The sequence below is a fragment of the Bacteroides sp. 14(A) genome, assembly GCF_000526555.1.
Classification (GTDB): domain Bacteria; phylum Bacteroidota; class Bacteroidia; order Bacteroidales; family Bacteroidaceae; genus Bacteroides; species Bacteroides cellulosilyticus.
The window spans coordinates 173,015-230,685 of sequence record NZ_JAGH01000004.1; the positions used below are offsets into that span (position 1 = coordinate 173,015).

Sequence of the window (57,671 nt, forward strand, 5' to 3'; positions counted from 1 at the left end):
AATCCAGCCTTTCTTGTACATCTCGCTTTTGACGGGTTTGTACACAGCGGGTATCTTCATGGTCTTTTGTGCGCAGAGCAGAGTACTGCCTCCGAGCAGTAGTGTCATTGCAATTAGTTTCTTCATGATATTTATATTTTTGTGTATATTATCTTCTGTTGCCAAAGGTACGGGTTATGTGGGAGAAAGAAAGGTAAAATCGTCCGGAGTACTGGCTTTTATTGTACGTATGGTAATGCAAAACTGCTTTGGGTCTTATAAAAAGATAAGGTTTATTAATCCGGAGTAAGCAATCACACTATTCTTTTGTACAGTAAAAAAAGAATTCTTATCTTTGCCCCACGATTTCTAAAAACCGTATGTATTCTGGGGTTGACTGGATTTGACAGCGGGTAGAAATAGTAAGTAAGCATGCAGTGCGTCGTTGATTTGCACTTAAATCTCAGTCCTCAAAATTTTATCTGGCGAAAGACAATACGCTCTTGCTGCTTAATCGAATCACAGTAGATTAGCTTAATCCCGGCACTAGGTGCTGGGACGAGACATCACTCGGAAGCTGTTGCTCCGAAGCATTCCGATCCAGTGGTGCAGTTACATCGGGGATAGTTCTTGTCGGCCTTGAGGCGAGAATGAAACTTTAAAGGATAAGGCAATGGTTGATGGCTTTGGTTCTGCCGTTGCTCGAAAAATTAGGCAAAGATAAGCATGTAGAAAGCTTATGATTTCCTCGTTTGGACGAGGGTTCGATTCCCTCCAGCTCCACCATAAAGAAAGCTCTGATTATTTCAGAGCTTTCTTTCTTTTTATTCAGCTTCTTGTCTTCCGAAAATGCTTCATCCGGGCTTACCCGTAGAATCATGTAGTTTTGCTCTTTCCTTTCTTATCTATAAACTTCCTTCAATAGATTCAGTAGCAACTGTTGTCCTACCACATTAGCCCGGTTTTCACTTTTAGTATTGAATGTATTCATAGATTCATTCATACCATCCAAATCGACAGGTGCGGTATACTCCTTGATTCCTTTGATACAGGCAGGGATGTCCAGCGTAGTGATAATTACTTTTCCACTTCCTGCCGGTATCACCTGTAAGGCTGAATATACCTCTTTCTTATGGTCGGAAACACAGCCTACAAGTGTCTCACCATTGAAACACCGCAAACCGATACGACGCCGGTTGTACGTGGCAAAGCATTGATATTCCCAGTTGAAAGCACTATTTGCCGGCAGGTTCATAAAGATAGGATGCTCCCGGTTGAAGAAATTACCTCCATACCATGATTTACCCAGAATCTTCGAACCACGATAGTCCAGTACCTCTTTATCTGCCAGGAATTCTGCCCAACGTTCCGGATTGTCTACAATAATCAGAGTATGTCCTTTATATACCCATTCCATGATGTCGCTCATGCCACTGCCCCATTGCGTAGGTTCATAAGCGCCGACCAGCAGATAATCTCCTTCAGGGGTGCCACCTTTGTAAACCGGAACCTCCATGCCGACACCACGTAAGAAGTTTACCAGAGCTCCCGTCGTATCGGCTACACTGCCCCGTGTTGTGATGCCTTTCGTATTCAGTTCAACCGCAAACAACAGATCGTCTCCCTTTACCAATTCTGTTTTACCTTTCAGTAAGGAAGCCTCTATACGGGTATAACCTTTACTCTTCGGTATAAATGCCCAACCGCTTTGCAGGCATTGACCGTAGTCGTTTCCACCTTTCACTGTCACCCGTTCCTTATGACTGGCCACTACGTTTCCACTCTCATCTTTGGCTACCAGATTCAGTATATAAGAACCTTTCAGATTCTTTTCGTTCACAATGTAAGTGTCCACCAACGTTGTATCTCCTGTACTCACTACCTTGCGGTTCATCTTGACAGCCAGATAAAGAGGAGCATTGTAGCGGGCCATGACTTCCGGATCTCCTTTCGGGAAACGGTAATTGTCGACGATGCCCGAATGATTCTCAAGCTTCATACTTTCCCAACCATTTACGGCATACGCATCTACTGTATTACTGATCCGGATATTCTCTATGATCCTTCCCTGATAATAGAAAGAAACATTTCCCATAGAACGCGTCAGGTCATCCACCGTGGGGAAGGCTTTGTCAAATCCTTTCTCTTTTAGAAAACGGTCGTAGGCGTCATACCATTGCAGATAATCGTCCGCTTCCCAACTATTCATCTTGCCGCTTTTCAGGATATCTTCACGGATGAGTTGCAGGCGTGGAGGAGTACCGATAGCCCCGTCTTCACCCCAGTATACAATTTCTTTCTTATGATCGGAGAAACGGTGATAGTTATCTTTACCCAGATATAAGTTGTCATGATAACATCCGGGACCACCTGCATGATGCCGGTCATACCATCCATAGTCGTAGAAGGTAGTGTCATAAGGCATCAGATGCAATTTGAAACGCGTATTGTGTTCCTCCGCCGGATTTTCTCCGTTGCTTGAATTATAAGTCAGGATGCGGGTAGGGTCCAAAGCATGTGCCATGCGCATCTGGTCATAATCTTGAGTCTGGGGATAAGCGCCACGTTCATTATGCAGATTGTAGATGATGAGTGACGGATGGTTACGGTCCCGCTTTACCATGCGTGCCAGTTTCTCGTTGCGGTAGGCAAAATAGAAATTACTTTGCTTGTCGTTGTCATTGAAGTTTTTTATGGGGTACTGATTACCTCCGGGTTCTTCAAAATAGAGTAATCCCAATTCATCAGCATAGTCCAGAATGTTGGTTTGCCCGATATTCCGGTGAAAGTTCAGCATGTTTAATCCCAGTTCTTTGGCAATCGTAATTTGCCGTTTGGCCAGTTCATCGGAAGGAGTGATACCATTGTAAGGCCAGAATCCCCATGAGATAGCTGTCCGTAATACGATTCGTTTGCCGTTCAGGAAGAACTGCCGGTCTCCTTTTACGTCTTTTATTTCGAACCAGCGGAAACCGAAACGCTCAGTTACGGCATCGTCGTTCAGAGAAATTTTCAGGTCATAGAGACGAGGCGAGTCTACGCTCCATAAGTGTGCATTGGGCACTTTGATTTGGTAAGTTTGCAGGTTCTCACCTTCTTTCAGTGATTCCAGACGGACATTCTTGCGGTATACGGTCTGTCCGTTGGGATGTTCCTTGATTTCCAGGCATAATTCCTTGTTTGTGACAGAAGCTCCGGTTTCATTGGCTGCCCTGACTTCTACTTCAATGGTATGCGGTTCCGGTTGGTTTTTGATGAATACATCTTTCACATAAAGCTTTCCGGTAGCTTCCAGTTCCACTTTTCCCGTAATACCACCGAAGCCGTGTGAGGGATTGGTGCGATATACTCCCCAGGTATAAACCTGTGAATCTTTCCAATTGAAGTTCCCGTTAGGATCTGTAATCCGGAAAGTGATTACATTCTTCTTGCCCGGTTCTATAAAAGGAGTGATGTCGATGGAGAAAGGAGTACTGTTCACTAAATCATATCCTGCCAGTTGATGGTTGACAAATATTTCAGCACGGAACCTCACGGAGCCGATATTCATTGCAATACGTCTGTCTTTCCATTCGGCAGGAATGTCTACTTCTGTTTCAAACCAGGAAACTCCCGTATAGTTTCCTGCCACTCCGAATGTCTGTCCGTTCCATCCCCACAGGTGCTCTTCTACTGTGGCAGGCAGATTGATACCTGTTTTATCGGGATGTTTCAGTAATTGCCAGCCCCCTGTCGGAGTGTTTACAGGCAATGCTTTGATATCTACCGGCGGAAGATATAACTCATCATTCTGCCAGACGGCTGCACGGTCTAAGGTGATGTTCCACGGTTGGGAGGACAAGTCGAGGTTTACTCTTTCCTGAGAGGAGCCGATGAAAATATTCAGTACGACACCTGTTATTAGTAGTAGAAACTTCTGATTCATACTTTATATATTAGCTTCTGATTGATGTTTTTTTATGGAGGATTATTTCAAATAACTGAAAGGTTGCCATCCTTTCAATACAAACGCCGGATTCATGTAATCCGCAATGAGCGCTGCGTCTTTTTGCGCATCCAGTTGGCGTGAATAGGCATGGCGTTGTGTTACATCCACCGGTTTGCCTGTTTCCATATCGCAAGTGTTGAACTCATACATCCGGGAACTTTTCTCACCAATAGCACTCCATCCTTGTGGGATAATGTTTTTCACCTTACAGTTGATTACCACAAACTCTGCGTCCGGGTAAGCGGTTCCGTGATTGCTTTTTGTACGTCCGTAGTCGGCTTTCTTTCCGTCGGGGGCGGCAAAGGTACATTCTACAAAGACATCACCATGATTTCCCGTAGTGTTTCTTACCCAGGAGAATGGGCCTCCGTCGTTGCGGAAGTTACTGCGGTAGGCAAACAGACTGCCACGTCCCAGGATGGTGTCACCACCTCCGTCCAGTTCACACGACTCCATATAGATTGTTCCGTTTGCTTGCAATGCATCTCCGGAACCGATGATATGTACACTGTAGAGGGCAATACGTTCACCGTTCAGCAGCAAACCTTCAGCTTGTCCATGCAGGTCGGTAGCTATGGTCAGGTCTTCCAGTAGGATGTCGCTGCAATTATCCAGCATGAAAGCGGCTCTTCTGGACGGGAATGTGCCCGGCCATTCGTTGGTTTTCACTGTCAGGGGATGAGGATTGAAAACTTCGTTGTTAGCATAGTGTACCCGGGTACGGTCCATTCCTGCACCTTTAATCTTTACATTTGTTTTGTTCCGGGCATATACCAGTTCTTCGTAGTCGCCGGCTTGTATCAGGATTACGGTTTGTTTCTGACTGAAATCGGGAATAAAGTCGAGTGCTCCCTGCACGGTGTTGAAATCACCTTGTCCGTTTGCATCTACAATCAGTGTGTCTGTAGAAGCGGGAGCGGAGTCTTTGGTTTTGAAGCTCCAGTTATGCTCTTTGCTGATACCGTGGAAACTGTGGTCGGGTAAAGTCAGAACACCTTCGTCTATGGTGACATAATAACTATGGTTATAGTCGAGCATATTGTTGTGCAGATAGATGGTTGCCGTCGAATCGCGCACGATGATGGGATGGAAATGAAACGCATCTGTAAATCCACCGATGATGTTCAGCTGGTAATCGGGTGGGGTAGGTTCTGCCGTACCTGAGGGGGTGCCGGGGCGAGTATCCCTGTTAGTAGGCATATGGGTACGTGTATAGTCGTAAGGTATTTTGGTGTAATCACATTCCGGTCCATACGTGCGGCTTTCGGTAGGTCCGGACGGGATACTCAGATTCAGACTGTCCACTATCTGGTGCGACATCGCATCATAAATGCGTATCATTCCGGAGTCACCTACTATGGGGCTATCCGTGAAAGTTAGTACCAGATGGGTATCCGGATTTACATTCTCAGCACCGGCAGCCGGAAACAGTTCGGCGTTTGGTGATTCAGGTTGGTTGCAGGCCGACAGAAAAGGCAATACAGCCAGCATAACAAACAAAGGTTTCATCATTGTTATCTCTTAATTTAGTAGTTCTTTGGGAAATTATATAGGGTGCAAATATAGGCCATCCTCCCAATTTCGTTTTATAATATCTGTGCGATTCATTACAATTTCAGTTCATCAGGATGTTTTTTCAGTTTATATTCTTTGGGAGTACAATTCATGGTCTCTTTAAACACTTTGCTGAAATACTGGGGAGTTGCAAATCCACTCATATATCCCACTTCAGAAACAGTATATTGATCTTGTTCCAATAACTGAACGGCCCGTTTTATGCGCATACTTTTCATGAAGTCCACAGGTGAAACTCCCATCAGGGATTTCATCTTCCGGTAAAATACTGTACGGCTCATTCCCATAGCTTCAGCCAGGTCGTCTATCTTAAAGTCAGGATTGTGAATGTTTTCTTCTACACTCTGAAGTATATTCCGGATGAAGTCATCATCAAAATGAGTCACTTGGGGAGTGGCAGATTCTATCTGGTCTGTTATATTCGTTATTTTTTCTCTCTTTATTTTAGAGGTGTAATAATCATATAGCATTTGCCGCTGTTTGAACAGGGAGTCTACTTTCGCTTTCAGATAAGTGGAACTGAAAGGTTTGGTAATATATTCGTCCGCACCATACTCCAATCCCTGAATCTGATCGCTCAATGAAGACTTGGCTGATAATAGAATAACGGGGATATGACAGATATTGCTGTTTGCTTTTACTCTTTTCAGGAACTCTATTCCATCCATTTCGGGCATCATAATATCACTGATGACGATATCCGGCATTTTAGCCAGGGCTTTATCTAATCCTTGCTTTCCATTTTCCGCTTCAAAAACCACATAATCTTTGCTTAGCACATTGCATATAAAATGACGTAGTTCTTCATTATCTTCAATAATCAGAATCCGGGTTTCTTTATTTTCATCTTCTATGAGCTTCCCCTCATTCTCTCTCTGCAATTCAGAATTCTCACTGTCATTCAGGATGAATTCTACATTGCTGTCTGCACTGAAGGTCTCATAGCTTCCTGGTAACCTGACCGAAAAGGTACTGCCTTCGCCTAATTTACTATCTACTTTTATGGTGCCATGCAGTAAGTTCAGCAATTCTTTTACCAGAGACAGACCGATGCCTGTCGAGAGGTTCGGATCAGCCTCGTCTAAAGTTTCAAAACGAGTGAACAGTTGATTGATCTTTTGGGCATTGATACCACGTCCTTCATCTTTTACCTGTAAGTACAGATGATCCTTTTCACCGGTTACGGATAAAATTATCCTTTTCTCATTGGATGTATATTTGAATGCATTGGATAACAGATTAAAGAGAATCTTCTCCAGTTTATCCACATCTGTGTACATCACAAAAGAGTTGAAGTTGCAGTTCAACTGGAATTCTATATGTCGTTTGTGAGCCATGGAAGTGAAATTCTCATAGATTTTCATTATCAAAGGAATCACATCCAACTGTTCTACCATCACTTTCATCTTATCATTCTGTATCTTACGAAAATCCAGTATCTGATTGATTAGCCGTAGCATTCTGTCTGTATTTCGTTTGGCAACCTGCATATTCTCCAGGCCTGCGTCAGATAGTTTCTCATTACTGATGACTTCATCTATCGGACTGGCTATCAGTGTAAGTGGAGTGCGAAGCTCATGAGAAATATCAGTGAAAAAACGTAGCTTCAGATTGGAAAGCTGTTGCTCGAAATCTACTCTGCGCTGCAAATTAGTGATGCGGATTACGATATATATTACGATGAGCAATGCAGCAATACCTATGACAATATAGAGCAATATCGCCCAGATTGTTTCAAAAAAGGTCGGTTCGATATGTATAGGTAAAGAAGTTGCGTTATCTACCCATACCCCATCTCCGTTAGTCGATTTTACCTGAAACAGATAATCGCCTGCCGGTATGTTTGCCAGACTGGCTGAATGACTGTTTCCCAATTCAATCCACTGGTCATTCAATCCCTGAATGCGGTATGCATATTTTATGGCCGGAGAGTTTACGTAATCCAGAGCGGCGAATGTAATGGTGAAGTTCCGTTCGTCTGCCTTTAAGGATTGTATTTCTGTACTATTGAACACTTCTTGCCGGCGGGATGTATTATTTAGATAAATATCCAAATGCGAGAATACGATGGGAGGTACAAAATCGCTCTTATACAAGTCTTTGGGGGTAACACATAATGCTCCGAATTCCGAACCGAATATTAACTTCCCGGAAGAACACAAAACGGGCTTTGTCTCAGCCATTTGTATCTGATCGTTGTACTCTTCCAACAGATTCATATCGGCATCCAATTTTGATAATTTATTCTCTGAAGCAATCCATAGATTGCCTTCGGAGTCTTCGATTGCTGAAAGGGATAAATCGGGTACTTGCCCATTCGTCGCGTTATAATGTTTGAAAGTCAGCTTTTCGGATAGCCTGCTACTGTCATCCAACAGATTAATTCCTCCGCTCAGTGTTATGACCAATAATTTGCCATTATGGGTTTGGGTAATATTCAGTACGTCATTGTTACTCAAACTGGAATAACGTTCCTCACAAACGTTATGGTAAAAACGGATGGCTTCCGGTCTTGCAAAATCAGAGGAGCAAGAGAGTAGTCCTCCTGTGGTTCCAATCAGGATAACTCCATTATCTGTCTCGTACAGGCAACGTACTTTCTCACATACATGAATCGGGTAGTTATTGAGAATATTTCCGGAGTGAATGAAACGCAGACCGGCACTTTCCGGTAAATGCTCTATCAGGTTGAGGCCTCCTCCAAAAGTTCCTATCCATATACGTCCTGCTGAGTCTTGCAAAATGGAGTAGATGGAATTGGAAGATATACTATACGGATTGTTTTTATCCGATAGGTGATGGGTAATCCGGTAACTGCTGTCTCTTTCGGGATGCAATAGATAAAGCCCGTTGTCTTTGGTTCCCAACCAGATGTTATGTTCTTTATCTTCGTAGATGCAATATACATCTATATTGAAGGTAACGGTAGGATCAGGTACTATTTTGCCTTCCCTTGAAAGATTTCCAATCCATTGTCCCGACGGATCGTAGAGACATACGTTGCTCGATTGCTTTTTGTGATTACGTTTCCATCCCACCCACAAGCGCTTCTGATGATCTTCCATCAAAGCACGTGCTTCTTTATGGTTATCGAATCTATATTCGAATTTCTTCCGGTGGAATGATAGGTATCCAAAACCATCTCCTTTGGTATACCACAGATTCTGATGACGGTCGATAATATAACTGAAGGCCTGGAATGAAACAGGCTTCCGCATTCCCATTTCATAAGTAGATGCCTGCTCTAAGCAACGGTTTACCGGATTGTAAAAGCATAACTCACCTCCTGCGGGTTTGAGCCAGATACAACCATATTCGTCTTCATGCACAAAAGTACAAGGTTTATAGAAAGGGACTTCCGAGTATCTGGGATAATTCAATAAAGTGGTGTTTTCATTTTCCTTATCTAATAGGATTACTCCATTGTTGGCACCCAGTAGCCATAGATTTCCTTTTTTGTCTTCAAATACGTCTGAATCTATTTCTATGGGCATTTCATGGACTGTGAATTTTTCATTTGCCGGATCGTAAAGTATAATGCTTCTATTCTGTAGAATTACAATTTTATTATCCGCTAAACTTTTTAATCCTGTGATCTCTGATATCGGTTGTTCGGGAACACATGGCAATACATCCTGGCTTTGAGTATCATACCGGGTGAAGAAGCCTTTGGAAGTGGCCAGGTAAATTCCACCGGGAACTTCCACCATAAATTCGAAAGGCATTAGATTAGATATGCTTTTCTGACCTACAATAAGAGCGCCTTTGTTAGTCAGAATCCATTCATCTCCATCCTTATCTTGGGTAATGCCATAAATGGTATCTCTTTCATTTCTTCCGGAATATAACTCGACGGACTCTGTCGCCGGAAACTTATTTTCATCTATGCGATACAGCTCATTCTGCATACCGACGGCCCAGGTAATTCCTTTTCCCAGTGCATACAATTTGCTAACTGAATTGGTGAGGCTTTTGTTAAAAAGGAAAGGGTCCTGGTATTCGTATGTCCGGGTGTTGAATAAGTAACAGCGTTTATCATAAGTCAGGCACCAGATGTTATTCAATGAACTCTTTTTAATTTTGGTAAAGCGATGATTGCTTATGCGGATAGGACTTTCCGGGTAAGTTTTATAATTATAGAATGAGTATCCGTCGAAACGTTCCAGTCCGTTCCAGGTGGACATCCATATATAACCATTATCATCCTGGATAAAATTATGGACGTTTTTCTGAGATAATCCGTCTTGTACTGAATAGTGCTTCATATTGATCAGACTTTGTCCGAACAACATAGGGGTGAATAAATAGAGTAGTATGGTGATGACCGGCTTTAGCATAGTATCTGTATTTTTCTGTTATACAAATATCGGGAAAAGTTATCAGATACCAATAAACTGATGAATTATTGCAATGATTAGACCTGAAATTATAAAAAGCGTACCCTATGTTCAGAATTTGTAAAGGAAAAGCTGAATATTATAATTCGATGTTTTATGAAATGTCTTCTTTTGCAAAGAATTATCTAACAAAATAAAAACAGGGATCATGAAACAGATTTTTATTTTCAGAAAGACGTATGCTGCCGTTATTCTGATAGGTTATCTGATGGCATTCTCTTCGGCAATGGCACAGCAAATGCCGCGACGCAATGCTTTACGCGAAACAAACAATGAATTTTTCAAGACTGAAGAAGCGCGTCGCATAGGCAATCAGGTGCTGGCGTTTCAGCGTTGTACCGGTGGTTGGCCGAAGAATATCGATATGACTCAAAAGATGAGTAATGAGGAATTAGCACAAGTCTTAAAGGAGAAGTCACGCCGTAACGATTCGACAATTGATAATGGCGCGACCACCATGCAGATGATTTATCTGGCTCGTTTATACAGGCAGACAAACGATGTGCGCTACCGTGACGCTTTCCGTCTGGCGGTGGAGTATCTTTTGAACGGTCAGTATGAGAATGGCGGATGGCCGCAATTCTGGCCGGAAATGCGCGGATATCAGGTACATATTACTTTTAATGATGATGCGATAGTTAATACACTGGAAATACTGCATGACATTATGACTGCTGAATTTCCTTATGACGGTGACCTCACCGACAAGGCAATGCGTCAACGGCTGTCGAAAGCTTTTGATAAGGGAATTGAATGTATTCTGGCAACACAGATAGTAACTGATGGACAGCTTACGGTATGGTGTCAGCAACACGACCGGGAAACCTTGAAACCGGCTTCGGCACGTGCCTATGAGTTGCCCTCGTATTGCTCGGCAGAGAGTGCTGCCATCGTGCGTTTACTTATGACGTTGCCTAAACCTGATGCACGTATTAAGCGGGCTGTCCACGGAGCTATGAAATGGTTTGATACGTATAAACTCACCGGTTTGCGGTGTGAACGGTCGGCAGGAGAGCATGGTGTACGTGATACTCGCCTTGTAGAAGATCCGCAGGCCGGGCCGATATGGGCACGTTATTATGATTTGAAGTATTGCGAACCTTATGTTTGCGACCGTGATGGTTTGCCACGACGTCGATTGGAGGAAATCGGAGTGGAACGTCGCAATGGTTACAGCTGGTATAACAGTCGTCCGGCCGAGCTTTTCGAACAGTATGATATTTGGGCAGCTAAGTATGATCCGAAGCACAAGGTAAATGTTAGTCTGAATTCCCAAGGGGCTAATGAGAGGGGAATTATTGAAATGTATCGTCGTCCGGTGATGGACCGCACAGCTTTCGATGTGGTGGTGAAGCCGGGACAAAGTATCCAGGATGCCATTGAGAAAGCACCTGAGACACCGACAAATCCTTTCAAGATTCTTATATTAAAAGGTAACTATAATCAAAAGGTTATCATAGACCGTCCGAACATTGTATTGGTAGGTGAGAGCCGTGACAGTACAGTGATTGTTTTAGCCGAGACTGCTAAGACAAGGACCATCACTCAATATCATGGAAAACCTGTGGGCAATGGTGTGATTGTGCTGCAAGAGGGGGCTGACGATTGTGTCATTAGCGGTCTGACAGTATATAACAATTATGGAACTACTGTTGAGAACACTACCACCCACCAGATGTCTATCTTTGGACGTGCTACACGTACCATTGTTATTAATTGCAATGTATGGGCTGATGGTAATGATGCACTTTCACTTTGGGCGCCGGCAGGCAATGGAATGTATTATCATGCCGATCTTTATCTGCGTTGTCCCGGAGTGGATTTTCTTTGCCCGCGCGGGTGGTGTTATGCTACCCGCTGTCGGTTTTATGGCGATGGCCGTGCACTGATTTGGCATGACGGTCGGGGTGATAAAAGTAAGAAACTGGTTATCACTAATTCGTCTTTTGATGCTCAATCACCAACTATTCTCGGTCGTTGGCATCATGACTCTCAGTTCTTTATTATCAATTGTCAGATGTCGGAACAGATTCTGGACTGCAATATTGGTTATGCTTATTCGGACAAAGTGCTCGATCCTTGTCCGTGGGGACAGCGTGTTTATTACTATGGTTGTCGTCGTCAGGGAGGCCATAGCGGTTGGTTGGACAATAATCTGCAACAGGCGGAGAGTGCACCGGCATTTTATGGCATCACTGCCCAATGGACGTTTGGCGGGAAGTGGGATCCGGAACGGAGAATTCGTGATCTTTGGAATGTTTTGGCTTATTGACGAAATAACCCTGTTGATAAGAGGAAAGGCGTGGTCGTAAGATTACGCCTTTTCTTATGGTTGGAGAGGGGGATACTGATGCTTTGTCATGCCTCTGTTTGCTCCATTTAGTTTCTGCCTTTTGGAACAAAAGTACCTTGCCTGTGGAACAGAAGTTTCTCAAGTAAGAAATAAAAGTGTCTTACCTAAGAAACAAATGTCCCACAATAAGGAAACAAATGTTCCTATAAAGTGAAACGGATGCTTTCTCGTAACGGTATAGTAATAAGTTCTCACCACAGAGTAACACAGAGTCTCACGGAGTTCTATTCTTTTGATTTCAAATCGATTAAACTCTGTGAGACTCTGTGTTACTCTGTGGTGAAAATAGAATTGAAACTTTGTAATCTCTGTTTACGTAAAGGTTTACGTACCTTTTTGCTTTCTTTCCTTTTCCTTTTACATGCAATTCTCCTACTTTTGACCACATAAATCTGTTTAAAACCAATTCTAATATTATATTTATGGAAAGAAGCCTCTTTAAATTTGCTCTACTGGGAGTCATGTTCTTGATCAGTCATTCCTCTTTTTCACAAATAACGGAACGGGAACGTCCTGCGGAGTGGAAACAATTAGTGAAAGGCGCCCGCTTTATGGATCGCTTTCTGCCGATGAAGGGAAATGTACTTTCCTCCGATACATGGGGTGCTGACTGTGTGCTTCCACGTTATGTAGATAATGGCATTGAAGACGGTATCTGGTCCTATTGGGGTGGAAATATCCGAAAAGGCGAAGACGGTAAATATCATCTATTTGTCTGTGGCTGGCTGGAATGTTCACCTAAAGGACACATGGAATGGCCTAACTCATACGTATTTCATACCGTAAGCGATAATCTGACAGGGCCTTTCAAGCCTGTTCGTATCATAGGTAAAGGGCATAATCCTGAAATATTCCGTGCTAAAGATGGCCGGTATGTTGTCTATGTAATTGATGGACGTTATGTATCCGATGATCTGAATGGAAAATGGGAATATGGAAAGTTTGATTTCAATGCACGCGACCGCCGTATTATCGAAGGCCTGTCTAATCTTTCATTTGCCCAGCGTGAAGACAGCTCTTATGTGATGGTTTGTCGTGGTGGTGGTATCTGGGTCAGCAGAGATGGACTATCGGAATACAATCAACTGACCGACAAACGGGTTTATCCGGATGTGGACGGTCGGTTTGAAGATCCGGTAATCTGGCGCGATCATATTCAGTATCACCTGATTGTTAATGATTGGCTGGGACGTATTGCTTTCTATCTTCGTTCAAAGGATGGAGTGAACTGGGTGGTCGATCCGGGTGAAGCTTATATGCCGGGAGTTGCTGTACATGCAGACGGACAAGTGGAAGACTGGTTCAAATATGAACGCCTTAAAGTGTATCAGGATAAATACGGACGTGCCATTCAGGCTAATTTTGCGGTAATCGATACGCTTAAAAACGAAGATAAACCTTTTGATCACCATAGCTCAAAGAATATTAGTATTCCCTTGAATCCGGGATTGTTGCTTACCATACTGGACGAGAAACCTATCACCTCGGGTACAAAAACAATTCGTGTGAAGATACAGGCGGAAGAAGGTTTCAATCCCCAGAAGGATATAGATGTGAATTCCTTGCGTTTCGGTGCTTCTGAAGAAGTGAATTATGGCAGAGGCTGTCAGGTATTGACCACAGAAAATGCGGGCAAGGATTTGATTGTAACTTTCAATGGCAAAGGAAATGGTATCACTAAAGATGAATTTGCTCCGAAGTTGATTGGAAAATACAAAGACGGAAGAATGCTTTACGGGTATGCGCGTTTGCCATACATTGATTATATAGAACCGATCCTTTCAGCTCGTGCCCCAGTCTTTACTAAATCCGGGAAGGGATTGGAATGTACAGTGGAAGTACAGAATTTCGGTCAGGTAGAATCGAAGAAAGCATTGGTGGAAGTCGGGTACAAAAAGGAAGGGAAAACAATAAAAGTAGCTTCCGGTATGGTTCCGGCATTGAAGCCTTATGAAAAAACAGATCTGTTGCTTTCTGCTAAGGATAGGTTTGAGGAAGGAAAAGAATATGATTTGATAGTGACACTCTATTCCGGCAAAAAAGTATTGTCAACATTTAATCTGAAAAAGAAAGTGTTGGAGTAACCAGAGAAAGCTATCGGTTTCGATGATTTGATAAGGGGATAAATATTCCGCTTACAAGGTATTAACTTCCTGTCGACAAGGTCTCAACTTCTTGTCAACAGGAAGTTAACTTTTTGTATGCAAGGAGTTGAGACCTTGTAATGTATTGATAAATAGATTCTTCCTGTTTTGCTCAATCCTGATATAAAAGATTCTGTTCGTAAGCGGATGATTGAAATTATACCGTCAATATCTTTCGGAAACTTTCATTAAATTCCTATCTTTGCGAAAACCCGTATTACCTGAATGAGGTGAAATGATACTCGATGTTACTTCATTATGTAATTGATTTCTATAAAGAGTCAACAATAACAGGCGGGTAGTCGTTATTAGGTTATAGTTAAATTTCATTTTATGAAACATTTCGTTCTTTTTGCCTGCGTGGCTGTTGGTTTGATTTTTGCCGGATGTCGTAACCGGCAGGAACCACCTGTGCCGGTAGTTGTGCAGGAGGCTGAACCTAAGGATACGGCTGTGCTGGAATTTCCTCATCCTAAAGAAAAACAGTTGACCGCTGCCGATATTTCTCTTACCAAAGAATTGCTCTATGACCAGCATACCCTCGAAGATACCTATCCATATAAGGATACGGTACGCTCTTTCAAATGGGATGTCATTCGGAATTGTCTGGCTTATATTGAGAATATGCAGCGCGATACTACCGCAAGGTGGGTGGTGTTGCAGAATTATAAGAATCTGAATAAAGAAGCTCCCCTGGTACGTAAGTTCGTGCGGAATGTGTACCGCCGTGTATCTGATACATTGGGCGTGGAGCGCTATCAATCGGTGCCGCTGTATCTGCCCGCTGATACGTTGGTGCCCGAACGTTATGGTAGAGACGGTACTATCGCTTATCTGAAAGGCGAGGAAGGAAGTTTTTACCGGATATTACCCGCCACTTTTGAAGAAGAATGGCTGGCGCCACGCAGTTATCTGAAACAATTGCCGGATAGCACCGTCTTTAATCATGTGATTTTTGTCGACCGCCTGGATCAGAATATTACTACCTTGGAACATGTCTCGGAAGGTGAGTGGAAGATACGCAGCATGAATCCTGCCACTACCGGAATGCATGCTCCACCTTATGCTCAGGAAACCCCACTGGGAATGTATCTGCTTCAACAGAAGAAAACGCGTATGGTGTTCTTGAAAGACGGTTCGGCGGAGACAGGAGGCTATGCCCCCTATGCCAGTCGTTTTACGAACGGAGCTTATATTCACGGAGTGCCGGTGAATGCACCGCGTACAAGTATGATTGAGTATAGCTGGTCGTTAGGGACTACTCCACGTTCGCATATGTGTGTACGCAATGCCACTTCGCATTCCAAGTTCGTTTTCGATTGGGCACCTACCGAACGCTCTTTGGTTGTGGTGATTGAATAGTGAATCCTCATTTTTAACTATCTGTGTGATAGGTGTCTGGAGAAAAAAATGTAATTTAGCCGCCGTTATTTCTTTGGCTAAAGTTTTATGTTGCGATTTATTGTATTCATTTTATTCTTATTTCTTCCTTGTACCTTATTTCTGGGCGGCAAGTCGTCAGATAGCACTCCTGATTCTGCTGAAAGGGCTGCTGCATCTGATGTTGAGGCTTATGCGAGCTTATACCGTTCTATGCAGTTGGAAGGAGTTGTTAACTGGAAAGCTTTCCGGCAGGCTGTAGCAGGTTATTATAAAATAGACAATCGCAAACGGGAGGTGTTGACATTGATAGACTTTTCCCGTCCTTCTACCGCAAAACGTCTTTTTGTATTTGATATGAGGGAGCGTAAAGTACTTTTTTCATCGGTTGTTTCCCATGGAAAGAATAGCGGTGATAATTATGCCACTTCTTTCTCCAACGAATATGGTTCCTACAAAAGTTCACTGGGGTTCTATCTTACAGAATCTACTTATCAGGGAAAGAATGGGTATTCGCTTATTTTGAATGGTTTGGAAAAAGGAATCAACGACCGGGCTCGTGAGCGTGCTATTGTGATGCATGGGGCGGCTTATGCCGATCCTTCGGTAGTCAGCCGAGGAGGACGTTTGGGAAGAAGCTTTGGCTGTCCGGCTGTTCCGCAAAAACTTTCCCGTCCTATCATTGATGCCATCAAAGGAGGAAGTGTGATGTATATCTATGCTGAAACTCCCGAATACCTGGCACATAGTTCAGTCTTGGAAGGTGCGGACGGACTGTAGTTTAATTCTTTTCATGGCGAAGCATATTTTTGATGTTTGTCAATTCCTTTAATCTTATCTTTTCATACCTTTGCGTGCAATTTTCAGAGGATTAATTTATGGCAACATCAAGAGAAATGACGGCAGGACGCGCATTGCCGTTGATATTCAATTTCACTATGCCTCTGTTGATGGGAAACCTGCTACAACAGACATACTCTCTGGTCGACGCGGCAATCGTAGGTAAATTCTTGGGCATAAATGCACTGGCCTCGGTTGGAGCAAGTACTTCGGTAGTTTTCCTTATTCTTGGTTTCTGCAATGGATGTTGTGGAGGTTTCGGTATTCCTGTGGCACAGAAATTCGGAGCGCGGGATTATAGCACGATGCGTCGTTATATATCGGTCAGTTTACAACTGGCGGCGGTGATGTCGGTGGTGATTGCGGTGGTTACGAGTATTCTGTGTGGGGATATCCTGCTGATGATGCGTACACCGGATATCATATTCCAGGATGCTTACTATTATTTATTGATAACGTTTATCGGAGTTCCCTGTACTTTCTTTTATAATTTGTTGTCCAGCATCATTCGTGCTTTGGGCGATAGTAAGACGCCTTTCTGGTTTCTGCTGTTCTCTGCTGTGCTTAATATTTTGCTTGATTTGTTCTGTATCCTGGTGCTGGATTGGGGAGTGGCAGGGGCTGCCATCGCTACGGTCTTTTCACAAGGTGTGTCGGCTGTGTTGTGTTATGGATATATGATGCGCCGTTTTGATATATTGCGGGGAACACTGGATGAACGGAAATTCAACGGTGCTCTGGCACGGAGATTGATGTATATCGGTGTACCTATGGGATTACAATTTTCGATTACCGCTATCGGAAGCATCATGTTGCAAAGCGCCAATAATGCATTGGGAACAGCTTGTGTTGCGGCTTTTACGGCTGCCATGCGCATTAAGATGTTCTTCATGTGTCCGCTTGAAAGTCTGGGCATTGCTATGGCTACTTATACCGGACAGAATTATGGTGCGGGCAAGCCCGAACGCATTTGGATGGGAGTAAAGGTAAGTGCGTTAATGATGATTATTTACTGGGCATTTACGTTCTGCGTATTGATGCTGGGGGCACGTACGTTTGCCTTGCTTTTTGTGGAAGCGTCTGAACTGGAAATATTGAAGGACACGGAGTTGTTCCTGCATATTTCCGTGTCCTTCTTCCCGGTTTTGGGATTGCTCTGTATTCTGCGATATACCATCCAGGGAGCGGGATATACCAATCTTGCTATGCTTTCCGGAGTTTCCGAAATGATAGCACGTGTGCTGGTCAGTCTTTATGCAGTGCCCGCTTTCGGCTATCTTGCGGTCTGCTTCGGTGATCCGACAGCATGGATTGCGGCTGTCCTGTTCCTGGTGCCGGCATTTATTTTTGTATATCGGAGGTTGCTCCGGATGAGGAGAGAACAGAGAGTATAATTCCCGTACCTCCTCCCGGTGCCTGTGCTATTTGCAGGGTCGATTCACCGGTTACTTCCTGTTCTTCTATTATCACCGGGTATGGGTTGGTACGATAATCAGCCTTATCTCCATCTCTGTAGATAACAGCCTTATATCGTTTTCCTTTATCCAGAAAGGAGAGGGGAAGTTGCATCTCCCGAGGTTGTTCATTAGTGATGCTTCCTATAAACCAACGTCCGCTGCTTCCGCGTTCTTTACGGGCAATTGTCACATATTCGCCTATTTTTGCCTCGGGTACTATGGTTTGCTCCCAAGTAGTAGGGCAGGTGGTGATAAATGAAAACGGTTCAGGGTTCCGTTCATAGTTTTCTATTTCATCGGAGGCCATTTGCAGGGGACTGTATAAGACAACGGATAAAGCCAATTGTTTGGCAAGCGTTGTTTGTACACGCGTCTGAGGCAACACCGGATTTTCGAAGCGGAAAGTGCCGGGGGTGAAATCCATGGGACCTGCCAGCCCACGGGTGAAGGGAATGATGGTAGTGTGTATGGGGGGATTGCCGCCATCTTTGTCCCAGGCATCCCATTCCTGCCCTCGTACACCTTCTTGTGTCATCAAATTTGGGAAGGTTCGTTGCAGTCCGGTGGGCATCACGGGTTCGTGATTGTCAATCATAATATGCTTGTCGGCTGCCAGTTCAATAACTTTCCGGTAGTGACGTACACCAAACTGGCTGCTGTGTCGCTCTTTGCCATCCAGCAGTTTGCCTACATAGCCTGTTTTGACTATTTGCACGCCGTGATCTTTATATAAATTGAAGGCTGCTTCTATTTGGTTTTCATAATCAGATACCCAGCCGTCCGTTTCATGATGGCCGATAAGCGTCACGCCTTTGGAAGCGGCATAGTCGGTGATCTGTTTCAGGTCAAAGTCAGGATAAGGTTCGGTAAAGTTGAAATGATAAGTATCCCAACCTTTGTTCCAACCTTCAATAAGTACTCCCTGAAAACCGTGTCGGGCGGCAAAGTCTATATGCCGCAGTGCATTGGCAGTGGTAGCGCCGTGGCGTGGGCCTGTGTGCCAGGTGTGTTTATGCATGTGGTAAGTCCACCAGATTCCAATGTATCTTCCGGGTTGTATCCAGGATGTATCCTGAATGCGGCAAGGCTCGTTCAGATTCAGCATAAGGCGTGACAGGAGTAAATCACCTGCGCTTTCAGCAACAATCATCGTACGCCAGGGAGTGACACGGGGAGCTTTCATAAATACTTTTTCTCCCGTAGACCATGGAGTGAGATTGGCTTTCAGGGTCATACTACCTTCTTTAGGGATAAGATTCATGGCTGCATAATCTGTCAGATTGGCTTCATGGATGCTCAGGAAAAGTCCGTCATTGGTTTCCATTGTGAGTGGTGTGCTTACCCAACCGAGTTTACTGACAGGAGATGCCTCGTAGAGTGCTTCATAAAAATGTGCTTCGTAAGGTATGGACCAGGCTTTATGATCACCGGTCAATGCAAATTCTGTAAGTTCATCCATGATCACAAAGTCTTTTAATGCTTCCTGTTCCGGAAATTCGTAACGGAAGCCGAACCCGTCATTGAACAGCCGGAACACAACATTGAATTTTCGTTTGGGGGCGGATGTTTTCTGTACGCGAATGGTCATCTCATGATAGTTGTTTTCCACAATCCGGTCTTCTCCCCAGATTTGTTCCCATGTCCCGCTGAATGAATGATGAAGAGCTTCAGTTATTTCCAGATGGCCAGCAAGTGTATCTTCTTTCAGGATAAACCCGAGGTGTGACTTATCGAGTATGGGCTTTCCATTTCGTGAGAGTTCATAATAGAGTTTTCCGTTTTCTGTTTCTACATGCAGGCAGAGATTACCATCGGGAGAACTTACAGAGAGTTGCGATGCCGGATTGCAACCTGTGCAGAGGAAAACGATAAAGCTTACCCATAACAGAGAATAATTAGGAAGTCTTTTCATGATTTCTTTCTTATTTTTATATAGTCCAGTTCAAAGCATCCGCCTTTGGACGTACTGTTCTGAATGATTATATAATTAATACCGTTTTGCAGGGATATTTCTGTTTCCGCAGTTTGCCAGGCTGTTTTGTCAGCCTGTACAGGAAGTTGCAACAATTTCTCTATCGCCATATCATTGACGATAATCAAAACCGCTGCGTCTGCAGCTCCTGTATTTCGATATCTGATTTCCAGCGGATAGTCCCCTGTTTGGGGAACTTCCACTGTAAAGAGTACATTGGCGCCGGAGTTTTCAAGTCCTGTGACGTAGCCGGCACCACTGTAAGTATTCTCTTGTTTGCCATCGTTATCCTGTCCGGAATCGGATTCCTTGCAGGATAACAGGAGACAAGCCATTAGTAATAGATTGTAGTACTTCATTTACTTGATTGATTTTGCTCCATCCCTTACGGAAGCTGTTTCTGCTTCTATTTTCAAGGTCTTGTGTTGAATACGGATTACTTTACATTCATGGGGTCGCAATTCTACAGTGTATGTTCCCGACATACCTCCCAAGTCTTTGCGTTCCCATAAATCCCGTACATTGACGGCTTGCCCGTCTTCAATGCCCAGTTCACGACGGAAGTCAATGCTGCGTGTCTGTGGAGTACTTTCACGGTTGAATAATCCTACCACCCAATCTCCGTTAGGCAACTGGCCGATCCATCGGGAACTGTTTGCTGCATCCCGAAAGTCGTAACTCAATGGTTTGGCGGCAAAACCGAGACTGTTCAACTCGTTCATTTCCGGATTCTGGTAAACCCAGGCGTGATCTCCAATCGTATCATACTGGTCGGCAATGGCAAGTGCAGAACCTCCCATAATCATCAGCGAGAAAAGGAAGCGGCGTTCGTTGTCATTTGCCAGTTTATTCATACGCATAAAGTCACCGTCCAGTATCATTTGCCCTCGTGCACCGACATCGGCAAAACCAATGAATCCGTCGAAAGCATTACCGAATTGCGGCCAATGGTCTTTCTGCTGCCCGCGGCGGCGGTTGCTGACAAAGTCCCAGTCACCGTCGAAGCAGTCATCGTCAATGCGTATCATATCCCCGTATTTCAATTCCGTCTTGGCATGATTATAACAATGAGGCATCACAAGACTGAGGAAAAGATCATCTCCGGCAGCTTCGGCAATCCATGCCAATGCTTGTTCGTAGCGGCGGGTGCCATAGTTGGTTTCATAGTTTTCCAGGAAATCTATGCGAAGATAGGTGACACCCATTTCCTTGAAATAGCGGACATAATTCTGAATCCATTCTTTGGCTCCCGGTTTATCCACATCCACCCAATACAGAGGATCGTTGAACGATTTGTATCCCACAATGTCTCGGGTATGGTAAGAAGTTCCTTTTACAGGCAGATTCTGTTCATAGGCGGCACGGGTCAGCCACATGGGGTTGTAATAGACTCCCATCTTCATGCCCCGTTCTTGTAGGTATTTAGTCCAGTAGCTGAAACCGTTTTTCCAGTCACTGTTGTACTTGGTGATATAGCCGTTCTCATTGACGGTTTGTGCAGCTTCTATCCATCCGTCGTTGCAGATCATGTCGTAACCGTAGGGTCTGAAAGTCTTCTCCATCCAGTCGATGTTTGCTTTCCAGCGCTCCTCACTGAGAGGAACGTTGGTTACAAAACACTCTTCGTAGGCAATCCAGTATCTGGGTCCCGTACCGTGACGGGTGAAGGGACTGTCACGGGCTATGGAAGACTGGGGACAGGATGATAAGAATAAGGCTGCAAAACCTAATAGTAACTTCAAATGGTTCATAATGGTAAAGTTTGGGGGTTAATTCACTTTTTCTACTTTCAGTTTCAGAGTTTGGGTATTTACGGTTAACTTGTATTTGCCGTCCGTTCCTTCGGGAATACCCCAGAAGTGGTCGCGCAGGTTACCTTCCATTTCTGAACATTTAAACATGGGGTATTCACCGGGTGTCACAATCTTGACGTTTCCGTTATGGTCTACACTTTCAGGCACCAGATAATTAACCTTATCCCAATCTCCCTTTTCAAGGCAGAATTTGAATTGCTTGTTTTCGTCACTGTAGATCAGGTTTACCTCTGCCGTATAGATTCCTTCTTCATCCGGATCGGGTGTTAGTCCGGTCGGATTGCCGGAGTCCCATCCGAATGCACTTCCTAAACCATAAATTGTCTTTATCTCCGGTTCCGGTTCTTCTGTTTCATCGCTGATCTTTTCGAGGGTTAGTTTCAGCTTCTTTACGTTTACTGTAATCCGATAGGTGCCATCGCTTCCTTCGGGTATTCCCCAGAAGTGGTCGCGCAGGTCGCCTGTCATTTCGGAGCACATCAGCATATCGTATTCTCCGGGAGTGATGACTTTCACGGCAGTACCATCATCTGTTGAAGTAGGTACCAGATAACGTACTTTGTCCCAGTCTCCCTTTTCGAGGATGAATTTGAATTGCTTGTTCTCTTCGGAGTATTTGATGACTTTATCTATGGTGAACGTATTCTGCTCAATCAACTTCAGTTCTGTGGGGACATTGGAATCCCAACTGAATATAGTGCCGAGTCCGTACAGTTGCGTGTAGTTTTCAACGGGTTCCACTACAACAATTTCTTTATCTTTCTCGCATCCTGCCAGTAGGGGGAGGAGGGCAAAGATGAATATAAGCTTATTGATTATTTTCTTCATGGTTATCTGATTTTAAATTGTAAGTTGTTATATCCGAGAGCCTTTCATCGGCATTTGAGTTCCCTTTGAGGAAACAGTTTGTTTCCCGGTGTGAAACTGGTAGTTTCAAGGCATGAAACTCCTGGTTTCAAGCAATGAAACTGTTGGTTTCTCGGTATGAAACTGAGAGTTTCAAATGATGAAACTATTGTTCACCTAAGGGGATGTTTTTTACCGGTTCGTATTAATTATATCCCGGGTTCTGTTTCAGTGTATGATCCGCTCCCATCATATCCCGTGGGATAGGGAAGATATCCCAGTGTGAGTCTGCATCGGGCTTCTTGTCCCACCATTCTTCCGTACAGTACAATCCCCAGCGGATAAGATCAGTCCGGCGGCGTCCTTCGGCAAGGAATTCACGTCCCCATTCATCGTAAAGCTCATCTTGCGTCAGGGTTACTGTACCTTCGGGTTTGTACAGGTATTCTGCCCATGTATCTTGCGGATAGTTACGTTTGCGTACCGCATTCAGCAGTTTTGCAGCCCCGTCCACATCGTTTGCTTTGAACTTACATTCCGCCAGTGAGTAATAGATTTCCGCCAGACGAATTTCATTGTAATCGGCTTCGCGTTTACCCGCGTCTTCGTCGCTGTAGATGGGATACTTCACAAAATGCCATCCGGAGTTATGGTCGCCGGTATTCATGTTTGAAGTGCGGTCGGCGGGAAGTTGATCCGGAGCGAGTTCGTGAAATACTCCTACCTGGTCGCGGATGTAGATTTCATATCCTCCTACGGGGGAAGTTACTTTCTTTTCGGTGCCGTCATCGGCGATATAAGGCAGGTAGCCATAAAGGAACATACCTTCACGGGTACTGTTGCCCAGGTTCTTATACATGGTCAGGCGATAATCTTGCGGATATTTCTTGAATTTGCTGACAAATTTGCCGAGTTTGAAGTTGTATTCATTATTATTCAGGTCGAGACTGGGTTGCAAGGCATATTTGGTATTGAAGTCTCCTTGTTTGAAAGCACCGAAGTAGAAACGTGCATTGACAGGGACGGCCCACCAGTATGTATCACCCGAATAGTGCCAGTAACTACGCCCGTAGGACGACGGGAAAGCAAAGATGGTTTCGTTGCATTTATCGTTTGTCCAGTCGAAAACTTCGTCCCAGGTCTTTCCCAGTTCGTAGAAGCCATAGTCACCGTCCAGAATATTTTGGGCATAGGTGGCACATTCCGTATATTTAGAAGTGCCGGTCCATTTTTCTGCATTCAGATAGAGGCGTACTAACAATGCGGCTGCACCGGCTTTGGTCCATTGTCCTTGTGCTATCCCGTTTCCGGCATTACCATTTTTGGCAGGCAATGCTTCGATAGATGTCTTCAGTTCCGTTTCGATAAAGCTGAACAGTTCCTGCGGCGTCACTTGCCCGACGGAGTTCTTGCTCTGATCCAGGCTGACAGCTAACGGTACATTGCGGAAAGCATCCAGCAGACGAATGTAGAACCATGCGCGTAATGCTTTGTTCTGCGCGATGAAGTTATCCATTTCCGGCTGTGACATATTGAATTTGGCAGGGTCCAGCTTTTGCAGGTCATCTATGACGGAATTGGCCTGCATAATTCCGGTGAAACAGTTTTCCCATTCACTTTTGATGGATTCATTGTCGGCAGCCCAGGTGTGGTAGTGCAGATATTGCCATTTGGCATTGTCATACCACCAGCCATCGCGTGCCCAGGTACCCAATTGATCGGCACAACACTCTTGCAAAACCTGGCGCGGCCCGATGCTGTAGAATCCATGTTCGAAGGGGCGGAATGTAGCTTTGATAATATCATCCTTTGTATTGTAATAGTTGGTAGACATGATTTGGTCGTATACCGTTTCCGTAAGGTCGGTGCATGCGCTGAGGGAGCCGAGAAGCAATGCTCCTGCCAGCGAACCGGTTAATATATTCTTGAGTTTCATATTTCTATTGTTTTTAAGGTTATACATTTAGAAGTCTAATTGAACACCGAACATTACCTGTGTAGTGGAGGGATAGTATCGGCGGGTACCTTCCGTACCGTTCAGGTTCACACCCGGAGTCAATCCGTTGGTCTGGTAAGTCGAAGGATCTACACCATTGAAACCTGTAATGGTGGCAAGATTCTTTCCGGTGACGTAGAGGCGGGCACTGTCCAGCCATTTGTTATTGATCTGGAAAGTGTAGCTTAGGGTTACCATATCGAGCTTCACATAGTCGCCGCGTTCAATGAAATAGTCGGTCAGCACATTCTTACCTTTCTTAATGGCCGCATTCTTGGTATATGCTTTTTTCAGCACATTGCTTTGCATACTGGGAATGCCCCAATAGAAGTCGTGTACATTGAAGAGGTCGAAGCCGAAAGCACCACGCAGGAAGATGGTCAATCCCCAGTTCTTATACGTCAAGGTATTGGTCATGGAAGCTGTGAACTTGGGAAGTCCGTTACCGGTTACCCGTTTGTCTTCTTCTTTGGCATCAGATATTTTAATCATCTCCGTATTGTCTTTGTTCCATACTACCCAGTCGCCATCGGCATCAATACCGGCATATTTCCAGGTGTAATAATTACCCAGGCGTTGTCCTTCTTCTATGCGTTGCAACTTGCCCGGTTGATTCGGACTTTCCATATTCGCCAGATCGTAATAGTTCTGTCCGGTGAACTCGTTGTTGGAGAATTTGAGGAACTTGTTCTCATTGGTGGCGCCTACCAGATTGACGGTATAGCTGAAATCTTTCATCTTCACTGCCTGGATATTCAGATCGACTTCAATACCGGTGTTGCGCATGGTACCTACATTGACAAAAGTGGTAGAGAACAAGTACGGAGGAACGGGCACATTGTAGTCGCCCAGCAAATCTTGTTGCTTACGGTTGTAGTAATTGACCGAACCGCTCAATATTCCTTTAAACATGCTGAAGTCCACGCCGATGTTCCAGTTTTTACCTTTTTCCCATTTCAGCCCCGGATTAGGATTCTTACCTGCACCCCATACAGTGAAGTACTGACCGTTGTAGTAGTAACTGCCGAAACTGCTCATGGTAGACAAAGACAGGTAATTACCGAAATCCTGATTACCGGTTACACCGTAGTCACCACGTATTTTCAGGTCATCAATCCATGTGATGTCTTTCATGAAAGCTTCTTCGCTGATACGCCAACCGGCAGATACAGCGGGGAAATAACCCCATTTATTGTCATCTCCGAAGCGGGAAGAACCTTCGTATCTCAAAGAAGCGGTCATCAGGTAGCGGTTTTTGTAGTCATAGCTCAGGCGGCCGAAGAAAGCAATCAGTTTAGAATCGCTTTTGTTGGTACCCATTTCGTTGCGTCCTTCTTCCTTGGCCCATTCACCGGAACCGAGGTTGTTGTACAGAAGTCCGTCGGAAGAAAAATCCTTATTGGCGGCATTCAGACCTGAATTCTGGAAGTATTGATACGAGTAGCCTACCATGGCGCGGGCACGGTGTCCCTTCAATTCCATAGCGTAGTTGCCTAGCCATTCAAGACTATGCTGGCGGTACTTGCTGTAAGTGCGGCTGGCTTCTCCTTTATAGTCGTTCTTCATAGCCAGGCGGCTTGTAGAAGGACGGAACCAGTAGTCGAAATTATCCGATTGCTGGTCGGCAAAAGTCAGTTGCGTACTGAGGGAATGAATGGAATGACCATCTTTGGCAAGTAGGGGAAGTAAGTTTAGCTTCACAGTGGCATCCCAGTCCAATAGTTTGGTTTCACCACCGTTTTGTTCCAGCTTCAGTTCCTCTACAGGATTCCATAAGGCTTCCTGCCCGGTGAAGTCAGAATAAAGATTCGGATTTTCCGGATCAAACAGTGGGGTAGTGGGGTTGGCATCCATGGCTATCTTGAATGCATCCCAGGAGGAATTTTCACGGTAAGCGATACGCGGTGCGATATTTACGGAGAAATCTAACAGTCCGTTTTTAGTGGTATGGTTGATAGAGGCGCGTGCACCATACTCTTCGCGACCGGAACGTATATCGATACCGGTTGCATTGCGGTAATCCACACTGACGCGGTAATTACTCTGGCTGGTGCCGCCGGACAATGTGACGGTATGCTGGTGGGTGAAACCGGTACGGGTAATCTCGTCAATCCAATTGGTAGCTCCACCCAGATCACTGGTCGGATTGTTGGGAACACGGTATTCGCGGAACTCTTCGGCAGTCAGTTGGTCGAGTTCATGCAGAGGAATACTGGCGGTCAGCATACCATTATAGGTCGCATGGAATTTACCGTCGCGTGATCCCTTCTTGGTTGTGATGACGATTACACCGTTGCTACCTCGTGTACCGTAGATAGCGGAGGCTGCACCGTCTTTTAGAATATCCATGGAGGCGATATCGTTGGGATTGATATTCGTCAGGTTACCACCGGGAATGCCGTCGATTACGATCAACGGGCCCAATCCGGCAGCACGTGAGGAAATGCCGCGAATCTGGATACTTGCCTGGTTGTTAGGGTCGGCGGCAGCTGTGTTGGTTACGGATACACCGGCCACTTTTCCCTGTATCATCATGGAAGGATCCAGACTGCTGATATGGAGAAAATCCTTACTGGAGATGTGTGATACGGCAGAAGTAAGTTCTTTCTTATCCAGCGTTCCGTATCCGATAACGACTACTTCGTTCAGAGCCTGCACATCGTCTTCCATACGAATATTGATAGTCTTACGCCCGTCTACTTTCACTTCCTGTGTTTTGTAACTGATGAAGGAGAAGCGCAGGGAACTTGTGGGGCGGACGGTCAGCGAATATTTACCGTCGACATCAGTTATGGCTCCGTTAGTGGTTCCTTTTTCTGCAACGGATACGCCAATCAGAGGTTCATTGTTGGTGTCCGTCACTATTCCTGATACTTTGACTGTTGCATTTTGGGCGTTCAGTAATGCAGGGAGTAGGAAGAACATTCCAAGGAGTACATGAAAGTACATTTTCCAAGGATAAATCTTAGTTTTCTTTTTCATGGTACAATGATTTAAATGAGTTAATAGGTTCAATGAATTTTTTCCTTGGGACAAATGTATTTCGTATAGGCGGGAGAAAAAAGCAATGAAGACGGGATATAGAATGATAAAAGGAGGAATACGTTGATATTCAAATCAATGCATTCCTCCTTCCAACGGAAAATTAAGGTCTGTTTTAGAGCCTTTTCAAAGATATTGCGGGGCTAAATTCCTTTCTTTATTTGCATAATGTATTCTTCGAACTCTTCTTTCGGTACAATTGTTTTTCCTTTTACCCGTGCCTTATATACATATATAGTATTAATAGATAAGTTGAGGAATTTGGCAATCCGCTCGTTCTCGGTTACCCCCAAACGAATCAGGGCGAAGATGCGCAATTCTGGTGGCAGGTTGCCTGCCTCATCCAGAATCACCTGGTCTTCCGGGCGGAAGAATTTATTGTATTCCGTCAGGAAATTCGGGAAGAGCTTCAGGAAAGTCTGGTCGAAGGATGAGAACATATTCTCCCGTTCGGACTTTATATCGAACTCTTTATGCGTGATTTGTAAATCATTGAATTGGCGTGCTTTCAATTTACGATCCTGCTTTTTCAGCAGATTCTCTACTTTGTCCAGGTAATCGGATTTGCCATAAAGAGACTGGAAGATATATTGGTCCTTAATCTCGTTGGACTCTTGCAGTTTTCCATTCACTTCTGATATTTCATTGAATTGCTGTTGAATGGATTGTTTGGCAGTTTTCAGCTTTTTCATCTGCTTATAAATGATGGACAGGGTGACTAAAAGAGAGATGACCAGCAGGCTCATTACCGCCAATGATATTGTAACTTCCCTTTTCCTTTCTTCTATCAGGGTGAGGCGTTGCTTCTCAATGATGGGGAGTATAGTGTTTATTTCCATCTTACGGTGTCGGGCATTGTAGAAGTTTGTTTCCTCCAGTGCTATCTGAATGTATCTGCTGGCACGTAATACGTCTCCTTTGCCATACAGATAACTCGAAAGTTCTTTTTTAGCAGTCGTTTCCCGGGTGGCGGAGCGTATATCCTGTATAGCTGATAGTGCCATGTAGTAAATGGCGTGTTCAAAATCTCCCATCCCTATGTACATACGTCCCAGCATGGAGTAGATGATTGCTTTTTCATGCGGACAAACGTCGTAATCATTCAGCATTTGCTTGTACATCTGTATTTTCTTCTCATTGTCACCTACACTGAATTTGAAAGCTTCTATTTTCTGGTGGTAGAAAGTGTGGTCGGGGGTATACAGTAGGGCGGAGTCACAGTAGAGGGTTATTTTCTTGTTGTAATCAGCATTGAAAGGGGTACCTTCATTGTAACTGCTCATATCGGAATACAATCTCATACAGAGCTGGTAGTATTCCGACTTAATGGAGTCCGGGGCATTTGCAACATGAATGGAACGCATCATGTCATATGCTTCTTTGAATAAACCGGTGGAAAGGTAACAGTAAAACAGGTTACAATCTGCCTGAATAGATAGATTCTTATCGGTCAGGCGGTGTGATATTCCCTCTGTTTGTATGGCGTAGGAGTAAGCTGAATCGTATTGATAAGTGATATATTCATTAAACAGACGGTTGCAAAGGTTATACTTTTCCTGCTGGTTCTTGACGTATCGGAATTGCTGTTTGATGTCTTCTAACTTCTTTTCTTTTTGCTGGTAGTAGATTTCACGGTGTTCTATCTCGCTATCGAGGACAGAGAGTATAGAATCCACACGTTCTTTGGCGGATAATCCAATAATCTGGCATAGGAGCAAGAGGCTGAATAGGTATTTCATGATATGATGTGGGTTAAGAAAGTACTGCAAAGTTAGAAAAATATTTTTTTTATCATCCTGCAATATACGTTTCTATTTTAATCTTCTGCAAATTCTTCTTCTTCCTGTTGGTGAGAGAGGTACTTTGGAACCTTTTTCCTTTCTTGCATGTTCCCTATCATTTTAGATACAGAAGCTGATTGCTTGGCTGATGAATTTCTCTTATTAGGATATGTTTAACTGTTTAAAAGAAGGATTTATGAATGAAGAAAAAATGAAGAGTTTCACTTCTTATATGTTTCATGTGATGGAGGAGTTGGAACTTGAGGAACGTTTTGGTACGTTGCACGTTTATCGGTATGCACTACGTGCCTTTACAGGTTTTGTAGGAGGTGGTGAAATCTTTTTCGGTGCCTTGTCGCGTCGGTCGTTGAAGTTGTTTGAGCGACACCTGCGCGACCGGCTTTGTAGTTGGAATACAGTTTCTACGTATACCCGTGCTTTGCGTGCAGTTTACAATCGTGCTGTCGATGCAGGGCTGATTGCTGGTGAATATCGTTTATTCAGTGTGGTGTTTACAGGGGTAAAATCTGAGCAAAAACGTGCTTTGAAAGCGGAAGAAATGCATTGTCTGTTGGATGCAAAAGAGTTGCCCGGAAATATCCGCCAATCCCGTGACCTGCTTTCTTTGATGCTTCATCTACAGGGTATGCCTTTTACTGATCTTATCCATCTGCATCGGGATGATTTACGAACTGATCTTTCCGGACATACTCTTCTGACCTGCCGTCGACAAAAGACAGGAAGCGAATTGCAGGTTTCGGTTACCGATGAAGCAATGAAATTGATAAATTTGTATCGTAGCACTGACCCCACTTCACCTTATCTATTGCGTTTCTTAGATGGGAAACTGGGAGGAGAGGTCGTCTATCGTGAGTATTGCCGTCAGTTGCGCATATTGAATTATGGGCTTTTAAAACTTGCTTCATATTCTGGTTTGAAGGTACTGAAGGTAAGTTCATACACGGCGCGTCATACATGGGCTACGCTTGCCAAATACTGTCAGATACCTGAAGAGATGATTTCTGAGGGGTTGGGACATTCTTCTCTTGAAGTCACCCGAACTTATTTAAAAAGTTTTGAAGGTGGAGAAATGGCAAAGGCAAACCAGATGATAATTGATTACATTTATTCTGGAAAGAAAACGATGTGGAGTAGGGCTTAAATCTCTGTTATTCCGTAAGTAACGGAAAATTGTTTCTACCACAAAGTTATGAGTTTTTTCTTTAAAACAAATAATTATTGATAAATTTAACTGATATTTCATAGAAAAACACGACTCTGGCAAGACAAACAACCGAAAACAGACATATTATGGTCTTCTTGACTATGAGAACACACATCATTCTCTCTATCCACGTTGCTACCTTTTACATGGACCTGTGATTTTTTACGCTCATTTTTACGTAATTTCATATTCAGATGCCCGCCGTGTCCCTATAACGCCTTATATTTCCTGTATTTGCGTGCTTCCGTTACTTACGGAGTAATACCTTTGTATACTGTTACTTACGGAGTAATAGCTAAATATTTGCTTATGTTGACAGAATTAACACAGACAGCTATTGCCGTTTTATGCGACATTTCTGCGGGTAGCCATCCCTATCGTACAGCTCAACTTCATATTGATCCTGAGTATTTGATTGGTATTTTGACAAAGTTAGAAACAGGAGGTTTGGTGCGTCATAGAGATATTTCTTTTGCAGATACTCTTTCCTCCTATGAGTTAGTCCGTCCTTATACGTCCATTTCTTTGCTTGATATTCTGGAAACTCTCGACGAACATCTTAACTGCAATTATCCTACCAGTGAAGAAATGTATCAACAATATCGTGCAGCGGCTAACCGCTTGGGGATAATAAACCACATGACTCGAATTTATTTATCTGAAATCAAACTGAATGACTTGTAATGAGAAGGTTGCTGCATATATTTGTCTACAGCGTTTGCCTGTTGCAATTTCCGGCATTTGCAAGTATTGCCGATTCAGCAGGAATGAGAGTTGAAGTAAGCCAAACTCTTATTAAATCCTTTCATGATAGTATCTGCCATAATTCCTTATTAGTACATTTCCGTTTCAATTGTTCATTGGTGGAATCTGATTATATGGATAACCTGCATGCATTGGAATGTTTTTCTGCTTTGTTTTCCGACAGCATTTCTGCTCTGTCTGTTGATACGATAATTATCACCTCTTGTGCATCGCCCGAAGGGAATGTCCAGCATAATTTTCGTCTGGCCCGTCAGCGTGCTGTTAGTGTGAAGGAGTATCTCCTTGGGAAATATTCATATCTGAGTCAGGCTCGTATTCTTATTTATTCACGAGGGGAAGACTGGACAGGACTTCACCAGTCAGTAGAGCTGGATAATGATATTCCCAACCGGACGGAAGTGTTGCAGATACTGAATGAAGTGCCGGATACAGAGCGTTGTAAAGTGCTTTTGCAACATCTGAACCGTGGAGAAGCTTATCGGTATATTGATGCACATTTGCTTCCTCAGCTTCGCAATGCGGCAGTGTGCACCGTGAAGAGGAAAGATGTGAAACATAAAATGATGCTTTCTGTCGGTTCTTTGCCATATAAAACACAACATACTATATCTTCTCTCATACCCCATGAGGAGAAGGAGTTTCTTGATAAGTTCAGAATACCTGATAAGAAGTCCTTTTCTCCTTCCTTTGCTTTAAAGACAAACCTTCTGTTCGACCTTGCTTTTGCTCCAAACATTGAATTGGAATTGCCTTTTGGTAAATCTAACCGCTGGTCTCTGAATGTTGAATGGATATTTCCGTGGTGGTTGATTGATAATGACAAGTTTTGTTTTCAGCTGCTTTCCGGTAGTTTGGAAGGGCGCTATTGGCTTGGAAATCGTACAATTCGCCAGACTCTTACGGGACATTTCCTTGGCTTCTATGCAGGTGGAGGTAAGTACGATCTGCAATGGAAGGAGAAAGGATATCAAGGGGAATTTTATATTGCCTCGGGTATCAGCTATGGATATGCTGTACCTGTCGCTTCCCGTTTAAACCTTGAATTTAGCATCGGAATCGGTTTGCTAAGAACTGATTATAAACATTACCGGGCTATCGATAATTACCGTACACTGCTTTGGCAAAATAGTGGAAACTATACATGGTTTGGGCCAACAAAAGGAAAAATCTCACTGGTTTGGTTGTTGGGACGTAAACAGAAAGGGAGGATGAAATGAGGGTGGTAGGTAATAGAAGGATGAAACTGATAGTTGATGAAATGGTGTGCATTATTCTGTGTAGCCTGTTATGGGGATGCGAACGCCGTGAATTGACCTACTATATGGAAGCTGAAGTTACTGTGACGGCGGACTGGAGTTGTGCGGGATTGGAAGAGGAAAAGGAGGAGGGCGCTACGTTAATCATTTTCCCGCAGGATGGTAGTGCTCCCCGTATCGTATTGACAGGTGAACGCGAGCATACTACTGTACGCCTACCTCTGGGTACCTATGATGCCGTGTTCCTGAACCGATCATTCACCGATTTCAATAATCTTCTGTTTCGTGGGTATGATGCCTTGGAATCTCTTGAAGCATATGCTAAAGATGTGGAGACGCGTGCATCTACGCGTGTCATTGTCTCTTCTCCTGATAAACTGGCTTCGGCTACAATACGAAACTTTGAAGTGACGGGTGAAATGCTGGGTAATTATGTTGCTCCGGTTTCATGTGACGTGAGTTCCGGCAATTCCTGTAAAATGCACTTCACGCCTATACCACTTGTCCGAAGGGTACAGGTGACATTGAATGTGAGAGGTTTAAATAATGTACGTAAGGTACGTTGTACATTGAACGATGTACCTCTCTCGGTTTTTCTTCACAACGGACATGCAGGTGAGGAACTGGGTAGTCAGGAGTTTACTGTTGGGAGCCCCGTCTATGAGGAAGGTTCATTCACTGAGGGTAAGTTGACAGGTATGTTCGATGTATTTAGCCTTGACCGTTTAATGTCACATTCAATGACGCTGAAAGCTTTGTTGGTAGATGGTAAGACGGTAGTGGAACAAGTGCTGACTGACGTAATTGTAAAAGAAAAAATAGATGACGTTGGGAGCATTACATTCTATATAGATGCCCCCATTCCTGAAACTATTCCCGATGTGAAGCCGGAAGGAAGTGCAGACTCCGGATTTGATGTGGATGATTGGAAAGAGGATGAGGAAATAGACATACCGATATAAACAAAGAATTGTGATATCATGAATTTAAAGGTGAAACTCTTTTATTAATTAAATATGTATCAAGTTATGAAAACAAAATTTTTATTCTGGGCAGTGGTGGCAGCTATGGCTGTGACGGGATGCTCACAAAATGAAGTTCTGGAAACAAGGCCGGATACGAACCGCACCATTGGTTTCGGAGTGTACACAGGTACGCAGACAAAAGGTTTGGTTACGGACAATGCAACTAATCCATCGGAGGGAGGGACAGCCACGACCAATGGTCTAAAAATGACCGATAAAGGTTTCGGTATCCTTGCCTATCAGACCACTGGAAACTATTCAACCGGTGGAGCCAAAGGTACATTTATGGATAATGTACATACTACATGGAATGCCACAGGCGGTAGTGGCAGTGGTGTTTGGGAATATTCTCCACTGAAATTCTGGCCGGGAAATAGCACGGATAAACTCTCTTTCTTCGCTTATGCCCCGTATGTAAGTACGCCAGGTACAAGTGGTATCACATTGGCGAATGCTACGAACTCTACAGATCCACTTCTGACCTTTAAGTTGCAGGATAATCAAAAAGACATGATAGATTTAGTAGCATCTAAAATGGAAGATCAACAACAAAGTTCTTCTAATGGTAAAGTTACTTTTACTTTTGGACATATGCTTACCCGTGTAACAATGCTGGCTAAAACTAGCGTAAATACAAATGCCCAAACTAAAGTTTTTATCACAGGCATCAAATTGAAGCATACCACGAAACTTGCCCAAGAAGCAACTTACAATATGCATAGTGATACATGGACGCTTCCACAAACCTCTGAAACAACAAAGTTCTTAGAGAGTCCCTACCTTATTGCAGCTACTACGGCTAATGGTGTACTTAAGACAAGCAGCACATGGAATGATTACACTACAGCTGGCGTTGAAGTGAATGGGACAGTATCCACTCTGTTTGCCACTGATCAATACTTGTTCTTCATCCCTATTGACGGAACGGGTACCACTGCGGACGATGATGTAAAGGCAGAAATCTCCTATGATATCGTGAGCATTCCTACTGCCGTTTCTACCACTACTACAAAATCTTCTTTTACCAAAGAAGTAAATTTAGGAACTGGTGTATTTGCCAAAGGGAAAGCTTATAAATTTACGTTTACCATAACCTTGAATGCGATTGAAATAGCTGTAACGGATAACCTTGATTGGAATACTGATGAAGATAAACCTGTTACAGTAAATTAAACCAGGTGTTTTTTATTTCAATACCTTCTAACCAAGCCCGGACAAGGTTGAATCTCCTTTTCCGGGCACACGATCAAGAAAGTAAATCGAAAGATATGAAAGGAATAAAACTCTCAACTTTTGCCACCCGCTGTGTATTGCTCACTACTTGTTGCGCATTGCTTACCGCCTGTTCGCAAACTGATGAAACGGAAGTGTTGTCTGTTTCCATTGGCTTTGTACCTACTGTAGAGGCACAGACGCGTGGAATAGATTTTACCAAAGATAACCTTACTTCTTTAGGCGTACTGGCTTATCTCACACAGGGAAGCAGTTTCAACGCTTTGTCCTCCACTCCAAATTTCATGTACAACCAAGAAGTGACGAAAGCCACCGGAGCCTCTACATGGGAATATACTCCCACGAAATTCTGGCCGACCAATAGTAACGATAAGATTACTTTCTTTGCCTATGCACCGCATAATGCCAAAGGCTTAACACTGCCGGCTGCTACCGACAGGGGATATCCTTCATTTACTTATCAGGTGCAAGTTGCGGAAGCGGCACAAATAGATTTGCTTGTCTGCACTCCTTTGATGAATCAGACTTATGCTACTAATAGCGGAAAGGTGAAGTTCGTGATGAACCATGCATTGACAAAGATTGCTATTTATGTGAAGAACAATGATAATGTGTCAGAGAAAACGATAACCGCTTTCTCTATCCGGGGAGTGAAAAGTGGAACTTTGACCTTTCAATCTTTGGATACCGATAGCAAAGGATTCGAGTGGAATTATCCTTCGTCCGTCCCAATGGAAACATTTACCACTACTATCACTAATTTCTCTGTACCCATCAATAGTGCTACAGAAAAGAAGTTGCTTTCTACTTTCTTCCTACTACCTAACGGATCGGGAAATACATTCAACATCACTTATAAATATACAGGGGCGAATGGTACTGAGACCATTGTTTTGAATAATCAACCTTTGCCTTCGTCCGATAAATGGAAACCGGGAACTTTGGTAAGCTATATTATCAGTATCGATACAAAATCGGGAGTTTCTGTAACAGTAAATAGTAATCCAGCATGGGGTAACGGTGGTGCGGAAACTGTGGACGGTAGTGATATGGAAACAAGATAATTATTAAGAATAAGTATATGAAACATACTTTCATCAGTTTGGGCTTTTATTGCATTCTTTTTGTATGTAGCGGATGTACCTGTGAAATTGAGATAAATGACGAAGGAGAAACAGAACAAGCTCGTATGCCTCTCGTTGTTCAGACTACAACATGCGATTTCAACAATGTTTCTGCTAACGGGAAACCTTCGACACGGATACCTATGGAGAACGGACTTGAAACCTTGTTCAATACCGGTGATGCTATCGGTATTTTCGCCATAAAAAACGATGCGATAGCAAATGCCATTAGCAATGTAAAGTTGACTTATAAAAAAACAGGTATTGCTATGGGAGATTGGAATCCACCTACTGGTACTACGCTTTATTGGACTGCTGGGATGAGCTATATTGCTTATTACCCCTATAAAGAAGATGTTGCAATAGATGCAACTCAAAATTCGGATGAGATTGTTGCTTCACTGGCTGAGAACCAACTTCTGCAACCGGTAACCGACCAGTCTACTGTCAGTAAATATACTGCTTGCGATCTAATGACTTCTATAGGTGAGTTGGCAGATGATGGTAATAGTTCCACAAAGAAAATCCTGAATTTAAATTTTAGTCATCAGTTTACATTGTTAGTGTTGAAGCCGCAGGCATCTTTTGAATACGTTTCACCTGGAGACACAATTTTTACTTATCGTGATAATATAGGGAGAACAGTAGATGTGACAGCCCAACAAGTAATACTGAATGATGTTACAGCATGCAAGATGGATGACGGGAGTTATAGGGCTATTGTTCTTCCCAAGTCTGCAACAAGGATTGCCGGAAACTATAAAGTGACCGACATAAGTACTGGTATGGATAAAAATATAACTTACTCAGGGCATCAGACTATTTTCAACGTCGGCTATTGCTATACATTAACAGTTAATAGTACTCTAAATCCATGTAAGAGAGAACGACAATTATTTCCCGGCGATTTCGTCTTTTTTAAAGATGGCAAAATAGAAATATATCCCGGCGACGGAGCTTTTGAAGGAGATAAAATACCTGATTATGAAAATGCTGCTGGAATGGTCATTACCTGTGCTTCTGAAAAAATGACGGATAAGGAATGCAATAAGAAGAAATGGAACCATGCCTATGTAATGGGATTGAATACTATTGGTGATGGTAGTTGGGGTGATAAGACTGTGGTTGAAAATGGTATTCAGGTTATGGGAAAAGATGGCTCAATCCAGGATAACATGAATGGTTACTCTGAAACGGAGACGATACTGGCAAATCATAGTGGTGACCTTAGTAAATACACTGCTTTTAAACGAATCGAGGAGTATCGGAAGAAGAATCTGATACCTGAGAATATTTGTAGTCCATGGTTTTTACCGAGTATTGGTCAATGGTGTGATGTATTGGTGAATATATGCGGGAGATCCCCGAAAGATGATTTTCAGGATAATACAAATGTCGGTTGGGAGGATCATCGGTATGGGACTGAGATGAGGGAGAAGTTAAATAGACAGTTGGCTAAAGTGGGTAGCTCCATAGGGGAGTTATCAAATTACAGGAATATTTTTCGATGTAGTTCTCAGTACAGTAAAATGGAAAGTTGGATTATTATTTGGCATTTTGAGGTTATGACTAATAATTTCTGGGATAGAGTGGGCATAAAAGGATATGATAAGGAGAGTAGTTCAAGTTATCATGTTCGTCCTTTTTTTGCTTTTTAAGTATATTGCATTTATGCAGCATTTTCTATTTTATTAAACGAGCATTGAGGAGCCTTGATAAATAAGTGCAAATGTATCGAGCCGGAGTAGGAAAATCAATAAAAATGGTGAAAGAAACAGGAACATCAGAAATTGTCGCAATGGAGTAACGGAAATAATGATTATCTTTGAATAGTAAAATGGAAAGGTGATCATGCATGATGTGTTGCGAAGGCACTGAACGAAAAATCATACATATAGATATGGATGCGTTTTACGCATCCGTAGAGCAGCGTGACAATCCCGAGTTGCGCGGAAAACCTATTGCAGTGGGGTATGCGGAAGAACGGGGAGTAGTGGCGGCTGCCAGTTATGAGGCACGTCGCTATGGAGTACGTTCGGCCATGGCGTCGACGAAAGCAAAACGGATGTGTCCGCAACTTATCTTTGTTCACGGACGGATGGAAGTGTATCATGAAGTCTCCCGGCAAATCCATGAAATTTTCCACGAATATACAGATATCATTGAGCCATTGTCACTGGATGAGGCTTTTCTGGATGTGACAGAGAATAAGCCTGGTATTTTGTTGGCTGTAGATATTGCCAAGGAAATCAAGCAGAAAATACGGAATGAACTGAACTTGGTGGCATCTGCCGGTATATCCTACAATAAGTTTTTAGCAAAGATAGCGTCCGATTATCGTAAGCCGGACGGGCTGTGTACCATCCATCCCGATCAGGCGATGGATTTTATTGCGCGTCTGCCTATCGAGAGTTTCTGGGGGGTAGGTCCGGTGACGGCAAAGAAAATGCACTCATTGGGTATTCATAACGGCGAACAGTTGCGTGCATGTTCGCAGGCTATGCTGCTGCGTGAGTTCGGAAAGGTAGGAGCATTGTATTATGATTGTGCCCGGGGAATCGATCTTCGTCCGGTAGAGGCGGTACGTATCCGTAAGTCCATTGGTTGCGAACATACCTTGGAGAAGGATATTTCGCAACGCTCATCGGTTATTATCGAACTGTATCATGCGGCAGTGGAACTGGTAGGACGTCTGGAACATAATGATTTCAAGGGAAATACACTGACGTTGAAAATCAAATTCCATGATTTTAGTCAGATAACCCGGAGCATAACCCAATCCAAAGAACTAATTACTCTTGATGTGATTCTGCCTTTGGCTAAACAACTGCTGAAGGAGGTGGATTATGAACATCATCCCATCCGGTTGATAGGGCTTTCCGTTTCCAATCCACGGGAAGATACCGGGGAAAAAGGCGTTTGGGAACAGTTGAGCTTTGAATTTAGTGATTGGAAGTAGGTGTTTTTTTATGAGCTATCTATTGTTACGTTTATTGCTACGGTCTATTAATTCTAAAGCGTTGAATTTACATACTGTGACACAATCCCCGCAGGCAGTACATCTTTCAGGATATTCTACTGCTATATGCGCTCCTGTACTGTCGTTTACTAAATCCAATACTTTGTGATGACATCTTTTCATACAGCGTTTGCATCCGGTGCATTGGTTATCAACTACATGAACAACTTTACTCTTTGCACGTTTACGCCTGTGAAAATGACCGAGTATAAAGAACAAGATCAGGCTTGCTAAAATAATATATAATGTATTCATTTCTTTTGCAGATATTGTTTCAATGATTTTGTTACGCCTGCAAAGTTACAACGGTGTAATTGGGCAGAAAATAGAATAAACAGGGAATATATTGGACTATTTGTGGAATTTTTGTCTGAAAGCTCCTGGGGATATTCCTGTGACTTTGGAAAAAAGGCGTGAGAAATAGGTAGGGTCTTCATATCCCAGAGAGAAAGCAATCTCTTTTACATCCATGTTTGTGTAATAAAGCAGTCGTTTAGCTTCCAGAACCACCTGTTGATGTATCCAATAACTTATAGGAAATCCGGTTGTGATTTTCACCGATTCGTTGAGGTGTGAAAGCGAATAATTTAATGCTTTAGCATATTGAATTGGACTTTTCAATGTTCTTACATTATCCAATAGTAATGCCTGAAATTGATGTGCTATAAATAGCGAACGGGTTTTGGAATAATGTAACTCTTCCTGTTGTTTGGAATATTGTTCTGCTATAATCCCTATAAATGCATTTGCTACATTTAATGTAATCTGTTCGCCGAAAGTAGTGGGCTTTTCCTGTATGATTGTATGCAGTAAATGAGCCGTTTGAGCCAGTTTATCCGAAAAGGATGCGTCTGGCATTATCGGTTTTTGTGTAGTAAGTTGTTTCTCAAACTGGTTTCTGAAATGATTTTCGATTAATACAGGGTCTATAGCCAAAAAATATCCTTTCGCTTTTCGCATTACAGGTGTGAAGTGTACTTGGCCGGGGCGGACATAAAATACTTGTTCTCCCTGTACTCGGATGTCTTCAAAATCAATAGTCAATATTGTTTCTTCTGTATCTATGAATAGGAATAAATAATAATCATCTCGGTGAGCTATGTATTTTTCCGATTTTGTGTTTTCAGCATATTTACTATCAGTTTCATAATAACCGAATTGCATACCGAATGGTGTGTTAACATCCATTCGGTGCATGGGGATAGTTGGCTGTTTCTTTGTACTCATATATGCAAAAGTATTCATTTTAGCGAATATACAATAGCCAAAGGCAAACAAACTTTGATACTAAATGGATGATTTTGTACCCAACTACGGATAATTGAATACCTCCGTTTTACCGTAACTTGCGTATCTTTGCCTCATCACAAAAAAGAAATCTAACTTTTTAATATCATGAAGAGAAACACGTTTTTCCGTATTTTTATTTCCTTCTGCCTGCTTTTCATGGCAGGTATTTCCGCACATGCATATACAGAACGAAATCTTTTGCAAAAAGCTGCCGGTAGTGAAGAACAACTGAAAGAAGCGTTGGTGATGAATCAGAAGTGGGTACCTTATCCTGCTTATAACGACCGTGCCGGCTGGAACGAATTGCTGGGTACCAATAAAGAAAGCCTGATTCGTGCCGGAGAGAAAATGCTTAATTACGAATGGAAAGTAATCCGTGCTACCGATTACTTAGAGTATGAACGCAGCGGTGAACGGAACATTATGCAAAATCCCTATGAGGCCAACCGGAAAGCAATCAATGCGCTGATGCTTGCCGAACTTGCCGAAGGAAAAGGACGGTTTATCGACCAGTTGATAAATGGAGCATTTTACAGTTGCGAGATGACTTCCTGGGTACTTTCTGCCCATCTGGTACGCCAGAGCACTAAACGCTCTTTGCCCGATTATCGCGAACAAGTGATTGATCTGGGTTCGGGAAATTTCGGTTCCATGTTGTCGTGGGTATATTACTTCTTCCATGATTCTTTCGATAAAATAGATCCTGTAATCTCTCAGCGCTTGCGTCATACTTTGCAGGAACGTATTCTCGATCCTTATATGAACAATGACCGGGAATGGTGGATGGCTTTCCAATGGAAACCGGGAATGATTATTAATAACTGGAATCCCTGGTGTAACTCCAATGTATTGCAATGCTATCTTTTATTAGAGAATGACCGTGATCGTCTGGCAAAGGCTGTTTGGCGCAGCATGCAGTCGGTAGACAAGTTCATCAATTTTGTAAAGGCTGATGGTGCTTGTGAAGAAGGTCCTTCTTATTGGGGACATGCAGCCGGGAAAATGTATGATTATCTCCAGATACTTTCGGATGGAACAGATGGGAAAGTCTCTCTTTTCAAGGAACCGATGATTCGCCGGATGGGAGAATATATCAGTCGTACGTATGTAGGAAACGGTTGGGTAGTGAACTTTGCGGATGCTTCTGCCAAGGGTGGAGGCGATGCACCGTTGATTTACCGTTATGGCCGTGCAGTCGGCAGCGAGGAAATGATGCAGTTTGCAGCCTATCTGCTGGATGGTAAACGTTCTTCTGTGCCTTTGGGTAATGACACTTTCCGCTCCTTGCAGTCCATATTATGGAATGGAGAACTGGAAAAGACGGCTGCTGCCCATACCATACCGGCTTGTACCTGGTATCCTGAAACGGAATTCTGCTATCTGACCAATAAGTCCGGCTGGTTCCTGGCTACGAAAGGCGGATTCAATAATGAAAGTCATAATCATAATGATGTAGGTACATTTTCATTGTACGTCAATACGATACCTGTGCTGATTGATGCGGGGGTAGGAACTTATACACGTCAGACATTCAGTAACGAACGTTATACCATCTGGACCATGCAAAGTAATTACCATAACCTGCCGATGATAAACGGAGTACCCCAGAGTTTTGGTCAGAATTATAAGGCTACGGATGTTGTCTGCCAACCGAAGAAACGTTTTTTCTCAGCGAACATTGCGACTGCTTATCCGAAAGAAGCCGAGGTAAATAGCTGGACACGTGCCTATTCATTAGGCGATAAGCAACTGACGATTACCGATAATTTCTCCCTGAAATCAGCGAAAGAACCTAATCAGGTGAACTTCCTCACTTGGGGAAAGGTGGATATTTCCGTGCCCGGAAAGGTGACGATAGATGTACAGGGACAGAAAGTAACTTTGGAATATCCCGGTGAATTCATAGCAACCGTTGAAACAATCAATTTGCCTGATACACGTCTTTCCAATGTTTGGGGAACGGAGATTTACCGTATTGCCTTGAAAGATAAAGATGCGCGATTAACAGGTAAGTATAAGTTTGTTATTAAATAAAAAAACTATATTTGCGTATTAGAATACAAGAAACGCAAAATTATGGGATGTTTTATGAATTTATTATGGCTGGTGTTCGGAGGTATTTTTACCGCTATAGAATACCTTGTTGCCAGTTTATTGATGATGATTACCATTATCGGTATTCCGTTCGGTATGCAAACTCTGAAAATGGCTTCACTTGCATTATGGCCTTTCGGTAAAACGGTACGAAGTGGCGAACGTTCGGGTGGTTGTCTGTATATACTGATGAATGTATTGTGGATATTTCTGGGAGGTATCTGGATTTGCCTTTCTCATCTGGCATTCGGTATGGTGCTGTGCATCACCATTATTGGTATCCCCTTCGGACTACAGCATTTCAAACTGGCAGGATTGGCTTTGACGCCTTTTGGAAAAGACATCATAAGCGACTGATAAAAGAAGAGGGCGAAAAACTTTTCGGTTTTCCGCCCTCATTCATTTTATTTAAAGGTGTTATTTTACATGGTAGCCTGCTTTGCGAGCAGTTTTTGAAGTTTGCCATTCAAAGCTTGGCACATAGTTCCGTTTCCCATTGCTTGATAGCGTTTAATACGGTACTGTAACATAAAAATTTCATTTGCATTCTTTTTCATAATTGTCATCTTTTTGTGCTTTCCGCGTTTCGGAAAGCGGGTTTTACATCTTTTCTTTTATCTTATTAACGCTGCAAAGATACGAATTGTTCACGATAAATATGTTTTAAAACATGAAATAATGCACTTTCTCCTCGTTTTTCTTTAGAAACGCCCGTTTTTGCTATATGCATATTACAAATGTGTGACTAAAAATGGAATAAATGACCTATGTACGATCTATTAATAATTTATATACCTTTGTAGCATCTTACACATAATCAACCCTTACAAACAGGAAGTCATAATGATAAATAAACTGTTGACACTTTTACGAAGTCCTTATCCATCATTGGTGAAGAGATGGAAAAGCGTGATAATACCTTCACTTATAGTGTTTTTGATCCTTTTTGTGTTGCAGCCTTTTGGCATTTCTATGATGGGAGGCTATAAATTCTGGGTAGTGTTAGGTTATGGAGTGGTTTCTTCATTGGCACTGAGTATCTCCACGTACTTGTTTCCTGCTTTGTTTCCCCGTTATCATAGTGAGAAGAACTGGACATTAGGCCGTGAATTGTTAGGAACTTTAGGAGCTTGTTTGCTGATTGCGATAGGTAACTGTTTCTATACGGCTTGGGTATTTGGTTCATTCATACTGAGCTGGAAAGGATTTCTGATAAGTTTGGCTTGGGTGGCGGTTCTTGCTCCTTTCCCTATTGTCTTCTTTTTGATGTGGAATCGTAATTTGCAGCTGGTACGTAATCTGAAGGAGGCAACGGAGATCAACTACGCTCTTGCGAAAAGAGAGAATACCCAGAAGGAGAAGATTCGGACAAGGAATGAGGAACAGATAGGAGAGGGTAGGGCAGCAGAAGAAGTAGCAGAAGAAGAAACTCCTATGCAGTTGGTTTTCTCCGGTGGAACGAAAGAAATGCTGGAAGTGGATGCCCATACCTTATTTTATGTAGAAGCAGAAGGGAATTATATAAGAGTAGCTTACAGTAGTGCGGATAAGATGCAGCAAAAGTTAGTGCGGGCTACTATGAAGCAGGCAGAAGAAGCAGTTGCCGCCTGTTCGTTCATTGTCCGTTGTCATCGGGCCTTTCTGGTGAACATACGCACTGTGGTAAAAGTAGATGGAAATTCACAAGGATACCGTTTGCGACTGGAAGGATGTACAGAAGAAGTTCCGGTTTCCAGAGGCTATGCAAAAGAGATAAAAACGCTGATAGAAGGGGGTGCGGAAGGGTAGTCATTCGTCACAGAATAAAGAAAAATACAGCCATTCGTCACAGGAGGAGTGCTGTTTGTCACATATCCGGGCAGTCTGTCCCGGATATTTTTTTGCCTGAAATTCTTAGTCTATGTTTGCTGACGGAAATCGTAAAGAACATAGATAAAATGAAAAGATTGATTCTACTTTTTAGTGTAAGTGTATTGCTGACGGTGCAGCACTTGGAAGCGCAGATAGCTGTGACGGATACCGTTTTCTTGCAACTATACAATGATAGTGTAGATTTGAAGGAAGTGGTAGTGAAAGGTAAAAAAACGCCTGTTGCCAACAGTCGTTGGAGTGATATGAGTCCGGTGGAACTGGTGACCGTGGGAGGTGCAAACGGTGATTTGTATCAGGCATTGCAGACACTGCCGGGCACGCAGGTACAAGGAGAAAGTGGCCGTCTGCTGGTGCGCGGCGGAAGTAGTGATGAAACACAGACATACATTGACGGAATGCACGTCTTGAATCCTTATACGGCTACAGGCATAAACTCACCTGCACGCGGACGTTATTCCACTTTTATGTTCAGTGGTGTCAATCTGGAATCGGGCGGGGCTCCGTTGGAATACGGGGATGCACTCTCGGCTGTGTTACCATTGGAGACAAAGGATAAGAGCCCTATCAATAAGTTAGGCATCAATGCCTCTACGGTAGGCTTCGGTGGAGGAGGTACACGGGCTTTCGATAAAGGTTCGCTTTCGGTGAACCTGGATTATCAGGACTTATGTGTCTATGATCATATCTATTCAGGACGTACGGATTTTGAAGATCCCTACCGGATGATGACCGGATCGGCACAATTCCGCTATCATCCCGATGATGCTACGCTTTTCAAGATTTATGGCGGCTATGATCATACTGACTTTTCCAATTATGAAGGTGCTGAACGTAGACTGTTTGATTTGAATGAGAATAATTTCTATCTTAATACAACTTTCCGTAAGCGTACTTCCGGTGGATGGAACTGGTTTGCAGGTGCAGCATTCTCTTTCTTTGAACAGAAGATAGGTAATGTATCATTTTCGGCAGATCATTGGATGGAACAACAACAGGAACTTCATGCAAAGGCAAAAGTGTTCAAGCGTATTTCTCCGGCTTTTCGTCTGGATATGGGAGTGGAGAGTTTTATCCGCCGATATGAGAATCGTTATCAATATCAGATGAAAGAGGCGGAGGGAATAGATAGCCATTATGAAATGAATCCGACGATCAGTGCAGGCTTTCTTTCGGCAACTTACTATCCGGTGGAGCAACTGAAGGCGGAACTTTCTGTCCGCACAGAATATACTTCATTGAATGAAAAGGTGAATTTCTCACCCCGCCTGGCTGTTAATTACTATTTGGGAGATGTAGTACTCTCTGCTACGGCGGGACGATATACACAGTTGCCGGTTAGCAGATTGCTGGCTCAGGAGAACAAGTTGAAATCGGAATCATGCATTCAGTATAATGTGGGTGCACAGTATGAGGGTGATGGACGTTTCTACAAAGCTGAACTTTATTATAAGAAATATGACCGTCTGGCATTGGTGGAAAAGGGAACGGTAGATGCAGCGGAAGTGTTGACTTCCGGTGGTTATGGCTACAGTAAAGGTTTCGACTTGTTCTTTAATGACCGTGTCCTGCTGAAGAATCTGGAATACCAACTTTCCTATACATATAATATTGCCAAGCGGAAGTTTCAGGAATATACGGAACTGACTACTCCGCAATATGCCACTCGGCACAATGCATCCGTAGTGCTGAAGTATTCCATTCCGCGAATCGGCACGATAGTCGGTTTGACGAACCGTTTCAGCAGTGGGCGTCCTTATCATAATCCGGATTTACCGGGCTTGATGAATGATCATGTGAAGCCTTATAACAGTCTTGATCTCGGACTGACATTCCTGCCCAGTAAGAAAGTGATTATCCATGCCTCTGCTACCAATATCCTTTGTCGGAAAAATGAGTTTGGGCGGGTGAATAATAAAGCTATTTTGGCTTCAAACGATCATTTCTTCTATATCGGGGTGTTTATCACACTTGGGAAGAAGGCGGCTTATGATGTTTCTAATTTCTAATATTGATACGCGGACGACGCAGATAAAGCGGACGAACGCGGATTAAAAACTATATTAATAAAAAAAAAGGTCCGCGTTCGTCCGCCTAATCCGTGTTGTCCGCGTATCTATTTATAAACTCTTTAAAAACAATTCAAATGAAAGCAATGATTATTAGTTTCGTATGTGTTTTGACTTTTGCAACTCAAAGTCTGTCTGCACAAAATCTTACTCTGGAAGTACGTGGTATTGAAAATGTGACTGGTAAACTCTATGTCGCCATCTACAACTCTCAGGAGACATTCATGAAGAAGCCGCTTGCCGGTTTTGCAGTAGAGGTGAAGGATAAAGTTGTGTCTATCCCCTGTAAAGGGCTTCCGGCAGGAACTTATGCCTTCTCCATGTATCAGGATGAGAATGGAAATGGTAAATTGGATACCGGTGCTTTCGGTATTCCTGTGGAGAAGTTTGGTTTCAGCAATGATGCCGAAGGCGTTATGGGCCCCCCTTCCTACGAAAAATGCAGTATTACCTTCTCTGAGGATACAACTTTAGTGGTACATCTGAAATAAACTTCAGATAATTCTTTAACTTTGTAGCTCACACCTTAATTAATGTAAGTATTATGAGACGAGCTACACAACTTTTCGGAATATGCTGGCTACTTTGTCTGCTTGCTGCCTGTGGAGAATCCCATTTCATGACCGATGCCTCGTATCGTTCGCGCGTGGAGCAGGACTTTCAGCAAAAGAAGGCTCTGATGCCGCAGGGAGAACTATTTACGATACTGGATGATGCTTCGCTGAGCACTTATGAGCAGGAAGCCTTGGAATTCCTTTATGCCTATATGCCACTGGCGGATATTACTGATTATCCCGGTGAATTTTACTTAATGAATATCCGTGCATCCCAGCGTGCCGCAGAGGAAATGTCTTGGGGAAAGACCATTCCCGAAGATTTGTTCCGACATTTTGTACTTCCGGTGCGGGTGAATAACGAACAACTGGATAGTGCGCGGGTAGTGTTCTATAAGGAGTTGAAAGACCGTGTGAAGTCCCTTTCTTTGTACGATGCCATCCTGGAAGTGAACCATTGGTGTCATGAGAAAGCTGTCTATATGCCTTCCGATGCCCGTACCAGTTCACCACTGGCAACAGTGAGTACTGCTTACGGGCGTTGTGGCGAAGAATCTACCTTGTTGGTGGCGGCACTTCGCTCGGTAGGTATTCCGGCACGGCAGGTTTATACACCACGATGGGCACATACGGACGATAACCATGCATGGGTGGAAGCCTGGGCAGATGGTAAATGGTATTTCCTGGGTGCTTGCGAACCGGAACCGGTACTGGATCTTGGTTGGTTCAATGCCCCTGCCAGTCGCGGAATGTTGATGCATACAAAGGTTTTCGGACGTTATGAAGGAAAAGAAGAAGTAATGTCCGTTAACCCCACGTATACGGAAATCAATGTGATTGATAATTATGCGCCTACAGCGCAAGCCAAGGTTATGGTGAAAGATGAAGCGGGAAATCCGGTTCCTGACGCCTGCGTGGAGTTCAAACTCTACAATTATGCGGAATTCTATACCGTAGCAACGAAACATACCGATGATGGTGGTGTGTGCGGACTGACTGCCGGAAAAGGGGATATGCTTGTCTGGGCCTCCAAAGATGGTCGTTTCGGCTTCTCTAAACTTTCTTTTGGCAAGCAACCGGAACTGACCGTAACCCTTGATAGGAAAGCGGGTGACAGTTTCACAGTAGATATTGATATTGTGCCTCCTGCAGAAAGTGCCAACTTACCCGAAGTGACGCCGGAACAGCGGGCGGAAAATGACCGCAGACTGGCGATAGAAGACTCTATCCGTAATGCCTATGTCGGTAAGTTCATCTCGGAAGAGGCAGCACGCAATTTTGCGAGAGATTATAAGTTAGACCGGGATGCAGTAGCCAAGATTCTGGTTGCCGCCCGTGGAAATTACAGAGTAATTCGTGAGTTCATGACTCGTCTGCGTTCTGATAACTCCAGGAAAGGCGGGATAGACCTTTTGCAGCAGATTTCGGCAAAAGACCTTCGCGATGTCCGTCTGGATGTGTTGATAGATCACATGCAGTCTCGTGTACGTACGACGAATGCCGGATATTTCCGTAAATATGTGCGCAATCCGCGCGTAAGCAATGAGATGTTGACTCCGTATAAAACTTTCTTTGGTAAGGTGATTTCGAACGAAGATGTTGAGGCTTATGTGGCAGAGCCTATGAAGATGGTTGCATGGGTGGCAAAGAACATTCAGGTGAACAAGGAATGTAATCTGGGGGCACCTCCTGTATCTCCCGAAGGTGTGTGGAAAGCACGTTTGGCCGATGCCCACAGTCGCGATATCTTCTTCGTGTCCATGGCACGCAGTATGGGAGTTCCTGCACGCATTGATGAGGTGACGGGTAAAGTACAGCTGATAACTGACGATGGAGCCATAGATGTGAACTTCGAAGCAGCCGGACAGGCACCTGCGCAGAGGGGCAGGCTTGCAGCTACATATACACCGATTCAGTCACTGGATAATCCGAAATATTATTCTCATTTCACTATTTCCAAAGTAACTCCGCAAGGTAATTTGCAGTTGTTGTCTTACGATGAGGGTGACACAGACATGGGTGGCGGCGTTACATGGAGCAGTTTGCTGAAGGAGGGAACGTCTCTGGATGCTGGAGATTATATTCTGGTAACCGGTACCCGCCTGGCAAGTGGTGGTGTATTGGCGCAAATGACATCATTGAATGTGAAAGCAGGTGAACGTACAGAAACGAAACTGGTGATGCGTGAAAATAAAGATGAGGTACAGGTTATCGGAAACTTCAATTCGGAGAGCTTGTTCACAACATTGGAAGGCGGCAACAAGCAAAGTCTGCTTCAAGCCTGTGGACGTGGATACTTCGTTGTCGGTATTCTTGGAGTGAACCAGGAGCCTACAAACCATGCCTTACGGGATATCTCTGCTTTGAAAGCCGATCTGGAGAAATGGGGTAGAAAGCTTGTATTACTCTTCCCGAATCAGGAACAGGCCGGCAAATATCGTGCTGCTGACTTCCCCGGTTTACCCAATACTGTGATTTATGGAATCGACACAGAAGACATAGCTCAGCAGATTGTGAAGAGTATGAAGCTGAAACGCAAAGATACATTGCCCATATTTATCATTGCCGATACTTTCAATCGCGTAGTATTTGTTTCACAGGGGTATACTATTGGCTTGGGTGAGCAGTTGATGAAAACGGTGAAAGGACTATAAAAAGATAAATAATAAAAGAGGCTTTGAAGCCTCTTTTATTATTTATACGATTCTTGTCTGAAGTGTAAGTGCCGTTTCGGCTTTACTTTTAAAGAATGATTATCTTTTAGAGATATTGCTACACATTCTCACTTTTTTCCTTTTTGATGCAATGTGACTGTTTCAAAATAATCCCATGCTTCCAGAGTAAGGTCGAATGTCCGTTCTTCATCGGAAGGATTGGCTCCTAATCTGCAAATGACTTCAGTATTTGTATGAACATCCTGATAAAAGTCGTAATAGTCTCCCCTCACATGTTTTCCATCTTTCTTTACTTGTGCACTATGCGTATCATTATCATCGTATAGATTGGTTATATCTCCATCTCCAACCTTCATGCTGATATTAACCAACCACCATTGGCTATACTGGCTGCTCTTTAAAAGATAATTACCTCCTGATTGCGGTACTTCAACAATTTGTCCGCCATCAATAACATTAAATTCTTCTTCGTCTTTAGAACAACTGTTACAGCAAAGTATCACTAATACAAATGTAATTAACTTTAGTATTTTCATAATCTTATTTTATGTTTTTATTTATACAAATGTAGTTGCGATTTAAAATGGATTCAATACCTAAAAATGATGAATATTAACTTATTTATACCTATTAATGACTATCTAAATGCAAACAGATGATTTCATAAGACTTTGGTGAATGGCTGATGAACGGGTGGTAAAGGGAAAGAAAAAATAGAGTGTGAGAGGCTTATTTGCAAGCCTCTTCCATTTTTTGTATCACTTCCGGTGAAGGCAACCCCTCTGTCATTCCTGTCAGCAATAAACTGAAGTTATCGGCTAACACTTCTTCCGGGTCAATGATGTACTGAGTATTACGTCCCATTCTGTCATAAAAATCAGAGGCTTCGTTAATAGAGTAAACCACTGCCTTACCTTCTTTCTCAATCGCTTTGCAGGTATTTTTATCGATGGGAACGAGGCCAATGTTGAGGTATTGGAAGAAGCTGCCTCCTTCATAAGGCCTGGTTGAATAAATAACCATGCAGCAATCTTTCTTTTCACCGTTGATGGTAAAAGTAGCATAACTGTCGTGGCAGATAACATCCGGATTGGAGATAAACCGTTCTTTCAACTCTTCGGGAAATTCTATTTCCTTCGGAAGAATATTAAAACCGATGATGCTGTACATCTTCTTGCGGAAATCCGGATTGTTCCGGGTAAGGACGTGAAATGCTTCATGTGCCAACAATTTGGTTACATATTCAGGATGTTCGAGCAACCTGTCGATAAGTACGATGTAAGTATCTCGGGTATATCCTCCCGCACCACCTTCTTCTTTTATCGTTGACTTTATTAATCTGACTTCTTCCGGGAAAGGAAGTTTCAGCTCTTTCTCACGGATAATTTGATTGATGGATTGAGATGATTTCTGAAGCAGAGCCGTTTCCTCATCATTCCAATTACGGGTCTGTGCGCCGGCAAACTGCAAATATCCCTGTTTTCCGCCTTCGATGCCAACGGTGTGTGAAGCCAAGTCAAATGAGCTCCATCTGCGGATATGCTCATCTTCTTTCTGAAGTAGGAGTGCGGCTTCTTCCTGTTTCAGGAAAGTAGGGACAATGCTGTCGGAAGTGGAGTTTGAGGAACTTTGATTTTTAGCTTCATGCGCACATGAAATGCTGAGGAGAGTTAATAAAGTGATTACACTTAATGCCTTCATATTGATTGTTTTAAATTAATTCTTAATGGGACCGGTCAACGACTTTATTGTTCTTTTTACGCGTTCTGCGGTAGTGATGGGGCGACGATACTCTTCTATGTTCACAGTACCTCCCATCGAAACTGTTCCGTTCCTGTGCAGCATCTTGCTTTCGATGGTCTCTCTTGCTGAGAAGTGGAACTCCCGGATACCGGTTTCCGTGGCGATGTGAGCGATATTATTTTCATTTACTCCGCAACCTGCCAGTAGGATAATGCGCCCGTCTGCCTGCTGCTGCAATTTCTTTAATAAAGGGATGCCCTGTTCGGCCGTGGCCTGTGCACCGGAAGTAAGAATACGGTTACAACCTAACTCTATGATTTGCTCCAGCGCTTCCTGTGGATTGCGGCATACGTCGAAAGCACGATGGAACGTAACGGACATACCTTGTGAAACTTCGATCAGCTGCCTCATTAAGGACAGGTCTACATCTCCTTTAGCGGTAAGACAACCGAATACAACTCCGTCTGCTCCCAATCGGCGGGCGTTGTCGATATCCTTCAGCATAATGCGTTGCTCGATGGGGGAGTACAGAAAATCTCCGCCACGAGGACGGATGATGACGTGCAGAAGAGTCTTTGTTAAGGCCTCCCGGGCAATGACGATATCTCCGTAGGATGGGGTAGTACCTCCTTCCGGTATTCCGGCGCATAATTCCACCCGGTTTGCTCCTCCTGCCTGTGCGGCAAGGCAACTCTCCACGGAGTTGGCACAAACTTCAAATTGATATTGCTCCATAATTGATAATCAGGATTACTTGGTTTGTAGATGCAAAAATAAGAAACAGTTTCGTGAATGACAAAGAAAACAAAAAGAGGCAGGGATTTTTTGTTTCCCCACCTCTTTATCACTAGTTTCAATCTTTACAATTTATTTCGCATAACTTACTGCACGTGTCTCACGGATTACTGTGATCTTCACCTGTCCCGGATAAGTCATCTCATCCTGTATCTTCTTCGCAATTTCACCGGAAAGGTTTTCAGTCTGCTTATCATCAATCTTATCAGCACCAACGATTACACGCAACTCGCGACCTGCCTGGATAGCATACGTCTTCGTCACACCCGGATAGGCCATTGCCAACTGTTCCAGATCGTTCAGACGCTTGATGTAAGCCTCAACAATTTCGCGACGTGCTCCCGGACGGGCACCTGAGATAGCATCACATACCTGTACGATAGGTGCCAGAAGGCTCGTCATCTCCACTTCATCGTGGTGGGCACCGATAGCGTTGCAGATATCTGGTTTTTCTTTGAATTTCTCAGCCAACTTCATACCATAGAGTGCATGCGGCAATTCCGGCTCTTCATCGGGCACTTTACCTATATCATGCAGCAATCCGGCACGTTTTGCTTTCTTGGGGTTCAGACCCAGTTCCGATGCCATCACAGCACAAAGGTTGGCTGTTTCGCGGGCATGCTGCAACAGGTTCTGACCATAAGAAGAACGATATTTCATCTTACCGATAATACGGATCAGTTCAGGATGCAAACCATGGATACCGAGGTCAATCGTAGTACGTTTACCGGTTTCGATGATTTCTTCTTCCACTTGCTTGCGTACTTTAGATACAACTTCTTCGATACGTGCCGGGTGGATACGTCCGTCAGTCACCAACTGATGTAGTGCCAGGCGGGCTATTTCACGACGTACAGGGTCGAAAGCTGATAATACGATAGCTTCGGGCGTATCATCTACCACAATTTCCACACCTGTTGCGGCTTCAAGCGCACGGATATTGCGGCCTTCGCGACCGATAATGCGTCCCTTGATTTCGTCTGATTCAATGTGGAATACGGTCACTGAATTTTCGATGGCAGTTTCCGTAGCTACACGCTGTATGGATTGTATTACGATACGTTTTGCTTCTTTGCTGGCAGTCAGCTTGGCATCATCCATGATGTCGTTGATGAAGGACTGTGCCTGCGTCTTGGCCTCTTCTTTCAAAGACTCGATCATACGTTCTTTGGCTTCGTCGGCCGAGAGTCCGGAAATGGTTTCCAGTTTTTCGATTTCCTGCTGTTGCAGTTTATCCAGTTCGTCTTTCTTCTTGTCGATAATAACCAGCTGGGCTTCCAGGTTTTCTTTCACCGCTTCAGCTTCTGATTTCTTACGCTGTATCTCTTCTTGGCGTTGGTTCAGCACCAACTCACGTTGTTTCAACTTGTTCTCCGCTTGCTGAATTTTCTGGTTACGGATCGCTACTTCTTTCTCCAAGTCTGCTTTTTTGTTCAGGAACTTCTCCTTTACTTCGAGCAACTTATTCTTTTTAATCACTTCCGCTTCAGCCTCGGCTTCTTTCAGAATGTTGTCATATTTGGACTTCAAACCGTGCTTGAAGAACATGTACGACAGAAATCCACCGATAATGAAACAGGCAATGGATACTAGTATTGTTACTGTCATTTCAATTTGTTTTAAGTATATAAATAAAAAACGCACTGCAAGAAAGCCACCCTCATTCTTTTTAAGAGGGATACTTTCACACAGTGCGTGGATTTTCTAATTCTTTTGCTGGCTCTGGTGTTCTAAGGAAAGGCTTCCGGACGTTTACAGTCCTTTGAAGTATGTTTCCAACACCTCTGTCAGTTCTTCTATCTTGTCGGCATACGGACGAGTATCGTTTCGGTTTTTCATTTTCAGGTTCTCCAAAGCAAATTGATAGGCCACCATGGCTATAATTTTTTCGGGAGTCACATTCTGGTAATGTTCTCGATACGCATTGAGCCGTATATCCACCTGTTTGGCGGCTTCTCTTACCATTTCTTCCTCCTCGCGCAGTATGGTGAGGGGGTAGGTTGAGCCTGCCATTTGCAGGTTTATCTTTATTTTATCGTTCATACATCTCGTTATTCATTCAACAAAGCGATGCATTTATCGACTTCACGCACTAATTTGGACAATCGCAGTTTCGTCTCTTTTACGTCGCTGCCGTTAAGGCTGATTGTCATTGCTGTTTTTAGGTTCGTATAGTTATCTTCCAAAGCTTCATATTCGGCATGTACCTGCTCGCATTCTTCTTGTTTAGTTTTTAGAAGTTGCTTTAATTCAGCATTTTCACGCCTCAATTCATCATGCAAAAAGATCAAATGGCGCAGTCTCGCTTCAAAGGTACTTAATCGCTTCTTTTCTTCGTCAGTCATTACTATACCAAAATTGTACACAAAAATACAATTAACTTGGAGATTACAAAAACTTTTCAGGGAAAAATGTTGTAGGAGAGGTGAAATAACCGGAAAAAGGAATTTGTGACGTTTGAAAATGGAATCTTCGGCGGTGGCTAAAAACTATATCAATTTGTACATTTTACTAATCTTGATACTGCGATACACTAATATTTTTCTTGCATAATATTAATCTTACTACAACTAATATAACTGTGGTGAGAATAATATTATTAATCCTGATGATTAGTTTATCGCAGTGCAGGAATTAGTTTCTTGCGACATGACATTTAGTTTTTAGTTATATACTGCTCATTATAAAATAATTTATATAATAATTTGGTTTATAAAATAAACTACTTGTATTTGCAGTGGAGTTCGAACCCAAAATATGTTTTTATTGTGAAAATCTAAATTGTGTATGATTATGAAAATAACTGGTATTAAATGGGTTACATTGTTGGTGTTAGTCTTTTGTGCAGTATCTGTTTCTGCTCAGAGTGATTTGACGGTGAAGGTAAAGAATATACGTTCGGCGAAAGGAAAGGTGATGATTGCTGCTGATAAAGGGCAGTATGCGATGGCGGACGCTACTGGTGATACAGTGACGCTTGTGTTGAAAGAAGTACCCGAAGGGAGATGCAAATTGTATGTGTACCACGATGAAAACGGTAATTATCAATTGGACAGAGTAGACGGTGTACCGACGGAGAATTGTGCGATTGTGGATTTAGACATGACAGCTGAGGCAAAAACAATTGATGTCGAGTTGACTGATCTGCGGAATAAAGCTAAAAAATAATTTAATGGAAGAGAAAGACATTATTATGGAAGACAAAGAATTGAACGAGCAAGAGAGTTTGAAACTTATCACTCAAATGATACAGAATACCCGACGTAATTTAGATACGGGTAGTGGAAATATGTTTTTGTTATGGGGATATGTTTCTGCAATAGTTACGTTGGTAGTTTTTGCAGGAATCTATTGGACGAGAAATCCTGTTTGGATGTGGGGCTTTTGGGGAGTTCCGGTTTTAGGTTATCTCTTTAGCTTCATACTGGTACGTAAGCAACGTAAGCTCGCAAAGTCGTATGGCGATAAGGTCTTGAATGAAATGTGGCAAATCATGGGGCTACTTTGTATTGCGATTGTACTTGGAGCAACGTTTACCAATCATTATGAGATAATTCTGCCGATATGCGCAATCCTTATTTCTCTAAGTAGCATTATAACCGGGAGCATAATTCGCTATACACTCTTTTCCGGTTTCCCTGCTTTTGGAATTGCATTGGGACTGAATATGTTATTCAGCATTCTGGATAAGACTTCTTCCTATTTGTCATTGTTAGAATTTGTATTGGTGATTGTTTTTGCATTGATTATTCCCGGGCATATCCTGAATTATTGTGCAAGAAAGGATAATAAACGATGAACACCGAATCGTTAACAGCAGAAAAAGCTGATATGTTTGAAGAAGGCAATATAGAGGCTATTACCCGAATGATGCAAAATCGCAAGAAAAATCTGCTTTGGCTGGCAGTTACCTCACTAATGGTATTTTGCCTGTATTGGCTTTCTAATGTGGTGTTATGGGTGCCTTGGAGTCATAGTCCGCAATTGGGTATCATTCTGATGCTGACTGTAAATCCCGTCTTTTGGGGAGTAGGCATATATGTTTGTCTGGCTTGCGAAAGTGGAGTAGGAAATCTGATGAAGAAAGCTCTTCTGCTAGCCTTGATTGCAGTAGGAATATCTTTGCTATCCGACTATTTGTTTTTTGCAGTATACATGAAGTCGAAGGACGTATGGCACATTACCACATTCTATGGCTATGCCTGGTTAGCTGTATTGGCTTTGGGTGAAGCATTCTTATTTTCTAAAAAAATGATGGCTAAACAGTATCCCGTAACGAAAAGACTGTTTTTGGTATTGGGCGTTTTCCTATTAGTGTTGTTGCTGTCTTTGTCTTATCTATTAGCAGAATGAAAAAATGGGAACTTGGGTGATATATATGCTTGCGGGTAATTGGGCTTTGATGCTCTATTTAATACTAAATGTATATGATTGGGAAAAGTGATATATTAAAGAAAGGGAATCAATCATGAAAGCGAATCGTTGGGAGAGTTTTTTAACTTCCTGGAAATTCTTTTCATTGCTGGTGGTATTGCAATTCATTTTGATGCCTGTAGCGACGAAAGGTTTTAAGTTTGAGGCAGCGGGAGACATCGTATTCTATACGTTGCAGCATGCCTTTATTATGGATATGTATTCATACAGCTTTTATTTTCAGGTGGTGATGATCCTGGTTTTGATAGCTGTTGTAGTCTGGAAGGGAAAGTTTAGCAGAGTTTTTACTGCTATTGCAGGTTGTTTTTACCTGCTTTATGCTGTGATACAGAATATGGCAGTAACAGAACAGCATGGTTTCAGTATGGTAGCAGTGAACGTTGTAATGATTGGTTTCGTTGCATTAGTCTGGCTGTGGGCTGCATGGAAGGGCAACAATGAGTTTTCTTTTGATAATGTTACCTGGAAAACCGGTTGGACGATACCTGTTGCTCTGTTTTGTTTGTGGTGGCCGATGAGTCTGAAAACGGCATTGCCGGATTTTCAGCTGCATTATTTGTATGATGGCGGTTCGGCATTGGCTTTCTGTCCGATGACTCCTGTGTTTCTAACTTTGCTTGTACTAAGTAAACGGGGAGTGAACAGGTTAGTGTTGCGGGTGACGGCAATGGTAGGAGTTATTATCGGATGTTATAATATGGGTAATTTTGCTTCTGAGACCGGATTTTATGTCGGATTGTACCACTTGCCTCTGCTGGGCATGTCCATTTATGCTTTGTTGAGCAGCAGACAGAAGAGACAGAATCCGGAATGTGTATGATTAAAATAATTTGTATTGAATATGGACAATAAGAAATTGAATGAGCAGGAGAGTTTAGAACTCATCACTCAAATGATACAGAATACAAAGTTCAAGATGGTGAAAAACGCCGGAACT

45 protein-coding genes and 1 other RNA gene (2 of these 46 running past the window's edge) are annotated in these 57,671 nt (G+C 43.2%); 26 read left to right on the forward strand and 20 right to left on the reverse strand.

The features are described from left to right. Positions 1–126: the beginning of a beta-glucosidase gene (locus tag K429_RS0119625; protein ID WP_029327776.1), read on the reverse strand. Its footprint begins 2,703 nt before the window's first position; the window shows 126 of its 2,829 coding nt (coding positions 1–126); it begins with the start codon at positions 124–126; the stop codon falls past the left edge of the window. A gap of 242 nt (positions 127–368) precedes the next feature. On the opposite strand from K429_RS0119625, the gene ssrA reads away from it, so the two are divergent. Continuing rightward, positions 369–765, forward strand: a transfer-messenger RNA (tmRNA) gene (gene ssrA / locus K429_RS30025). 115 nt (positions 766–880) lie between these two features. Here ssrA and K429_RS0119640 read toward each other — a convergent pair. The 3 genes from K429_RS0119640 to K429_RS0119650 form a co-directional block, all read right to left on the reverse strand. Continuing rightward, positions 881–3,904 (reverse strand): glycoside hydrolase family 2 protein, encoded by a 3,024-nt coding sequence (locus tag K429_RS0119640; protein ID WP_029327778.1) that lies wholly within the window; start codon positions 3,902–3,904, stop codon positions 881–883. A gap of 42 nt (positions 3,905–3,946) precedes the next feature. Next, the gene (locus K429_RS0119645) at positions 3,947–5,458 is read right to left on the reverse strand and encodes a pectinesterase family protein (RefSeq protein ID WP_029327779.1); all 1,512 of its coding nucleotides are present in this window, start codon (positions 5,456–5,458) and stop codon (positions 3,947–3,949) included. A gap of 116 nt (positions 5,459–5,574) precedes the next feature. Beyond that, positions 5,575–9,879: a hybrid sensor histidine kinase/response regulator transcription factor gene (locus tag K429_RS0119650; protein ID WP_029327780.1), complete on the reverse strand. Its 4,305-nt coding sequence runs from the start codon at positions 9,877–9,879 to the stop codon at positions 5,575–5,577. A gap of 286 nt (positions 9,880–10,165) precedes the next feature. Between K429_RS0119650 and pelA the strand changes: the two genes are divergently transcribed. The 5 genes from pelA (at position 10,166) to K429_RS0119680 (ending at position 18,050) form a co-directional block, all read left to right on the forward strand. Next, positions 10,166–12,211: a pectate lyase gene (pelA, locus tag K429_RS0119660; protein ID WP_369796098.1), complete on the forward strand. Its 2,046-nt coding sequence runs from the start codon at positions 10,166–10,168 to the stop codon at positions 12,209–12,211. Between the two features lie 503 nt (positions 12,212–12,714). Then, positions 12,715–14,376 carry a glycoside hydrolase family protein gene (locus K429_RS0119665; protein ID WP_029327782.1) on the forward strand — a complete coding sequence of 554 codons (1,662 nt, stop codon included), beginning with the start codon at positions 12,715–12,717 and terminating at the stop codon, positions 14,374–14,376. 393 nt (positions 14,377–14,769) lie between these two features. Then, positions 14,770–15,798: a L,D-transpeptidase gene (locus tag K429_RS0119670; protein ID WP_007213009.1), complete on the forward strand. Its 1,029-nt coding sequence runs from the start codon at positions 14,770–14,772 to the stop codon at positions 15,796–15,798. A gap of 87 nt (positions 15,799–15,885) precedes the next feature. Then, positions 15,886–16,596 (forward strand): murein L,D-transpeptidase catalytic domain family protein, encoded by a 711-nt coding sequence (locus K429_RS0119675; RefSeq protein ID WP_029327783.1) that lies wholly within the window; start codon positions 15,886–15,888, stop codon positions 16,594–16,596. 98 nt (positions 16,597–16,694) lie between these two features. Next, positions 16,695–18,050: an MATE family efflux transporter gene (locus tag K429_RS0119680; protein ID WP_029327784.1), complete on the forward strand. Its 1,356-nt coding sequence runs from the start codon at positions 16,695–16,697 to the stop codon at positions 18,048–18,050. On the opposite strand, the gene K429_RS0119685 is transcribed toward K429_RS0119680, so the two are convergent. The 7 genes from K429_RS0119685 to K429_RS0119715 form a co-directional block, all read right to left on the reverse strand. Further along, positions 17,998–20,025: a glycoside hydrolase family 97 protein gene (locus K429_RS0119685; protein WP_029327785.1), complete on the reverse strand. Its 2,028-nt coding sequence runs from the start codon at positions 20,023–20,025 to the stop codon at positions 17,998–18,000. The genes K429_RS0119680 and K429_RS0119685 overlap by 53 nt on opposite strands. Further along, positions 20,022–20,444, reverse strand: coding sequence for a CBM35 domain-containing protein (locus tag K429_RS0119690; RefSeq protein WP_029327786.1), 423 nt, complete (start codon positions 20,442–20,444; stop codon positions 20,022–20,024). Before K429_RS0119690 ends, K429_RS0119685 begins: the two co-directional genes overlap by 4 nt. Continuing rightward, positions 20,445–21,836 (reverse strand): hypothetical protein, encoded by a 1,392-nt coding sequence (locus K429_RS0119695; RefSeq protein ID WP_029327787.1) that lies wholly within the window; start codon positions 21,834–21,836, stop codon positions 20,445–20,447. Positions 21,837–21,854: 18 nt separating this feature from the next. After that, the gene (locus tag K429_RS0119700; protein WP_029327788.1) at positions 21,855–22,727 is read right to left on the reverse strand and encodes a SusF/SusE family outer membrane protein; all 873 of its coding nucleotides are present in this window, start codon (positions 22,725–22,727) and stop codon (positions 21,855–21,857) included. Positions 22,728–22,950: 223 nt separating this feature from the next. Then, entirely contained in the window at positions 22,951–24,681 is a 1,731-nt protein-coding gene (locus K429_RS0119705) for a RagB/SusD family nutrient uptake outer membrane protein (protein WP_029327789.1), read from the reverse strand. A 27-nt stretch (positions 24,682–24,708) separates the two neighbouring features. Continuing rightward, positions 24,709–27,723 (reverse strand): SusC/RagA family TonB-linked outer membrane protein, encoded by a 3,015-nt coding sequence (locus tag K429_RS0119710; protein WP_029327790.1) that lies wholly within the window; start codon positions 27,721–27,723, stop codon positions 24,709–24,711. Between the two features lie 203 nt (positions 27,724–27,926). Then, the gene (locus K429_RS0119715) at positions 27,927–29,522 is read right to left on the reverse strand and encodes a DUF6377 domain-containing protein (protein WP_225979524.1); all 1,596 of its coding nucleotides are present in this window, start codon (positions 29,520–29,522) and stop codon (positions 27,927–27,929) included. Positions 29,523–29,760: 238 nt separating this feature from the next. On the opposite strand from K429_RS0119715, the gene K429_RS0119720 reads away from it, so the two are divergent. The 8 genes from K429_RS0119720 to dinB all read left to right on the forward strand — a co-directional run bounded on the left by K429_RS0119720 (position 29,761) and on the right by dinB (position 39,151). Beyond that, positions 29,761–30,726, forward strand: a complete 966-nt coding sequence (locus K429_RS0119720; protein ID WP_029327791.1) for a site-specific integrase — start codon at positions 29,761–29,763, stop codon at positions 30,724–30,726. 372 nt (positions 30,727–31,098) lie between these two features. Then, entirely contained in the window at positions 31,099–31,473 is a 375-nt protein-coding gene (locus K429_RS0119725; protein WP_029327792.1) for a hypothetical protein, read from the forward strand. After that, positions 31,473–32,771 (forward strand): DUF3575 domain-containing protein, encoded by a 1,299-nt coding sequence (locus K429_RS0119730; RefSeq protein ID WP_029327793.1) that lies wholly within the window; start codon positions 31,473–31,475, stop codon positions 32,769–32,771. The genes K429_RS0119725 and K429_RS0119730 overlap by 1 nt, the downstream gene beginning before the upstream one ends. 20 nt (positions 32,772–32,791) lie before the next feature. Beyond that, positions 32,792–33,772, forward strand: a complete 981-nt coding sequence (locus tag K429_RS0119735) for a DUF5119 domain-containing protein (RefSeq protein ID WP_231501899.1) — start codon at positions 32,792–32,794, stop codon at positions 33,770–33,772. 66 nt (positions 33,773–33,838) lie between these two features. Further along, positions 33,839–35,008: a fimbrillin family protein gene (locus K429_RS0119740; RefSeq protein WP_029327795.1), complete on the forward strand. Its 1,170-nt coding sequence runs from the start codon at positions 33,839–33,841 to the stop codon at positions 35,006–35,008. A gap of 95 nt (positions 35,009–35,103) precedes the next feature. After that, a complete protein-coding gene (locus K429_RS0119745) occupies positions 35,104–36,132 on the forward strand; it encodes a fimbrillin family protein (protein WP_029327796.1) in 1,029 nt (342 codons plus the stop codon). 17 nt (positions 36,133–36,149) lie between these two features. Further along, positions 36,150–37,850 (forward strand): fimbrillin family protein, encoded by a 1,701-nt coding sequence (locus K429_RS0119750; protein WP_029327797.1) that lies wholly within the window; start codon positions 36,150–36,152, stop codon positions 37,848–37,850. A gap of 197 nt (positions 37,851–38,047) precedes the next feature. Then, a complete protein-coding gene (gene dinB, locus K429_RS0119755) occupies positions 38,048–39,151 on the forward strand; it encodes a DNA polymerase IV (RefSeq protein WP_007215664.1) in 1,104 nt (367 codons plus the stop codon). A gap of 15 nt (positions 39,152–39,166) precedes the next feature. Here dinB and K429_RS31330 read toward each other — a convergent pair whose 3' ends face one another. Then, a complete protein-coding gene (locus tag K429_RS31330) occupies positions 39,167–39,334 on the reverse strand; it encodes a 4Fe-4S dicluster domain-containing protein (RefSeq protein WP_349844441.1) in 168 nt (55 codons plus the stop codon). Between K429_RS31330 and K429_RS31185 the strand changes: the two genes are divergently transcribed. Beyond that, positions 39,317–39,445, forward strand: coding sequence for a hypothetical protein (locus tag K429_RS31185; protein ID WP_255347656.1), 129 nt, complete (start codon positions 39,317–39,319; stop codon positions 39,443–39,445). The two genes, K429_RS31330 and K429_RS31185, sit on opposite strands and share 18 nt — an antisense overlap. A gap of 117 nt (positions 39,446–39,562) precedes the next feature. On the opposite strand, the gene K429_RS0119760 is transcribed toward K429_RS31185, so the two are convergent. Continuing rightward, complete coding sequence (locus K429_RS0119760; RefSeq protein WP_195653092.1) at positions 39,563–40,438, reverse strand: AraC family transcriptional regulator; 876 nt, start codon at positions 40,436–40,438, stop codon at positions 39,563–39,565. 219 nt (positions 40,439–40,657) lie between these two features. On the opposite strand from K429_RS0119760, the gene K429_RS0119765 reads away from it, so the two are divergent. Then, positions 40,658–42,535 carry a heparinase II/III-family protein gene (locus K429_RS0119765; RefSeq protein ID WP_044097057.1) on the forward strand — a complete coding sequence of 626 codons (1,878 nt, stop codon included), beginning with the start codon at positions 40,658–40,660 and terminating at the stop codon, positions 42,533–42,535. A 42-nt stretch (positions 42,536–42,577) separates the two neighbouring features. Continuing rightward, the gene (locus K429_RS0119770) at positions 42,578–42,952 is read left to right on the forward strand and encodes a YccF domain-containing protein (RefSeq protein ID WP_029327800.1); all 375 of its coding nucleotides are present in this window, start codon (positions 42,578–42,580) and stop codon (positions 42,950–42,952) included. 65 nt (positions 42,953–43,017) lie between these two features. Here the strand turns inward: K429_RS0119770 and K429_RS31190 are convergent, their stop codons facing one another. After that, positions 43,018–43,152, reverse strand: coding sequence for a hypothetical protein (locus tag K429_RS31190; protein WP_007215668.1), 135 nt, complete (start codon positions 43,150–43,152; stop codon positions 43,018–43,020). A 286-nt stretch (positions 43,153–43,438) separates the two neighbouring features. Here K429_RS31190 and K429_RS0119780 point away from each other — a divergent pair, with 286 nt between their 5' ends. From K429_RS0119780 to K429_RS0119795, 4 genes are all read left to right on the forward strand, one after another. Beyond that, entirely contained in the window at positions 43,439–44,383 is a 945-nt protein-coding gene (locus K429_RS0119780; protein ID WP_029327801.1) for a LytTR family DNA-binding domain-containing protein, read from the forward strand. 149 nt (positions 44,384–44,532) lie between these two features. Continuing rightward, complete coding sequence (locus K429_RS0119785; RefSeq protein ID WP_029327802.1) at positions 44,533–46,473, forward strand: TonB-dependent siderophore receptor; 1,941 nt, start codon at positions 44,533–44,535, stop codon at positions 46,471–46,473. Between the two features lie 137 nt (positions 46,474–46,610). Further along, on the forward strand, positions 46,611–47,024 hold the full coding sequence (locus K429_RS0119790; RefSeq protein WP_022209559.1) for a DUF2141 domain-containing protein: 414 nt from the start codon (positions 46,611–46,613) through the stop codon (positions 47,022–47,024). A 53-nt stretch (positions 47,025–47,077) separates the two neighbouring features. Beyond that, complete coding sequence (locus K429_RS0119795; protein WP_029327803.1) at positions 47,078–49,741, forward strand: transglutaminase family protein; 2,664 nt, start codon at positions 47,078–47,080, stop codon at positions 49,739–49,741. A 128-nt stretch (positions 49,742–49,869) separates the two neighbouring features. Here the strand turns inward: K429_RS0119795 and K429_RS0119800 are convergent, their stop codons facing one another. The 6 genes from K429_RS0119800 to K429_RS0119825 all read right to left on the reverse strand — a co-directional run bounded on the left by K429_RS0119800 (position 49,870) and on the right by K429_RS0119825 (position 54,645). Then, positions 49,870–50,298 carry a hypothetical protein gene (locus K429_RS0119800; protein ID WP_029327804.1) on the reverse strand — a complete coding sequence of 143 codons (429 nt, stop codon included), beginning with the start codon at positions 50,296–50,298 and terminating at the stop codon, positions 49,870–49,872. Between the two features lie 193 nt (positions 50,299–50,491). Continuing rightward, on the reverse strand, positions 50,492–51,463 hold the full coding sequence (locus K429_RS0119805; RefSeq protein WP_029327805.1) for a hypothetical protein: 972 nt from the start codon (positions 51,461–51,463) through the stop codon (positions 50,492–50,494). A gap of 15 nt (positions 51,464–51,478) precedes the next feature. Then, a complete protein-coding gene (locus tag K429_RS0119810; protein ID WP_007215674.1) occupies positions 51,479–52,240 on the reverse strand; it encodes a copper homeostasis protein CutC in 762 nt (253 codons plus the stop codon). 132 nt (positions 52,241–52,372) lie between these two features. Then, on the reverse strand, positions 52,373–53,908 hold the full coding sequence (gene rny / locus K429_RS0119815; protein WP_007215675.1) for a ribonuclease Y: 1,536 nt from the start codon (positions 53,906–53,908) through the stop codon (positions 52,373–52,375). A gap of 144 nt (positions 53,909–54,052) precedes the next feature. Further along, positions 54,053–54,343, reverse strand: coding sequence for a cell division protein ZapA (locus K429_RS0119820; RefSeq protein WP_007213043.1), 291 nt, complete (start codon positions 54,341–54,343; stop codon positions 54,053–54,055). Positions 54,344–54,351: 8 nt separating this feature from the next. After that, positions 54,352–54,645, reverse strand: coding sequence for a hypothetical protein (locus tag K429_RS0119825; RefSeq protein ID WP_044097058.1), 294 nt, complete (start codon positions 54,643–54,645; stop codon positions 54,352–54,354). A 448-nt stretch (positions 54,646–55,093) separates the two neighbouring features. Here K429_RS0119825 and K429_RS0119830 point away from each other — a divergent pair, with 448 nt between their 5' ends. The 5 genes from K429_RS0119830 to K429_RS0119855 all read left to right on the forward strand — a co-directional run. Next, positions 55,094–55,468 (forward strand): DUF2141 domain-containing protein, encoded by a 375-nt coding sequence (locus tag K429_RS0119830; protein ID WP_029327807.1) that lies wholly within the window; start codon positions 55,094–55,096, stop codon positions 55,466–55,468. A gap of 4 nt (positions 55,469–55,472) precedes the next feature. Beyond that, complete coding sequence (locus K429_RS0119835; protein WP_007213046.1) at positions 55,473–56,099, forward strand: hypothetical protein; 627 nt, start codon at positions 55,473–55,475, stop codon at positions 56,097–56,099. Further along, entirely contained in the window at positions 56,096–56,653 is a 558-nt protein-coding gene (locus K429_RS0119840) for a hypothetical protein (protein ID WP_029327809.1), read from the forward strand. Before K429_RS0119835 ends, K429_RS0119840 begins: the two co-directional genes overlap by 4 nt. A 115-nt stretch (positions 56,654–56,768) precedes the next feature. Then, on the forward strand, positions 56,769–57,554 hold the full coding sequence (locus tag K429_RS0119850) for a hypothetical protein (protein ID WP_029327810.1): 786 nt from the start codon (positions 56,769–56,771) through the stop codon (positions 57,552–57,554). Positions 57,555–57,575: 21 nt separating this feature from the next. Further along, positions 57,576–57,671, forward strand: the start of a protein-coding gene (locus tag K429_RS0119855; RefSeq protein WP_029327811.1) for a hypothetical protein. The gene runs 486 nt beyond the window's last position; 96 of the gene's 582 nt are visible here — the first part of the coding sequence; it begins with the start codon at positions 57,576–57,578; the stop codon falls past the right edge of the window.

Excerpts from the sequence above, each read along its gene's own strand:
- K429_RS0119710 (WP_029327790.1), bottom strand. The coding sequence starts at position 27,723 with ATGAAAAAGAAAACTAAGATTTATCCTTGGAAAATGTACTTTCATGTA.
- K429_RS0119705 (WP_029327789.1), bottom strand. The coding sequence starts at position 24,681 with ATGAAACTCAAGAATATATTAACCGGTTCGCTGGCAGGAGCATTGCTT.
- K429_RS0119825 (WP_044097058.1), bottom strand. The coding sequence starts at position 54,645 with ATGACTGACGAAGAAAAGAAGCGATTAAGTACCTTTGAAGCGAGACTG.
- K429_RS0119700 (WP_029327788.1), bottom strand. The coding sequence starts at position 22,727 with ATGAAGAAAATAATCAATAAGCTTATATTCATCTTTGCCCTCCTCCCC.
- K429_RS0119670 (WP_007213009.1), top strand. The coding sequence starts at position 14,770 with ATGAAACATTTCGTTCTTTTTGCCTGCGTGGCTGTTGGTTTGATTTTT.
- pelA (WP_369796098.1), top strand. The coding sequence starts at position 10,166 with ATGGCACAGCAAATGCCGCGACGCAATGCTTTACGCGAAACAAACAAT.
- K429_RS0119780 (WP_029327801.1), top strand. The coding sequence starts at position 43,439 with ATGATAAATAAACTGTTGACACTTTTACGAAGTCCTTATCCATCATTG.
- K429_RS31190 (WP_007215668.1), bottom strand. The coding sequence starts at position 43,152 with ATGAAAAAGAATGCAAATGAAATTTTTATGTTACAGTACCGTATTAAA.
- K429_RS0119750 (WP_029327797.1), top strand. The coding sequence starts at position 36,150 with ATGAAACATACTTTCATCAGTTTGGGCTTTTATTGCATTCTTTTTGTA.
- K429_RS0119785 (WP_029327802.1), top strand. The coding sequence starts at position 44,533 with ATGAAAAGATTGATTCTACTTTTTAGTGTAAGTGTATTGCTGACGGTG.
- K429_RS0119795 (WP_029327803.1), top strand. The coding sequence starts at position 47,078 with ATGAGACGAGCTACACAACTTTTCGGAATATGCTGGCTACTTTGTCTG.
- K429_RS0119725 (WP_029327792.1), top strand. The coding sequence starts at position 31,099 with ATGTTGACAGAATTAACACAGACAGCTATTGCCGTTTTATGCGACATT.
- K429_RS0119720 (WP_029327791.1), top strand. The coding sequence starts at position 29,761 with ATGAATGAAGAAAAAATGAAGAGTTTCACTTCTTATATGTTTCATGTG.
- K429_RS0119745 (WP_029327796.1), top strand. The coding sequence starts at position 35,104 with ATGAAAGGAATAAAACTCTCAACTTTTGCCACCCGCTGTGTATTGCTC.
- K429_RS0119760 (WP_195653092.1), bottom strand. The coding sequence starts at position 40,438 with ATGAGTACAAAGAAACAGCCAACTATCCCCATGCACCGAATGGATGTT.
- K429_RS0119840 (WP_029327809.1), top strand. The coding sequence starts at position 56,096 with ATGAACACCGAATCGTTAACAGCAGAAAAAGCTGATATGTTTGAAGAA.
- K429_RS0119675 (WP_029327783.1), top strand. The coding sequence starts at position 15,886 with ATGTTGCGATTTATTGTATTCATTTTATTCTTATTTCTTCCTTGTACC.
- K429_RS0119810 (WP_007215674.1), bottom strand. The coding sequence starts at position 52,240 with ATGGAGCAATATCAATTTGAAGTTTGTGCCAACTCCGTGGAGAGTTGC.
- K429_RS0119650 (WP_029327780.1), bottom strand. The coding sequence starts at position 9,879 with ATGCTAAAGCCGGTCATCACCATACTACTCTATTTATTCACCCCTATG.
- K429_RS0119850 (WP_029327810.1), top strand. The coding sequence starts at position 56,769 with ATGAAAGCGAATCGTTGGGAGAGTTTTTTAACTTCCTGGAAATTCTTT.
- K429_RS0119765 (WP_044097057.1), top strand. The coding sequence starts at position 40,658 with ATGGCAGGTATTTCCGCACATGCATATACAGAACGAAATCTTTTGCAA.
- rny (WP_007215675.1), bottom strand. The coding sequence starts at position 53,908 with ATGACAGTAACAATACTAGTATCCATTGCCTGTTTCATTATCGGTGGA.
- K429_RS0119830 (WP_029327807.1), top strand. The coding sequence starts at position 55,094 with ATGAAAATAACTGGTATTAAATGGGTTACATTGTTGGTGTTAGTCTTT.
- K429_RS0119685 (WP_029327785.1), bottom strand. The coding sequence starts at position 20,025 with ATGAAAAGACTTCCTAATTATTCTCTGTTATGGGTAAGCTTTATCGTT.
- dinB (WP_007215664.1), top strand. The coding sequence starts at position 38,048 with ATGATGTGTTGCGAAGGCACTGAACGAAAAATCATACATATAGATATG.
- K429_RS0119665 (WP_029327782.1), top strand. The coding sequence starts at position 12,715 with ATGGAAAGAAGCCTCTTTAAATTTGCTCTACTGGGAGTCATGTTCTTG.
- K429_RS31330 (WP_349844441.1), bottom strand. The coding sequence starts at position 39,334 with ATGAAAAGATGTCATCACAAAGTATTGGATTTAGTAAACGACAGTACA.
- K429_RS0119820 (WP_007213043.1), bottom strand. The coding sequence starts at position 54,343 with ATGAACGATAAAATAAAGATAAACCTGCAAATGGCAGGCTCAACCTAC.
- K429_RS0119715 (WP_225979524.1), bottom strand. The coding sequence starts at position 29,522 with ATGAAATACCTATTCAGCCTCTTGCTCCTATGCCAGATTATTGGATTA.
- K429_RS0119645 (WP_029327779.1), bottom strand. The coding sequence starts at position 5,458 with ATGCTGGCTGTATTGCCTTTTCTGTCGGCCTGCAACCAACCTGAATCA.
- K429_RS0119790 (WP_022209559.1), top strand. The coding sequence starts at position 46,611 with ATGAAAGCAATGATTATTAGTTTCGTATGTGTTTTGACTTTTGCAACT.
- K429_RS0119835 (WP_007213046.1), top strand. The coding sequence starts at position 55,473 with ATGGAAGAGAAAGACATTATTATGGAAGACAAAGAATTGAACGAGCAA.
- K429_RS0119735 (WP_231501899.1), top strand. The coding sequence starts at position 32,792 with ATGAAACTGATAGTTGATGAAATGGTGTGCATTATTCTGTGTAGCCTG.
- K429_RS0119730 (WP_029327793.1), top strand. The coding sequence starts at position 31,473 with ATGAGAAGGTTGCTGCATATATTTGTCTACAGCGTTTGCCTGTTGCAA.
- K429_RS0119805 (WP_029327805.1), bottom strand. The coding sequence starts at position 51,463 with ATGAAGGCATTAAGTGTAATCACTTTATTAACTCTCCTCAGCATTTCA.
- K429_RS0119695 (WP_029327787.1), bottom strand. The coding sequence starts at position 21,836 with ATGAACCATTTGAAGTTACTATTAGGTTTTGCAGCCTTATTCTTATCA.
- K429_RS0119740 (WP_029327795.1), top strand. The coding sequence starts at position 33,839 with ATGAAAACAAAATTTTTATTCTGGGCAGTGGTGGCAGCTATGGCTGTG.
- K429_RS0119770 (WP_029327800.1), top strand. The coding sequence starts at position 42,578 with ATGGGATGTTTTATGAATTTATTATGGCTGGTGTTCGGAGGTATTTTT.
- K429_RS0119680 (WP_029327784.1), top strand. The coding sequence starts at position 16,695 with ATGGCAACATCAAGAGAAATGACGGCAGGACGCGCATTGCCGTTGATA.
- K429_RS0119800 (WP_029327804.1), bottom strand. The coding sequence starts at position 50,298 with ATGAAAATACTAAAGTTAATTACATTTGTATTAGTGATACTTTGCTGT.
- K429_RS0119690 (WP_029327786.1), bottom strand. The coding sequence starts at position 20,444 with ATGAAGTACTACAATCTATTACTAATGGCTTGTCTCCTGTTATCCTGC.
- K429_RS0119640 (WP_029327778.1), bottom strand. The coding sequence starts at position 3,904 with ATGAATCAGAAGTTTCTACTACTAATAACAGGTGTCGTACTGAATATT.